At 61.0% G+C, this 57,078-nt stretch carries 50 protein-coding genes (1 of these 50 only partly in view); 26 read left to right on the top strand and 24 right to left on the bottom strand.

The features are described 5' to 3' along the window. The 4 genes from A9D60_RS10970 to A9D60_RS10955 all read right to left on the bottom strand — a co-directional run. Nucleotides 1–231: the start of a tripartite tricarboxylate transporter substrate binding protein gene (locus A9D60_RS10970; RefSeq protein ID WP_065267629.1), read on the bottom strand. The gene continues 699 nt to the left of window position 1, outside the view; only the first 231 of its 930 coding nucleotides appear in the window; its start codon is at nt 229–231; its stop codon lies beyond the left edge, outside the window. Nucleotides 232–267: 36 nt separating this feature from the next. Further along, nucleotides 268–1,509, bottom strand: a complete 1,242-nt coding sequence (locus A9D60_RS10965) for a Tm-1-like ATP-binding domain-containing protein (RefSeq protein WP_065267628.1) — start codon at nt 1,507–1,509, stop codon at nt 268–270. A gap of 24 nt (nt 1,510–1,533) precedes the next feature. Then, the gene (locus A9D60_RS10960; RefSeq protein ID WP_065267627.1) at nt 1,534–3,996 is read right to left on the bottom strand and encodes an FAD-dependent oxidoreductase; all 2,463 of its coding nucleotides are present in this window, start codon (nt 3,994–3,996) and stop codon (nt 1,534–1,536) included. A 152-nt stretch (nt 3,997–4,148) separates the two neighbouring features. After that, nucleotides 4,149–4,928 carry an IclR family transcriptional regulator gene (locus A9D60_RS10955; protein WP_065267626.1) on the bottom strand — a complete coding sequence of 260 codons (780 nt, stop codon included), beginning with the start codon at nt 4,926–4,928 and terminating at the stop codon, nt 4,149–4,151. 265 nt (nt 4,929–5,193) lie between these two features. Here A9D60_RS10955 and A9D60_RS10950 point away from each other — a divergent pair, with 265 nt between their 5' ends. Then, entirely contained in the window at nt 5,194–5,823 is a 630-nt protein-coding gene (locus A9D60_RS10950; RefSeq protein ID WP_083194156.1) for a sigma-70 family RNA polymerase sigma factor, read from the top strand. Next, nucleotides 5,824–6,459, top strand: coding sequence for a ChrR family anti-sigma-E factor (locus A9D60_RS10945; protein ID WP_065267625.1), 636 nt, complete (start codon nt 5,824–5,826; stop codon nt 6,457–6,459). Nucleotides 6,460–6,495: 36 nt separating this feature from the next. Here A9D60_RS10945 and A9D60_RS10940 read toward each other — a convergent pair whose 3' ends face one another. Beyond that, on the bottom strand, nt 6,496–7,221 hold the full coding sequence (locus tag A9D60_RS10940) for an SDR family NAD(P)-dependent oxidoreductase (protein ID WP_065267624.1): 726 nt from the start codon (nt 7,219–7,221) through the stop codon (nt 6,496–6,498). Next, nucleotides 7,218–7,988 carry a DUF1365 domain-containing protein gene (locus tag A9D60_RS10935; RefSeq protein ID WP_065267623.1) on the bottom strand — a complete coding sequence of 257 codons (771 nt, stop codon included), beginning with the start codon at nt 7,986–7,988 and terminating at the stop codon, nt 7,218–7,220. The genes A9D60_RS10940 and A9D60_RS10935 overlap by 4 nt, the downstream gene beginning before the upstream one ends. 122 nt (nt 7,989–8,110) lie before the next feature. Here A9D60_RS10935 and A9D60_RS10930 point away from each other — a divergent pair, with 122 nt between their 5' ends. The 6 genes from A9D60_RS10930 to A9D60_RS10905 are packed head-to-tail and all read left to right on the top strand — an operon-like array spanning nt 8,111 to nt 14,383. Further along, complete coding sequence (locus A9D60_RS10930) at nt 8,111–9,460, top strand: NAD(P)/FAD-dependent oxidoreductase (protein WP_065267622.1); 1,350 nt, start codon at nt 8,111–8,113, stop codon at nt 9,458–9,460. Next, on the top strand, nt 9,399–10,556 hold the full coding sequence (locus A9D60_RS10925) for an SAM-dependent methyltransferase (RefSeq protein WP_065267621.1): 1,158 nt from the start codon (nt 9,399–9,401) through the stop codon (nt 10,554–10,556). Before A9D60_RS10930 ends, A9D60_RS10925 begins: the two co-directional genes overlap by 62 nt. Beyond that, entirely contained in the window at nt 10,549–11,040 is a 492-nt protein-coding gene (locus tag A9D60_RS10920) for a hypothetical protein (protein WP_065267620.1), read from the top strand. The genes A9D60_RS10925 and A9D60_RS10920 overlap by 8 nt, the downstream gene beginning before the upstream one ends. Nucleotides 11,041–11,042: 2 nt before the next feature. Further along, the gene (locus A9D60_RS10915; protein ID WP_065267619.1) at nt 11,043–12,269 is read left to right on the top strand and encodes an MFS transporter; all 1,227 of its coding nucleotides are present in this window, start codon (nt 11,043–11,045) and stop codon (nt 12,267–12,269) included. Further along, nucleotides 12,266–12,814, top strand: a complete 549-nt coding sequence (locus A9D60_RS10910; RefSeq protein WP_065267618.1) for a DUF3833 family protein — start codon at nt 12,266–12,268, stop codon at nt 12,812–12,814. Before A9D60_RS10915 ends, A9D60_RS10910 begins: the two co-directional genes overlap by 4 nt. Nucleotides 12,815–12,832: 18 nt before the next feature. After that, a complete protein-coding gene (locus A9D60_RS10905; protein ID WP_065267617.1) occupies nt 12,833–14,383 on the top strand; it encodes a cryptochrome/photolyase family protein in 1,551 nt (516 codons plus the stop codon). Between the two features lie 234 nt (nt 14,384–14,617). On the opposite strand, the gene A9D60_RS10900 is transcribed toward A9D60_RS10905, so the two are convergent. Genes A9D60_RS10900 through A9D60_RS10885 form a run of 4 tightly spaced genes read right to left on the bottom strand, consistent with a single transcriptional unit; the run spans nt 14,618 to nt 18,831 of the window. Then, nucleotides 14,618–15,400 (bottom strand): arginine deiminase family protein, encoded by a 783-nt coding sequence (locus A9D60_RS10900; RefSeq protein ID WP_065267616.1) that lies wholly within the window; start codon nt 15,398–15,400, stop codon nt 14,618–14,620. A gap of 10 nt (nt 15,401–15,410) precedes the next feature. Continuing rightward, nucleotides 15,411–17,009: a 5-guanidino-2-oxopentanoate decarboxylase gene (locus A9D60_RS10895; protein ID WP_065267615.1), complete on the bottom strand. Its 1,599-nt coding sequence runs from the start codon at nt 17,007–17,009 to the stop codon at nt 15,411–15,413. Continuing rightward, nucleotides 17,006–18,190: a pyridoxal phosphate-dependent aminotransferase gene (locus A9D60_RS10890; RefSeq protein WP_065267614.1), complete on the bottom strand. Its 1,185-nt coding sequence runs from the start codon at nt 18,188–18,190 to the stop codon at nt 17,006–17,008. The genes A9D60_RS10895 and A9D60_RS10890 overlap by 4 nt, the downstream gene beginning before the upstream one ends. Continuing rightward, nucleotides 18,190–18,831 carry a TetR/AcrR family transcriptional regulator gene (locus A9D60_RS10885; protein WP_254656675.1) on the bottom strand — a complete coding sequence of 214 codons (642 nt, stop codon included), beginning with the start codon at nt 18,829–18,831 and terminating at the stop codon, nt 18,190–18,192. The genes A9D60_RS10890 and A9D60_RS10885 overlap by 1 nt, the downstream gene beginning before the upstream one ends. A 97-nt stretch (nt 18,832–18,928) precedes the next feature. Here A9D60_RS10885 and A9D60_RS10880 point away from each other — a divergent pair, with 97 nt between their 5' ends. Genes A9D60_RS10880 through A9D60_RS10865 form a run of 4 tightly spaced genes read left to right on the top strand, consistent with a single transcriptional unit; the run spans nt 18,929 to nt 22,044 of the window. Beyond that, nucleotides 18,929–19,726 carry an ABC transporter ATP-binding protein gene (locus A9D60_RS10880; protein WP_065267612.1) on the top strand — a complete coding sequence of 266 codons (798 nt, stop codon included), beginning with the start codon at nt 18,929–18,931 and terminating at the stop codon, nt 19,724–19,726. A gap of 39 nt (nt 19,727–19,765) precedes the next feature. Beyond that, nucleotides 19,766–20,530, top strand: a complete 765-nt coding sequence (locus A9D60_RS10875; protein ID WP_065267611.1) for a transporter substrate-binding domain-containing protein — start codon at nt 19,766–19,768, stop codon at nt 20,528–20,530. A gap of 9 nt (nt 20,531–20,539) precedes the next feature. Next, nucleotides 20,540–21,286, top strand: coding sequence for an ABC transporter permease (locus tag A9D60_RS10870; RefSeq protein WP_065267610.1), 747 nt, complete (start codon nt 20,540–20,542; stop codon nt 21,284–21,286). After that, the gene (locus A9D60_RS10865; RefSeq protein WP_065267609.1) at nt 21,283–22,044 is read left to right on the top strand and encodes an ABC transporter permease; all 762 of its coding nucleotides are present in this window, start codon (nt 21,283–21,285) and stop codon (nt 22,042–22,044) included. The genes A9D60_RS10870 and A9D60_RS10865 overlap by 4 nt, the downstream gene beginning before the upstream one ends. Nucleotides 22,045–22,115: 71 nt before the next feature. Here A9D60_RS10865 and A9D60_RS26575 read toward each other — a convergent pair whose 3' ends face one another. After that, nucleotides 22,116–22,457 (bottom strand): hypothetical protein, encoded by a 342-nt coding sequence (locus A9D60_RS26575; protein ID WP_175392941.1) that lies wholly within the window; start codon nt 22,455–22,457, stop codon nt 22,116–22,118. A gap of 179 nt (nt 22,458–22,636) precedes the next feature. Between A9D60_RS26575 and A9D60_RS10855 the strand changes: the two genes are divergently transcribed. From A9D60_RS10855 to A9D60_RS10830, 6 genes are read left to right on the top strand one after another with little or no spacing between them, the layout of a single operon-like run. After that, nucleotides 22,637–24,826: a NosR/NirI family protein gene (locus A9D60_RS10855; RefSeq protein ID WP_065267607.1), complete on the top strand. Its 2,190-nt coding sequence runs from the start codon at nt 22,637–22,639 to the stop codon at nt 24,824–24,826. Between the two features lie 11 nt (nt 24,827–24,837). Continuing rightward, a complete protein-coding gene (gene nosZ / locus A9D60_RS10850) occupies nt 24,838–26,745 on the top strand; it encodes a TAT-dependent nitrous-oxide reductase (RefSeq protein WP_065267606.1) in 1,908 nt (635 codons plus the stop codon). A 2-nt stretch (nt 26,746–26,747) separates the two neighbouring features. Further along, on the top strand, nt 26,748–28,016 hold the full coding sequence (locus A9D60_RS10845; RefSeq protein ID WP_065267605.1) for a nitrous oxide reductase family maturation protein NosD: 1,269 nt from the start codon (nt 26,748–26,750) through the stop codon (nt 28,014–28,016). Beyond that, nucleotides 28,009–28,911 carry an ABC transporter ATP-binding protein gene (locus A9D60_RS10840; RefSeq protein WP_065267604.1) on the top strand — a complete coding sequence of 301 codons (903 nt, stop codon included), beginning with the start codon at nt 28,009–28,011 and terminating at the stop codon, nt 28,909–28,911. The genes A9D60_RS10845 and A9D60_RS10840 overlap by 8 nt, the downstream gene beginning before the upstream one ends. Further along, entirely contained in the window at nt 28,908–29,729 is an 822-nt protein-coding gene (locus A9D60_RS10835; RefSeq protein ID WP_065267603.1) for an ABC transporter permease, read from the top strand. Before A9D60_RS10840 ends, A9D60_RS10835 begins: the two co-directional genes overlap by 4 nt. Then, entirely contained in the window at nt 29,726–30,244 is a 519-nt protein-coding gene (locus tag A9D60_RS10830) for a nitrous oxide reductase accessory protein NosL (protein WP_065267602.1), read from the top strand. The genes A9D60_RS10835 and A9D60_RS10830 overlap by 4 nt, the downstream gene beginning before the upstream one ends. Before the next feature lie 22 nt (nt 30,245–30,266). On the opposite strand, the gene hisD is transcribed toward A9D60_RS10830, so the two are convergent. Both hisD and A9D60_RS10820 read right to left on the bottom strand, forming a co-directional pair. Beyond that, complete coding sequence (gene hisD, locus A9D60_RS10825; protein WP_065267635.1) at nt 30,267–31,544, bottom strand: histidinol dehydrogenase; 1,278 nt, start codon at nt 31,542–31,544, stop codon at nt 30,267–30,269. Between the two features lie 145 nt (nt 31,545–31,689). Beyond that, nucleotides 31,690–32,661: a LysR family transcriptional regulator gene (locus A9D60_RS10820; RefSeq protein ID WP_065267601.1), complete on the bottom strand. Its 972-nt coding sequence runs from the start codon at nt 32,659–32,661 to the stop codon at nt 31,690–31,692. A 207-nt stretch (nt 32,662–32,868) separates the two neighbouring features. Between A9D60_RS10820 and A9D60_RS10815 the strand changes: the two genes are divergently transcribed. From A9D60_RS10815 to A9D60_RS10805, 3 genes are all read left to right on the top strand, one after another. Next, nucleotides 32,869–33,864 (top strand): taurine ABC transporter substrate-binding protein, encoded by a 996-nt coding sequence (locus A9D60_RS10815; protein WP_065267600.1) that lies wholly within the window; start codon nt 32,869–32,871, stop codon nt 33,862–33,864. 100 nt (nt 33,865–33,964) lie between these two features. Then, nucleotides 33,965–34,771, top strand: coding sequence for a taurine ABC transporter ATP-binding protein (locus tag A9D60_RS10810; protein WP_065267599.1), 807 nt, complete (start codon nt 33,965–33,967; stop codon nt 34,769–34,771). After that, a complete protein-coding gene (locus tag A9D60_RS10805) occupies nt 34,768–36,033 on the top strand; it encodes an ABC transporter permease (protein ID WP_065267598.1) in 1,266 nt (421 codons plus the stop codon). Before A9D60_RS10810 ends, A9D60_RS10805 begins: the two co-directional genes overlap by 4 nt. Before the next feature lie 67 nt (nt 36,034–36,100). Here the strand turns inward: A9D60_RS10805 and A9D60_RS10800 are convergent, their stop codons facing one another. Beyond that, nucleotides 36,101–38,536 (bottom strand): GcvT family protein, encoded by a 2,436-nt coding sequence (locus A9D60_RS10800; protein WP_065267597.1) that lies wholly within the window; start codon nt 38,534–38,536, stop codon nt 36,101–36,103. 459 nt (nt 38,537–38,995) lie between these two features. On the opposite strand from A9D60_RS10800, the gene A9D60_RS10795 reads away from it, so the two are divergent. From A9D60_RS10795 to A9D60_RS10780, 4 genes are all read left to right on the top strand, one after another. After that, a complete protein-coding gene (locus A9D60_RS10795; protein WP_065267596.1) occupies nt 38,996–40,120 on the top strand; it encodes an extracellular solute-binding protein in 1,125 nt (374 codons plus the stop codon). A 154-nt stretch (nt 40,121–40,274) separates the two neighbouring features. Beyond that, nucleotides 40,275–41,387 (top strand): ABC transporter ATP-binding protein, encoded by a 1,113-nt coding sequence (locus A9D60_RS10790; RefSeq protein WP_065267595.1) that lies wholly within the window; start codon nt 40,275–40,277, stop codon nt 41,385–41,387. 13 nt (nt 41,388–41,400) lie between these two features. Continuing rightward, nucleotides 41,401–42,321, top strand: coding sequence for an ABC transporter permease (locus A9D60_RS10785; RefSeq protein WP_065267594.1), 921 nt, complete (start codon nt 41,401–41,403; stop codon nt 42,319–42,321). Then, nucleotides 42,318–43,613: an ABC transporter permease gene (locus A9D60_RS10780; RefSeq protein WP_065267593.1), complete on the top strand. Its 1,296-nt coding sequence runs from the start codon at nt 42,318–42,320 to the stop codon at nt 43,611–43,613. The genes A9D60_RS10785 and A9D60_RS10780 overlap by 4 nt, the downstream gene beginning before the upstream one ends. Nucleotides 43,614–43,683: 70 nt before the next feature. On the opposite strand, the gene A9D60_RS10775 is transcribed toward A9D60_RS10780, so the two are convergent. From A9D60_RS10775 to lpdA, 7 genes are all read right to left on the bottom strand, one after another. Continuing rightward, entirely contained in the window at nt 43,684–44,688 is a 1,005-nt protein-coding gene (locus tag A9D60_RS10775) for a helix-turn-helix domain-containing protein (protein WP_083194155.1), read from the bottom strand. A 102-nt stretch (nt 44,689–44,790) separates the two neighbouring features. After that, nucleotides 44,791–47,643 carry an aminomethyl-transferring glycine dehydrogenase gene (gene gcvP / locus A9D60_RS10770; RefSeq protein WP_065267591.1) on the bottom strand — a complete coding sequence of 951 codons (2,853 nt, stop codon included), beginning with the start codon at nt 47,641–47,643 and terminating at the stop codon, nt 44,791–44,793. Between the two features lie 61 nt (nt 47,644–47,704). Beyond that, nucleotides 47,705–48,070, bottom strand: coding sequence for a glycine cleavage system protein GcvH (gcvH, locus tag A9D60_RS10765; protein WP_065267590.1), 366 nt, complete (start codon nt 48,068–48,070; stop codon nt 47,705–47,707). Nucleotides 48,071–48,091: 21 nt separating this feature from the next. Further along, a complete protein-coding gene (gcvT, locus tag A9D60_RS10760) occupies nt 48,092–49,189 on the bottom strand; it encodes a glycine cleavage system aminomethyltransferase GcvT (protein ID WP_065267589.1) in 1,098 nt (365 codons plus the stop codon). Nucleotides 49,190–49,257: 68 nt separating this feature from the next. Then, nucleotides 49,258–50,628 (bottom strand): alanine/glycine:cation symporter family protein, encoded by a 1,371-nt coding sequence (locus tag A9D60_RS10755; RefSeq protein WP_065267588.1) that lies wholly within the window; start codon nt 50,626–50,628, stop codon nt 49,258–49,260. A 25-nt stretch (nt 50,629–50,653) separates the two neighbouring features. Next, the gene (gene lipA, locus A9D60_RS10750) at nt 50,654–51,598 is read right to left on the bottom strand and encodes a lipoyl synthase (RefSeq protein WP_065267634.1); all 945 of its coding nucleotides are present in this window, start codon (nt 51,596–51,598) and stop codon (nt 50,654–50,656) included. A gap of 16 nt (nt 51,599–51,614) precedes the next feature. Continuing rightward, on the bottom strand, nt 51,615–52,997 hold the full coding sequence (lpdA, locus tag A9D60_RS10745; RefSeq protein ID WP_065267587.1) for a dihydrolipoyl dehydrogenase: 1,383 nt from the start codon (nt 52,995–52,997) through the stop codon (nt 51,615–51,617). A 173-nt stretch (nt 52,998–53,170) separates the two neighbouring features. On the opposite strand from lpdA, the gene A9D60_RS10740 reads away from it, so the two are divergent. After that, nucleotides 53,171–53,785: a helix-turn-helix domain-containing protein gene (locus tag A9D60_RS10740; RefSeq protein WP_065267586.1), complete on the top strand. Its 615-nt coding sequence runs from the start codon at nt 53,171–53,173 to the stop codon at nt 53,783–53,785. 191 nt (nt 53,786–53,976) lie between these two features. Here A9D60_RS10740 and A9D60_RS10735 read toward each other — a convergent pair whose 3' ends face one another. The 3 genes from A9D60_RS10735 to A9D60_RS10725 are packed head-to-tail and all read right to left on the bottom strand — an operon-like array spanning nt 53,977 to nt 56,355. Then, on the bottom strand, nt 53,977–55,068 hold the full coding sequence (locus A9D60_RS10735) for a sensor histidine kinase (RefSeq protein ID WP_065267585.1): 1,092 nt from the start codon (nt 55,066–55,068) through the stop codon (nt 53,977–53,979). Then, complete coding sequence (locus tag A9D60_RS25475; RefSeq protein WP_254656674.1) at nt 55,040–55,564, bottom strand: two-component system response regulator; 525 nt, start codon at nt 55,562–55,564, stop codon at nt 55,040–55,042. Before A9D60_RS25475 ends, A9D60_RS10735 begins: the two co-directional genes overlap by 29 nt. 59 nt (nt 55,565–55,623) lie before the next feature. Beyond that, the gene (locus A9D60_RS10725) at nt 55,624–56,355 is read right to left on the bottom strand and encodes a response regulator (RefSeq protein ID WP_065267583.1); all 732 of its coding nucleotides are present in this window, start codon (nt 56,353–56,355) and stop codon (nt 55,624–55,626) included. Between the last annotated feature and the right edge of the window lie 723 nt (nt 56,356–57,078).

Genomic DNA, 57,078 nt, shown 5'->3' with positions numbered 1-57,078 from the left:
AGCCACCTCGACAGCACCAGGGAACGGGCCGCCGCCGCCGCCCGGCTTGTTCACCACCGCGGCGGGGACACCGTACATCTCCTGGAACTTGTCGGCGATCATCCGGGTCAGCACGTCTTCCAGATCGCCCGGCGGCCAGGGCACCACGAAGGAGACCGGCTTTTCCGGGTATTCCGCCATCGCGGCAGTGGCGCTGAGCACGGCGGCGGCAGCTGCGAGTTTGAGTTTCATAGTTTCCTCCCTATTGAATACTCATTGTTCTTTTGGTCACGCCTTGCCCGGCGGGACAGTTCCTTCGGCCACCCAGCAGTCGAAGATTTTTAATGCCGTTTGGGCAAAAGCAGGGTCGTTGATATGGGCGTCCAGTTCGGTCGCCTGGACGGAAGGCGCCACGGTGGCGCTTAGTTCGCTGATGAAGGCCTCCAGCCCTTCCGGGTCGTGGCAGTCGCCGCCGGGGCGGTCCCATTCCTCTATACCGCCTTTTGGAATGATCAGATGCGTGGGGGCCTTGCTTTCGCCAATCCGCCGGTTCAGCTCGCGGGCGATCCCGCGGCGTTCCTCAGCGTTGTAGAAGGTGTTTTTCACCAGCTTGTTATGGGTGTGGATCGGGCGGCCCTCGAATTGGGGCGGGATCTCCTGCCAGCCGGCAAAGTCGATCAGGTCCATGCAGCCCGGCGCAACGATCTGCGGGATGCCTGCACGGCCCGCCGACAGATGCCGGTCGCGGCCGGCATTGACCACCGATCCGGCCAGAAGATTGCCCAGTTCGCAGCCGGCGAAATCCATCACGCAGACAAAGCCGTTTTGCGCTGCGATCTGCTCAAACGCCATGCCGCCCATGCCCATGGCATGGAACACTGCTACCTCGTAGCCCCGCTGCTCCAGTTCCGGTTTCAGCGTCTTGATGTATTTGAGGCAGGAGGTGCCCAGCGATGTGACACCGATCACCGGCCGCCCGCTGACCGCAGGCTCAGCCGCCCTTGCAGCGCCCAGAACCGCCCCCGCCGCCTGGGCAAGAGAAGACCTGCAGATGCTGTTCAGCCCATAGAGGCCGCCAGCCCAAAGGATCATCTGGATATCCGGCGACAGCCGTTCTGCCGGGATCAGTGCCGAGAAGGAGACGGTGGAGACCACATATTTCGGCACCCCGACCGGCAGCGCCTGGCAAACATCCAGCGCCAGATCGGTGCCCATGGTGCCGCCCAGGATGATCACCCCGTCAATGCCGCCGTCGCGGTGCAGCTCCTGCGCTAGGGCACAGGCGCCGGCCGACATGATATTCATCGCCACATGCTCGCTGCCGCTGTCGATGGCAGCTTGAATGGAGCTGCCGCCTGCCTTGGCCACGTCATGCTTGGAGAAATCCGTGGGCTGTTCCGGGTCGCCCAGCACGCTGACATCCAGTGTCAGCACGCCGCCGCCCAAGGCATGGATCTTCTGCGCCAGAAATTCCAGCTCGGCATTCTTGGTATCGTATGTGCCAATGACTAGTATAGTCTTGTCAGCCATGGTGTCCTCCCTGCCAGTTGCGGCTCAGCCCCGCATGATTTCGCCCTTGGGGTCATAGTATGGAGCCAGCTGCACCTTCAGCGGGTACATATTGCCAGCGATCTGCACTTCGAATCCACCTTCATCGATCCAAGACTTGCTGACACCGCCGCCGCTGTGGAGGCTGGCAAGGCCGACCATCGCCTGCAGCCGGAAGCCCCAGTCGCCGGAGGTTACATGGCCCACGATCGCGCCATTCTTCCACACGGGTTCATTGTGGATAAGGTAGGGCCCGTCCTTGGCATTTGCACTTTCGACGATGCAGGAGGCGGTTCTGCACTCTGTTGCCGCCCCGCCTTCTTTCTGCGCAGCCAGTTTGGCTTTGCCGAGGAAATCGTCTTTTTTGCTAAGCGCGACCGCAAAGCCCAGTCCGGTTTCATAGGGGGTGTCGTCTTCGGCAATGTCGTGGCCGAAGTGGCGGAAGCCCTTTTCCAGGCGGCAGGCGTTCATCGCGAACATGCCCATGTGACGCAAGCCCAGCGGCTCGCCGGCCTCCATCAGCGCCTCATAGACGCCTGCGGTGAATTCGGTTGGCATCATCAGCTCATAACCCAGCTCGCCCAGGAACGAGCGGCGGATGGCCCAGCCGCGGGCATAGCCAATGTCGATTTCCTGTGCCGCGCCAAAGGGGAAGGCTTCGTTTGACAGGTCATCGCCGGAAACCGCGGACAGGATCTGGCGCGACTTGGGACCGTGGAGGGAGATCAGACCATAGGCTGAGGTGGCGTCGAAAATCTCGAACTGCCATTCCGGGTTCGCATGATCGCGGATCCAGGCCTGGTCGCGGATCTGGCTGGGGTGGCCGGTAATCACCATAAAGCACTCCGGCGCGGTGCGGGTGATGGTGACATCCGCCTCGATGCCGCCGCGGGAGTTCAGGAACTGGGTGTAGACCGAGGTGCCGGTTGCCACGTTCATTTCCGCGCCGCAGACCCGGTTCAGCGCGCGCACCGCATCGGGACCTTGCACCTGGATTTTGGCGTACATCGACTGGTCGATCAGCACAGCAGCGTCACGCGCCGCCAGGCACTCTGCCTCAACATGCGGCGACCAGTCCTTCCACCACAGGCTCGGCTCCTCGTTCCAGCCCTTCTGCTCAGGATCATAGTACATGGGCATTTCCCAGCCGATCCGTTCCGCGAAAGTGGCGCCGGCGGCCTTGAGCCGGTCATGCAGCGGCACTCGCCGCACGCCGCGGGCGCTGCTGACCTGGCGGCCGGCCCAGGAGACGCCATAGTGGAAGCCTACCGATTCCGCGCTGCGGTCGTGGTTGTACCTGGTGTTGCGCTGGAACGGGTGCGCGCGGCGGGCCAGCATCGGCCCCATCCCGCGCGACGGCGCGCCATCAATCAGCCATTCCGCCATCGTCAGCCCGACGCCGCCGGAATTGAGGATGCCGTTGGAGTTCATGCCAGTTGCCACAAACAGGCCCTTGATCTCGCTGGCCGGCCCCAGGTAGGGGCGGCCGTCCGGGGTGAAGCTCTCCGGCCCGTTGAAGAAGGTTTGGATGCCCATCTCGCCCAGGGGCGGCATCCGCTCGAACATCTTTTCCAGGTTCGGCTCCACATGCTCCATGTCAAAGGGCAGCTCGTCGAACTCGAAATCCTCCGGGATACCATCGGCGCCATAGGGCTTGCCCAGCTTCTCGAAGGAGCCGATCAGCAGCTTGCCGGTGTCTTCCTTCCAGTAGGTGCGCTCCTCGGCGATGTTGAGGATCGGCAGGTTCTTGGGCAGCCCGTCGACCGGCTCGGTCACGATGTAGAAATGCTCGGTCGCGTGCAGCGGCACGGTGACACCGTGCGCCTTGGCGAACAGATGGCTCCACATGCCGCCGGCCAGCAGCACCTTGTCCGTGGCGATCACGCCCTTGTCGGTTTCCACACCGGCAATCCTGCCGCCGCGGACAACCAGCTGATTGACCTTGGTCTCCTCGAACAGCTGTGCGCCCTGCGCCTTGGCACCCTTGACCATGGCGACGGTCACATCCAGCGGGTTCACTTGGCCGTTGGATGGCACGAAGAAGGCGGATTTCACGTCGTCTGTTTCGATCCAGGGCCATTTCTCCTGCAGCTCCGCGCGGGACAACAGGAAACTCTCGATCCCCATGCGGGCTGCGTGATCATGGCCGCGCAGCAGCTGCTCGTGCCGCACGTCGCCGATGGCCAGGTTGATGGTGCCGTTGGGCTTGTAGCCGGTGGCCTGACCGGTCTCTTCCTCCAGCTCACGGAACAGTCGGGCGGTGTATTTGCCCAGCTCGGTCTGGGCGGTGCTGTCGCGCAGCTGGCCAACGATCCCGGCCGCGTGCCAGGTGGTGCCGCTCGCGACTTTGCGGCGTTCGATCAGGACAGCAGGCACCCCCCGCTTCGCCAAGTGGTACAGCGTAGAGACACCAATAATGCCGCCGCCGATGATTACCACAGGGGCTTGTTCAGGGAGATTGTAAGCCATCAAATCGTTCCTTCAGCCCGCTGTTGCAGGCGATCCGCAGGTTTCAGACCAGGAGCGGAGAGGCGCCGGGGAGCGCAGGCTTTAGCCGCTCAGATGCAGATCTTGTGGCAGAAAGATTCGATTCACAGAAATGTTTCGCACCATAGGTGCGTTTATTGCACCACTAAAGAAACCGGGCTGCGCGGTGACGGCGCACCAGTCAGCGCTGTCTCCAGCTGCCGGATAGCGGCCCCCAGCAACGCGGCCAGTTCTGCTTGGCGGGCGGGATCCAGGTTCAGGTCGGGAACCGCAATCGCTATGGTGCCTGCCGGGTCCTTGCCATCCGTGAAAAACGGCATCGCCACGCTGGCGACCCCGATCTCAACTGTGTTGCGGGCGCACGAATAGCCGCGGCTTCGGGTTTCACGGAGAACATCTCTCAACTCAGCTTCATCTGTCACAGTGAAGCGTGTCAGTTTTTCCCGTTTCAGGCTCAGCAGCCGCTCCCGGGTGTCCTCAGAACAGAATGCCAGAAACGCCAGTCCGGAAGAGGAAGAGTGGTAAGGGTAGGTTTCCGCGGGCTGCAGATTGATCACATTGCCCCGTGCAGGCAGAGTAAACGAAGCAGTTCCCAAACCTACGGCGCCAGGAATGCCGACATGCACGGTTTCATTTGCCTGCGCGGACAGCCACTGAGTCACCACTTGGGTTGCCTTTACCATCGGTACAGTGGCTTCGCGCAGCCGCGCCAGAGACAGGAAGGCGTGGCCCAACCGGTACTTTCTGGTTTCCGGGTTCTGCTCGATGAAACCATGATTGATGAGAGACAGAAGCAACCTGCGAGTTACGGCTTTGTCTTGATCCGTGGCGCGGGCCAGGTCGTTCAAGCCGATTTCAAGGTTCTCCAGCGAAAACTGGCGTAGCAGAAACATGGCTTTGTCCACGGTCTTCATTGGGCTTCCTTCGCGCAATTCGGTTCCGCATGTTCCGCCGGAGCCGGGCATTGACCGCTAACGTACCATATGGCTCAGGCCGGAATCGAAATTTCTGCACTCCGGGTGCGATTAAAGCACCTTGTGAAGTGCATTGATAGTAATGGTTCGAACTAGTGCACTCTGCAACCGGATATCTGCTGACGAAAAACGCTCGGCTTCAAAGCAAAAGCTTAATAAATTCTTGCGCGGTGATCCGGCTTCACCAGCAGCCCGTAATCAGACTATGGTGACACTGAACTTGGATAGGCCGCCGGAAGAAACAATTGTGCTTCGGGCAACGCCTGAGGACAATGCCGCCGTGCCGAAAGACCAGTCGTTTTCACAACTTACCCTTTGGCTCCTTGCAGTACGCGATCAGCGTGACAGAGAGGCATTTGCGGACATGTTTGATTTTCTGGCGCCGCGGCTGAAGGGTTTTGTCATCCGGTGTGGCGCAAGGCCCGCGCTGGCAGAAGAGATCGTCCAGGACGTCATGCTCACCATTTGGCGCAAAGCGTCGCTGTTTGATCCGCACAAGGCGCAGGCCGCGGCTTGGATTTATCAGATCGCCCGCAACCGTCATATCGACATCGTCCGTAAGGAAAGCCGGCCTGTGCCGGACGAATTGGGTGAAGATCCCGGCACCGAGCCCGACGCTAGTCAGATCCTTGCACTGGAGCAGGAAGCGGAGCAGTTGAAGCAAGCCATTGCGCAACTGCACCCCGATCAGAAAGAGATGATCGTAAAGGCCTATATGGGTGACCTGACTCATCAAGAGATCAGCAGCCAGACCGGCCTGCCGCTTGGAACCGTAAAATCGCGCATCCGCCTGGGACTCGGGCGGCTGCGCAAGGAATTAAAAGGATTGCGCTGAATGCCTGCAATCACTCATCACATCCCCGACGCGATGATTGCTGCCTATGTCTCCGGCAGCCTTCCGCATGCCTTTTCAATGGTGGTGGCGTCCCACTTGTCCTATTGCCGCGACTGCCATGCGGCGCTCGGCGCGCATCAGGCTGCTGGCGGTGCGCTGCTTGAGACTGAGGATGGCGTAGCAGTTGACGCGGGTCTGAAATCGAAGGTTCTGGCGGCGCTGGACGCGCCTGCTGTGCCGGAACCGGTCTACGAAACAAGAGGGATCTATCCCGGCCCGGTCATACAGAGCCTGAAGGGGAGGACGCCGCGCTGGAAGACTCTCGGAATGGGCGTGAAGCAAGACATTCTGTTTGAGGACAATGAGGGATCTGCCCGGCTGCTATTCATTCCGGCCGGGCAGGCGGTGCCCGACCACAGCCACAATGGTCTGGAGCTGACACTGGTTCTGCAGGGCAGCTTCAGCGATGAAACCGGGCAATTTGGTGTCGGCGATGTCGAGATAGGCGACGAGAACCTGGAACATACACCGGTCGCAGATGCAGGCGATCCATGCATCTGCCTGACCGCAACCGATGCGCCGCTGAGGTTCAGAGCCTTCATGCCGCGCATGCTGCAGCCTCTGTTCCGGATTTGAGGCTAGTTGAAAAATAGGGCAAATCCGGCGCGCCACTCATTTCCCGCGGTAGACAATCCAGTCGGGAAGCAGATTAAGCGCATTGATTGCGAAGGAGAAAGGGCGGGGGAAATCGGTGCGGAAGCGGCGCGACCGCATCGCCGCAATCACATGGCGAGCGGCGTCCTCCGGGTCCATCAGTTGCGGCATCCGGAAGCTGTTCTTGTAGGTCAGGCGGGTTTTGATGAAGCCAGGATTGACTAGGCGGACAGTAACGCCGCTATCCTTCAGGTCGTGGCGCATGGTTTCCGCCAGGCTCACCAGAGCCGCCTTGCTGGCGCCGTAGCCGATCGATGCAGGCAATCCCCGGTACCCGGCCAGAGAGCCGACCAGGGTGATGTCCCCGCGCCTTTGCCTGACAAAGCCGGGCACCACTTCCCCAAGAACGCGCAGCGCGCCTGTGAAATTCACATCGCTCATCTTCAGCACGGCTCCGCTGTCCCAGTTCTGGGTCCGCATAGGTTCATAGACGCCTGCATTGTAGATCACACCATCCAGCGGGCCAGCGGTGCGGGCGGCCTGTGCAACCGCGTCCGTATCTGTCACATCCAAAGGCAGAACGATTGCGTTGCACAGTTCTTGTGCCAGTTTCCGCAACGCATCTTCTGAACGCGCCGACAAGATCAACCGGGCTTCTTGATCGGCCAGCTGGCGTGCAATCTCGCGGCCCAATCCATGGCTCGCCCCCACCAGCCAATAGGTCTTGCCCGCAAACGGCGTCACGCCTCTTTCCCTGTGAAGGTTGCGCTATCTGAGATCAGAGGTTCCGGTGGTTTTGGTTTCTTCAGGAACGGTGCGCGTTTGAACCAGAGCTTTAGCGCCTGCCAGTAGATCAGAGCGACCACGCGGACAGCCCCTAGCGGCCGACGCATGGCAGCCCCCAGCAGTCCGCCAACAGTGATGGGGCGGCGCTGGCCTTTGAGAGTCGCCAGCACCCCTTCGTCGCCATTGGTGTAGGATATCCGGATGTTGAAGGCCTGGTCCGTCATGCCGAAATTGAAGCTGTAACGGCCTGCTACCTGCTGAAATGGCGAGACATGCATCAGCTTCTCGGCCTCGATCACTTCGCTGTGCCGGATTGGCCGGAACTCCGGGTGGGCGGCAAAATAGCAGTGCCGGTGGCCGAAGGTGTTGTTCACTTCGGCGATGAAGGCCCAAGGGCTGCCGTCTCTTACCGCGATCCAGAAGCTGACCGGGTTAAAGTGGAACCACAGGAAACTTGGCTGGGTCAGCAGCAGCAGCTGGGCCCCCTCAAGTGGGAAACCGCGCTGCTGCAGCTCCTCGCGGAACCAATCAACACCGCTCCCGTTGCCGCGCATGCCGCCATGGCAGCGGTCGTGAACCGAAAACAGGTTGAACCGGTTGCGAGACAGAAGTGGCAGTGACCCATGCGTCAGGTCGGTCAGTATGTAGTCGACGCCATAACGGAAGGCATTTTTCAATCGGCCCCTGCGGGCGTGAAAGGTCTGGGCTGCCACATGTTCGATCATGTCATGGATACGCCTGCTATACCGTACCGGATCACCCGCTTTGCAGTTTTTTCGCGAACGGAGTGATCCGGTTTCTTGCTTGCGGCGTATTCGAACCGAACAACAGCAAGGAAAACAGATAGATGCTGGATCAGACGCAGGGACGCCGCCGCAGGATTGCTATTGCTGGTGGCGGCATTTCGGGGCTTTCCGCGGCTTACTACCTGTCTGCCCACCACGATGTGACCTTGTTTGAAGCCGCCCCAAGGCTGGGCGGCCACGCACGTACAGTCCTGGCAGGGCGGAAAGGTGACCAACCTGTCGATACCGGCTTTATTGTCTTCAACTATGCCACGTATCCCTATCTTACGCGTCTGTTCCGCGAGTTGGATGTGCCGGTCATCAAAAGCGACATGAGCTTTTGCGCCAGCATCGACGGCGGGCGTTTGGAATACGGCCTGAACAGCCTGCGCTCGCTGACCGCCCAGAAACGAAACCTGCTGCGTCCGCAGTTCCATGGCATGATCGCGGATATTTTGCGGTTCGGCAAACAGGCCGAGGCCGCCGCCACCGATGACGACAAGACCATTGGCGAACTGGTGGAGGAACTGGGCTTGGGCAGCTGGTTCCGCTACCACTACCTGATGCCTATGTGCGGTGCGATCTGGTCCACTCCTGTCAGCGATGTGGACGCCTTTCCCGCCAAATCCCTGGTCCGCTTTTTTCGTAACCACGCACTGCTTGCCGGGACCGGCAAGCACCAGTGGTGGACGGTCAAGGGCGGCAGCATTGAATATGTCCGCCGTCTGGAGGCAGCTCTGCTTGCCCGCGGTTGCGGGGTCCGCACGTCCAGCCCGGTGCACAGCGTTGTCCGGCAGCCGGATGGTGTTTGGGTGCAGGTCAAGGGAGAACCCGCGCACCGTTTCGACGATCTCATCCTTGCCTGCCATTCTGATCAGTCGCTGGCCATTCTGGGCGAGGATGCCCGGCCCCAAGAGGCCGCAGCGCTGGGTGCTATACGCTATCAGCCGAATACAGCTGTTTTGCATTGCGACGAAGCGCAGATGCCCAAACGGCGCAACTGCTGGTCCAGCTGGGCCTACCGGAGTCAGGAGGGAAGGGTCGGAGTAACCTACTGGATGAACCGGCTGCAAAACATCCCGGACAGTGATCCTCTGTTTGTGACGCTGAACCCCACTCAGCCCATCCCGGCGGAAAAGGTTTACGACAAAGTGGAGTTCTCACACCCCGTTTTCGACAAGTCCGCCCTGCGTGCCCAGCACCAGATTCAGGCAATACAGGGCCAGAACAGCACCTGGTTTGCCGGCGCCTACAACCGACACGGTTTCCATGAAGACGGTATCGCCAGCGCAATGCGGATCGTCCGCATGATGAACCCCCTCACCATTCAAGTGGCCAAAGGAACAGACCATGGCATTGACAGACAAAGCGCTGCAGTCGGAATTTCTGAAAACCTGCGCGCATCTGCGTGAGGGACAGCTGACACTGCGCACCCCGGATGGCGCGCGATACAAATTCGGCGAAACCGGTCCTGAGGCCGAAATGCAGGTAAACGATTGGGCGGCAGTTTCCGCGATGGCGGCGCACGGTCAGATCGGTCTGGGCGAGGCCTATGTGCAAGGCATGTGGGACACTCCGAGCATAGAGGGGCTGATGCAGCTGGCGATGCGCAATCGGGAACACCTGGGCAGCTACGATCGAGCAAGCACACTGAACCGCGCTAAATTCCGCATTGTCGACACCTTGCTTCGTGCCAATTCCAAGCGCGGGGCCCGAAAGAATATCCGCGCGCATTATGACGTCGGCAATGAGTTCTATCAGTTGTGGCTGGATGATGGGATGACGTATTCGTCCGGCCTTTTCGGTGTGGACGGCGATGATCTGGCTCAGGCGCAGACGCGCAAAAACGCCCGCATCCTGTCGCGGCTCGGGAATGGTGAAAGGGTGCTGGAGATCGGCTGCGGCTGGGGCGGCTTTGCCGAGCAGGCCAGTGCTGAAGGACGCGATGTCACTGGCGTCACCATTTCGCGCAACCAGCACAGGTATGCCGAAAGCCGTCTGGACGGACGCGCCGATATACAGCTCCGCGATTACCGTGACATCGACGGCAAGTTTGAAAACATCGTCTCTATCGAGATGATCGAGGCGGTTGGAGAGCGTTATTGGCCGGGCTATTTTGCCAAGCTCAAACACAGCCTGGCAAAAGGCGGCCGCGTGCTGTTGCAGGCGATCACAGTTCGCGACGATTACTTCCCAACCTACCGCATTTCCTCCGACTACATCCGCCAGTATGTTTTTCCCGGCGGTATGCTGCTGTCCAACCAGGTGATTGCTCAGCAGGCGAAAACGGCGGGGTTGCAGGTCACGGACAATTTCGCTTTCGGCCAGGATTATGCCAGAACCTGCCGGATCTGGGCGCAGCGCCTGGCTGCGCAAAAACGCCGGATTTCAGAGCTGGGCTTCGGAGAGGCCTTCTTCCGCAACTGGCAGTACTATCTGGAAATTTGCGCCGCCTCCTTTGCAATTGGCCACACCGATGTGGTGCAGGTGGAGCTGGCTCATGCGTAGGGTGCTCCTGTCTCTTTGCCTGCTGGCAGTGCCCGCAGCAGGTTTTAGCTCTCCGGTGCAGTCACTGCTGCCGGGAGCGGAACAGCGCGGAGAGGCCACCTTCCGGTTGTTCGGTTTTCCGGTCTATCAGGCCCGGTTATTCACACAGGATGCGGCACCACTAGACTGGGCGCAGGACTTCGGGATCGAACTCACCTATCAGCGGCGGCTGAGCCAGGATGATCTGGTCGAAGCCACCCTGGCGGAGATGCAGCGTCTTGGGCATAGCGCTCCGAGCCGTGGCCGGTTTCAGGCCTGTTTCCAAGATGTTGCCCCCGGCGACCGCTATCTGGCGGTCAGTCAAGGTCCGGACAGGGTAAAATTCCTGCGCAACGGCCGCACTGTCTGCACCCTCAGCCAGCCGGGTATCAAGCGCGGCTTCATGTCGATCTTTGTCGGCGCAAACACCCGCTCAGCCCGGTTTACCCGCGCGCTTCTGGGCTGACGATGCTGTACCCGCGCGTCAGCCTTTATGCGATGATGCTCGCCTCTGCGGGCATCCCGCTCTATATCCATTTGCCGCTGTTCGCGTCAGTTAATCTGGGTATCGGATTGGCGGCTCTAGGCGGCATCCTGCTGGCGATCCGCCTGTTTGACCTGGTTCAGGACCCTCTGATCGGCTGGGCCATTGACCGCTGGCCGCAGGCGCAGCGATTGTTCGCGCTGGCAGCTGCGGGCGGGCTGGCGATTGGGTTTCCGCTGCTGTTCAGCCTCTCAGGAGGACCGCTTGCAGCGTTCAAGCTGGTGCTCGTCCTGTTGTTGCTGTTTTCGGCCTACAGCCTGGGTATGATTCTGCTCTATGGCCGCAGCGCCACTCTGGCGGAGCAGCCAGCCCCGGGCGCGCTGCTGACGCTGGCCGCCTTCCGAGAGGCCGGGATGCTCGGCGGCGTCATCCTCGCTGCAATTGCCCCCGCCGCGCTGGCGGCGCTTGGTGCCGCCGGACAAGGCTATGGCGCCTTCGGTCTTGTGCTCGGCGGCCTTGCCCTGTTCACGGCAGCGGCCACCCTGCGACTGTGGCAGCGCCCGGCAGTTACCGGCCGGCCTTTGTCGCTGACTGCTCTGGCGCAGGCCGGTGCGCTGCGGCTTCTGGCGCTGGCGGTGCTCAACAGCCTGCCGGTTGCGCTCACCTCCACCCTGTTTCTATTTTTTGTCGAGGACCGGTTGCAGCTTCCTGGCCGAGCCGGACCGCTGCTCGTGCTGTTCTTTGTCAGCGCCGGCCTCAGCGTGCCGCTGTGGGCGTGGCTAAGCCAACGCATCGGTCCGAAGCAAACCCTGCTGACAGCAATGCCTTTGGCCATTGTTGCCTTCGCCGGAGCGGCGGCCCTCGGTCCATGCAGCCTCACCGGCTTTGCGGTGATTTGCGCGGCCTCGGGCGCCGCTCTTGGTGCCGATATGGTGCTGCTGCCCGCCATGTTCAGCATTGCGCTCACCCGCGCGGGTCTCAATGCATCCGCTGCCTTCGGGATCTGGTCTTTTGCCGGCAAACTGGCTTTGGCTCTGGCCGCCGCCCTGGCACTGCCGTTGCTTGAGCAGCAAGGGTATCAGCCCGGCAAGGAAAACAGCCAGCACGCGCTCCACGCACTCAGCCTGTCCTACGCTGTGCTGCCGTGCGTTTTTAAAACAGCAGCCTTCGCCTTTGCCCTTACCCTGCCATCAGAAAGAGCAACGCAATGAAATTCCTCACTATCTGCCTCGTGATCGCTCTTTTTGCGATGATCTCCAAAACCTATTTGTTCAGCTTCCGCTTTCAATCGCCGCAGAACTATGCGGGCACAGGCCCGCAGTTTGTTCTGACGGAACATTTGTCTGGTGAGATCCTGTCTGAGGGAGTGGTTTTTGGCCCTGCAGGCAAAATGACAAGCAGCTTTACCGCCCGGATGGTTGGGAAATGGGAGGGTGACACTGGCACCCTTAGCGAAGAATTCACCTTTTCCAGCGGAGCCACCCAAAGCCGCAAATGGCACCTTAAGCTGGGTGCCGGGAATACCTTCACGGCAACCGCTGATGATCTGGACGGTGTTGCACAAGGTGTTGTGTCCGGTTCGACGGTGCGGCTGACCTACAACATCATCCTGCCCGAAAATTCTGGCGGCCATACGCTGCAGGCGACCGATTGGCTTTATCTCACCGCCAACGGGGTGATCATCAACAAATCGGAAATGCGCAAGTTTGGCCTCAAGGCGGCGGAACTGGTCGCGACCATGCGGCCCGCGGAATAACCGGCCCGGCTACATGTGATGGCATCCCAAGAAAATCTGCCGGAGGTTCGCAACCTGATCCTCCTTTTGGGCGATCAGCTCTGCAGAAACATCGCATCGCTTCAAGGGGCTGACCGTGACCTTGACATCATCCTGATGGCCGAAGTGCCAGAGGAGGCGGGCTATGTCAGGCATCACAAGAAGAAGATAGCTTTTTTGTTTTCGGCGATGCGTCATTTCGCGCGCGAGCTTGAGGAGGAGGGCTGGAAGGTTCGTTATACCCAGCTGGATGACCCCGAAAACTCCGGCAGTTTAACCGGAGAGATTGATCGGGTTAGTTCCGATCACAAGTTTGCCCGGGTGGTGATCACTGAGCCAGGAGAGTACAGGGTGAAGTGTGCACTCGTTGGTTGGGCTGAATCCGCCAATGCCGTCTTGGATATGCGGCAGGACAGCCGGTTTCTGTGTTCCCATGAGCGGTTCCAAAGCTGGGCAGACGGGCGCAAACAGCTGCGAATGGAGTACTTCTACCGAGAAATGCGCCGTGAAACCGGGCTGCTTATGAACGGGGATCAGCCGGAAGGCGGCAAGTGGAATTTCGACCAAGAAAATCGTAAACCCGTCAAGGGGGATGTGTCCCTGCCGCGCCCGCCGGTAACCCGGCCTGATGCCATTACCGAGGAAGTCCTGGATTTAGTGGAAGCACAGTTCGGCGGCCATTTCGGCACCTTGCGGCCGTTCTGGTTTGCGGTGACGCGGGATGGAGCGCTGCAGGCTTTGGAAGACTTTGCAGAGAAGGCTCTTCCTGGTTTCGGCGACTACCAGGACGCGATGCTGGAAGGGGAGCGGTTCCTATACCACTCTGTTCTGTCGCCCTGCATCAATGCAGGTTTGCTGGAGCCGATGGAGGTTTGCCGCCGGGTGGAGCGGGCGTACTACGAAGGTAAAGCCCCACTGAATGCGGCCGAAGGTTTCATCCGCCAGATCATCGGCTGGCGCGAGTATGTGCGCGGAATCTACTGGCTCAAGATGCCGGGATACACAGAGAACAACTTCTTTGGAGCCTCCCGCCCGCTGCCGGAATTTTACTGGACTGGAGAGACCGGAATGGCCTGCCTGGCGGCTGCCATCACCCAGACTCGGGACGAGGCCTATGCTCACCACATCCAGCGTCTGATGGTGACGGGAAACTTTGCCCTGCTTGCCGGGGTCGACCCGCGCGAGGTGCATGAATGGTATCTGGCGGTCTATGCTGACGCTTATGAGTGGGTCGAGGCGCCGAATGTAATTGGCATGAGTCAGTTTGCCGATGGCGGTCTGCTGGGGTCGAAGCCGTATGCCGCCAGCGGTAACTATATTAACAAGATGTCCGATCATTGCGCAGGCTGCAGCTTCGATGTGAAGCGAAAGACCGGCGAAGGGGCTTGCCCTTTCAACCCGTTGTACTGGGAATTCCTTGTGCGCAACGCTGACAAGCTGCGTAGAAACCCCCGAGTGCGTCAGGCTTACCGGACTTGGGATAGGATGAGCGCTGAACGGCAAAACGCCTATTTGGAAACGGCCCGGCGGGTGCTGGAACGCTATTTCTAAGACAATTTCTTCCTTAATCCGCTCGGCTTCCGAACGTGACCGTACGCACCTCGCGGCAATCGCAAGATCAGCGCCTAAGTGCCGTGCGGCTCCCAGGTCTCTACGACATGGGAACCGGCACATGAGGAGTGCCAAGGCTGCGAGTCAAACTGCGCAGTTTGCCGGATGGCGAAGAGGCCCTTGCCTTTAATAGCTGGCATCGTGAGGCAAGGGGTGAGACTGCGAGGCTAGTGATCAAAACCGCAGCGACAGGCAGGACATACCGCCGTCCAGCTTGGCGCAGTCGGTGTTGTCGATCTCGGCGATCTCATATCCTGCTATGTCCAGTATCTCCGCTGTGCACGGGAAGCCTGCGGCCATCAGCACCAGGTTGTTGAAGCGGATGGCATTGGCGGCAGCTTCTTCTCCGTCAGCCACATGCAGCACCCGGTAGCCTTCGAAGCAGCCGGAGGCATCAAGCCGCTTGGTCGACAGGATGGTCTCGGCGTCCATCAGCGAGCAGTCGGTTTTGAAATGCAGGACACCCTCGGGGGTGAAGACCTCACGCAGGGAATGGCCCCATTCGGCGGCAATTTCTGCCAGCTCAGCGACGCCTTCGGCATCGGTGCGGTCAGAGCGGCCGACCAGGATCTCCTTGCCGGTCACCAGAATGTCGCCGCCTTCGATGTGGCCAGGGCCGGTGATTTCGCGAACATCACCGTAGCAAGCGCGCAGCGTTGGGGCCATTTCCGCCACCTCGCCCAGCCGCGACGGTGCGCCGGGGCGCATCAGGATCGCCCCTTGCGGCAGGCAAAGGGCGGTGTCCTCGACAAATTGGGCGTCGGGGAAGGCCTCCAGCGGGTCCAGCTCGATCACTTTGGCACCGGTGCTGCGCAGGGCGGCAACATAGGCCGCGTGGGCGGCCAGCATGCCATCGAGGCTGGGGTTGCCGACGTTCTCGGCGCGCAGGCCAGAGGCGATGGTCGAGGCCGGGCGGCGGGTGATGGCACGGGTGAATTCAAAGGTGGGGTTTCGCATGGGGTTACTCCTAGCCCGGCGCGGGGCCGGTTACGTCGATTTCGAGAATGGAAGGGGTGCCGCGCGCCGCGCATTCCTGGAGCGCGGCGGCAACAGCCTGAGGGGTCATGCGGGCACGGCTGTAGGGAATGCCGAAAGACTGAGCGGTGGCTGCGAAATCCGGAGGGGTGGGGTCGCAGCCAACCACCGTAACGTCCACCGCTTTCATGGAGGAGGCGATTTCGCCATAGCCGCGGTTGTTCCAGATCACGAAGGTGACCGGCAGGCTTTCGTCCACTGCCACCATCACCTCGGGCAGGGAGAACTGCGCGCCGCCGTCGCCGGCGATGCAGACAACATGGGCGGAGGGATCGGCAATGGCGGCACCGATGGCGGCGGGAATGCCATAGCCAAGCGCGCCATAGCCGGTCGCGGCATTGAACCAGCCGCCGGCGCGGTCGTGGTCGTAGTAGAGATTGCCGGCATAGATCGGCTGAGTAGAATCGCCCACCATCAGCGCGTTCGGCACGGCGGCGCGCATCGCGTTCAGCACTTCTACCTGCTGGCGGTAGTCCGGGCCGATCTCTTCCAGTGCGGCGGTGCGTGTGTGTTCGGCACGGGTCGAGCCTTCGCTTTGCTTTGCGGTACCGGGCATCGCATCCAGCAGCGCAGCGATGGCCACATCGGCGTTGCCTTGGATGGCAAGCTCGGCCTCGCGACGGGCCAGTTGGCCGACACAGATGTCCACTCGGATCAATCCGGGCATCGCCGCCATGCTCCCGGTGGCGTACATGTCGTAATCGGTTGGCCCCAGCTCCGTGCCCAGTGCCAGCACGCAATCGGCGTCTTCGATCAGTTTACGGACTGCCTGCAGGCTGGGGCTGGCAGGGACTGTCAAAGGGTGACCATGCATCAGCCCTCGGGCGTTGACGGTTTGCACCACCGGGGCGTCGAGCTGTTCGGCCAGGGCTTGCAAGTGTTGGCCTGCGGTCTTGGCGCCGCCGCCGGTCAGTATCACAACTTTGCCTGCCGCGCTCAGCCGTTTGGCGGCTTCGGCGATCTTGACCGGATCTGGCGCCGCCTGCACTTCGGCGGGCCTGGAAATGCCGTTCAACGACGCGGTGCCTGTCACGTCCAGCGGAATCTGGATATGCGTGGGCCCAGGGCGGGCAATTGCAAAGGGTGTGAAGGCACGATCCAGGGCGGGCTCCAGCTCTTCGGGCCGGGCGACATGTTCTGAAGTCAGCGCTACGGTCTTGGCTAGCGCGTGCTGATCCGGCAGTTCATGCAGGTGGCCGAGACCCTTGCCGAGCGTGGTGCTGGCGTTGACGCCGGAAACCACCAGCACCGGCACCGAATCCGCGCGGGCCTGGGCCATCGGGGTCAGCGTGTTCGTCAGGCCGGGGCCAGTGATGACAAAGGCCACGCCTGGCTGTCCGGACACCCGCGCATAGCCATCGGCCATGAAGCCCGCGCCCTGTTCGTGGCGGGGGGTGACATGGCGGATGGCGGAGGCGGCCAAGCCGCGGTACAGTTCCACTGTGTGGACGCCGGGGATGCCGAACACACAACTCACGCCACGTGCCTTCAGCCCGTCAACCAGGGCTTCGCCAACTGTTTTAGTGGTCATGCGGCGCCTCGTGCGTTGCGGTTTGCGTGGGCGGCGATCCGGTCGAGCGCGGTGGCAAAACTGTTGTCATCAATGGTGAGGGCGACCCGCACCCAGTTGCGAAGGCCGTCGCCGAAGGCTGAACCTGGCATTACCGCCACGCCGCTGTCCAGTAGGTCCCAGGAATAGGCGTCGCCGTCCATCCCGGTAGCGGAGACGTCGATCAACGCAAACATGCCGGCTTCGGGCCGGTGGACGCGCAGCCGGGTCTCAGCGTGCAGGCGTTGTTCCAGCAGGGCGGCGCGGGCGGCAAAGCGGGCGGCCATCCCAGCGGCGACAGACGATCCCTCGCGCACTGCCTTTTCAGTCATGTCAGCGATGAAGGGCTGGTTGCCGAATAGCATAGTTTCCGAGACAGGCAGCAGGGCGGAACAGAAGGCCGTCGGGCCAACGCACCAGCCGCTGCGGAATCCCGGTGCGGCGTGGGATTTTGAAATCGAGGAGACCGCGATGACCCGTTCGGCCAATGCCGGATCTGAGAGGGGAGAGACAAATTCCGCACCCTTAAACACTAGGTGCTCATATACCTCGTCTGAAATTATCCAGAGATCGTGTTTCATCGCCAGCTCACCGATTTCGCGCAGGTTCTGCGGCGTCAGGATAGCGCCGGTGGGGTTATGCGGGGTGGTGAGCAGAATGGCGCGGCTGCGCGGGGTGATGCGGGCCTCGATGTCGCTGGCCTGCATTCGGAACCCGGCCTCGGGACGCAGCGGCACCGGCAACATGTCAGCACCTGACGCGCGGATCACCCCCTCGTATGTGGCATACATCGGGTCACCCACCAGCACTTCGGTGCCGGGTTCAGACACGCCTTGCAGCACTGCGTAGAGCGCGGTCTGCGTGCCGGGAAAGCACAGGATGTTTTCCGGCCCAAACTCCCGCCCGCGGCTGTTGGAGTAGGCCTCGGCCAGGGTGGCGCGCAGATGTGCCTCGCCGCGGCCGTCGGAATAGCCGGTGCGGCCTGCGTGCATCGACTGCGCTGCGGCCTCAATCAGTTCCGGCGGGGTTGGCGCGTCGGGTTCGCCGATGGTCATCTCCACCAGGCCGGCGCCGGCTGCGGCCATCTCCCGTGCCTTTGCGTGCACTTCCCATTTGCCACCGCCAAGCCCGGCCAGCCGTTCAGTGATTGCTGTCAGCCTCATCAGGTTTCAGCCTCCTGCGTTAGATCCAATCCCGTGATGGCGGCAACCGATTGCCGCCCGATTTCAACCAATTCGCCGGCGCCGAATGCATCCGGCAGGGCTCCGCCTTCCAGCCACAGACCGTCGATCACCGCGTTGCAGGCAATCGCCAGCTGGCGCAGTCGCGCCGCTGGGGCCGGGCGGCCGGCCTCTTCCAGTGCGACGGCGATCAGCGCCTCGAGCCGGTCGCGGAAGTAAGCGTAGGTGCGCTGGTGGGTTTCCTTCATCTGCGGGTCGTTCTGCACCTTGTTGAGGAAGCTGGCCCACAGCGCCAGCGCGCGCGGATCAACCACCGGCGGCGTCAGCGAGCCGTCGACAAAAGCCCTGAGACGCGCCCGGGCGCTGCCTGCCGCCGCCCCGGGTGCAAAGGTCAGGTCCGTCATCTGGTTCATATGGTGTTCATAGGCCGCGATGATCAGCTCTTCCTTGGAGCTGAAGTAATGCCGGATCAGCCCCTGGGTGACGTCGGCGCGCTCGGCAATGCCCCGCACCGTGGCGCCGCGCACACCGTTCTCCGCCACCAGTTCCAGCGTGGCGAGAATCAGCGCTTCCTTCCGGGCTTCGGCGGATTCGCGTTTGAATTTGCGGCGCTCGTCGGTCACCTCAGCTCCTGTTTTTGTGCTGGCGGAGAAATTATACACTTGCATAATTACTCGAGTCGCGGCTTACTGCAATCGGAAAATTCGGGAAGGCGCAAAGATGGACACAGCCGCAGCAGCCGCATCCTCACCGGAGACAGACACGCGCCGGGAGGCAATCCGGGTCGAGGATCTGCACAAGTCCTTCGGCAATCTGGAAGTGCTGAAGGGCGTGGATCTGACCGCGCATCAGGGGGATGTGGTGGCGATCATCGGCGGCTCCGGCTCCGGCAAATCCACCATGCTGCGCTGCATCAATTTCCTGGAGACGCCGAGCTCGGGCAAGATCGTGATCGGCGGCGAGGAAGTGGCGATGCGGGGCGACGGCAGCCCGGCCAATCAGAAGCAGATTGAACGCATCCGGACCAAGCTGGCGATGGTGTTCCAGCAGTTCAACCTGTGGACCCATCGGACGCTGCTGGAAAACGTGATCGAGGTGCCGGTGCATGTGCTGAAGGTGCCCAAGGCCGAGGCCATCGCGCGGGCGCACGAACTGCTGAACCGGGTGGGGCTGGGTGGCAAGGAGGACACCTATCCCGCCTATCTGTCCGGCGGGCAGCAGCAGCGGGCGGCGATTGCGCGGGCGCTGGCGGTGGACCCGTCGGCGATGCTGTTTGACGAACCGACCTCGGCGCTGGACCCGGAACTGGTGGGCGAGGTGCTGACGGTGATCCGCGACCTGGCCGCCGAGGGGCGCACCATGCTGCTGGTGACCCATGAGATGAAATTCGCCCGCGAAGTCGCGAACCACGTTGTCTATCTGTACCAGGGTCGCATCGAAGAGCAGGGGCCGCCTGCCGAGGTCTTTGGCAATCCGCAATCAGACCGGCTGAAGCAATTTCTGAGCTCGGTCGCCTGACCCACTACCACCAAAATAAAAACCAACTGGGAGAATAATATGAAACTGAAAGCATTGCTTGCTGCTGCAACCGCAGCTGCCGCGCTGACTGCTGGTGCCGCCGCTGCCGAACAGGTCAAGATCGGCATCGCTGCCGAGCCTTATCCGCCGTTTGCCTCGCTCGACAGCTCGGGCAACTGGGTCGGCTGGGAAGTCGAGGTGATCGGCGCGGTCTGCGCCGCGGCTGAACTGGACTGCGTGATCACGCCGGTGGCCTGGGACGGCATCATTCCGTCGCTGACCGGCCAGCAGATTGACGCCATCATGGCTTCCATGTCGATCACCGAGGAGCGGATGAAGACAATCGATTTCTCCGATCCCTATTACAACACCCCGGCGGTGATCGTGGCAGACAAATCGATGGACATCGCGCCGACGCCGGAATCGCTGGCGGGCAAGATTGTCGGCATCCAGGCCTCGACCATCCACCAGGCCTATGCGCAGGAATACTTCAAGGATGCCGAGCTGAAGGTTTACCAGACTCAGGATGAAGCCAACCAGGATCTGTTTGCGGGCCGCATCGACGCGACCCAGGCAGACAGCATCGCGATGGCGGATTTCGTCGGGTCCGACACCGGTAGCTGCTGCGAGATAAAGGGCGCGGTGGCGGATGACCCGGCGATCCTGGGCCGCGGTGTCGGTGCCGGCGTGCGCAAGGGTGACGATGCGCTGCGCGAGGCGCTGAACAAGGGTATCGCGGCGATACTGGCCGACGGGACCCACGAGAAGATCACCGCCAAATACTTCACCACCAGCATCTACTAAGGTGCTGCCGTGACCGGACTGTTCGAACTACTGGGCCTCGGCGCCAGCGCAGAGCTGCTGTCGCTGTCAGGCTGGGGCGGCAACCTCCTGCGCGGGCTTGCCAACTCCCTCCAGATCGCTTTTGGCGCTTTTGGCTTGGGGCTAGTGATCGGGCTGTTCGGAGCCTATGGCAAACTCTACGGCGGGAAGGKCACGCGTGATCTTCTCGCCATCTACACCACGGTGATCCGGGCGGTGCCGGAGCTGGTGCTGATCCTGATCCTCTATTACGTGGGCAGCGATATCATCAACAAGATCTCGGTGGCCCTGGGCGGCGGCCGGGTGGAGATCAACGGCGTTGCGGCCGGCATCTGGGTGCTGGGCGTGGTGCAGGGGGCCTATGCCACCGAAGTGCTGCGCGGCGCGATCCAGGCGGTGCCGGTGGGGCAGATTGAGGCCGCGAAATCCTATGGCATGCCGGGTTTGATGATCATGCGGCGGGTGACGATCCCGGCGATGATGAGCTTTGCGGTGCCGGGGCTGGCGAACCTGTGGCTGATCGCCACCAAGGACACCGCGCTTTTAGCGGTGGTCGGATTTAATGAGCTGACGTTGGAGACCCGGCAGGCGGCAAGCAGCACCCGGGCCTATTTCACTTTCTTCCTGGCGGCAGGCTTTCTTTATCTGATGGTGACCCTGTGCTCGGGCGCGGTCTTTGCCCGGATCGAAAAATGGGCGCGGCGCGGCCAGCCTTCGCTGAAAGGGGGCACGCGATGACCGGTTTGAAGGACCTGATGCAGCCGCACCGCATCGTGATGATGCTGGTTTTTGCGGCGCTGGTGATCTGGTGCGCGGTCTCGCTGCGCTGGGACTGGATCCCGAAATATGCGCCTTTGGCGCTGGAGGGGTTGTGGGCCACGGTGTGGATCCTGGCGGTCTCGACTTTCTTAGGTTTCATGCTGGCGGTGCCGCTGGGGTTGGCGCAAGCGGTTGGACCCTGGTATCTGTCGATCCCCGCGCGCACCTTCTGCACCATCATCCGCGGCACGCCGCTGCTGCTGCAGATCTGGCTCTTGTACTACGGGCTGGGGTCGCTGTTCCCGCAGTTTCCCTGGATCCGCTCGTCGGAGCTATGGCCCTATCTGCGCCAAGCCTGGCCCTATGCGGTGCTGGCGCTGACGCTGTCTTATGCGGGCTATGAGGGCGAGGTGATGCGGGGTGCGTTTTCCGGCGTTGCCAAGGGGCAGCTGGAGGCCGCGAAGTCCTTTGGCATGCCGCGTTTCACCATGTTCCGCCGGATCTGGTTGCCGCAGGCGATCCGAAATGTGCTGCCGACCCTGGGCGGTGAAACCATCCTGCAGCTAAAGGCGACACCGCTGGTGGCGACGATCACGGTGATGGAAATTTACGCGGTATCCTCACGCGTGCGGGCCGATACATTCATCGTCTATGAGCCGCTGCTGCTGCTGGCGCTGGTCTATATGGCGATCGCCGGGGTGATTGCCTTCGCCTTCCGGAGGTTTGAGAAAGGCTGAAATGCCGGGAGGTTAAGGCATTTCAGTGACAGGCGAAGGGCGTCTGAAAAAACAGGTTTATCTGACATACATCAAATAACGGCACTGAAGTTCTCTCTAGTGTCAGCGGCGAATGCAGCAAGAGATTCTTGTAACATATGCCGTGCTCCGTCTTCATACCCTCCGTTTGCTGCGCCGGACTGTTCCGGCGGCTGGCGGGGGTGTGTGCCATCTTCATGCTGGTTCTTCAAACCGCCTTTCCCGGCGCAGCGCAGGCTGCTGCCGGCGGTGAGTGGATCGAGATTTGCGGCGAGTTCGGTGTGGTCGAGATTCAGGTCGCCGCCGGGGACCGCGAAGACAACAAGTATTGCCCCAAGTGCAGTACCTGCGCCCTGTGCGCTGCTGAAACCGGAGCCGGGCCGGTACTCCTTCATTCATCCGGTGCCAGCCGGGTGGCAGCCTGCATAGTTTTGCTGCCTACGGGCGCTGCAGTGCCGTCGAACCCTGCACAATACTGGTCTGAGGGCCGCGGACCTCCGCTGGTGACAGAGATAGAATCCGAACGCGCCCTGCGCGCGTCCGTGGCAGCCAATCAGAATAAGGGAGAGGCGCCATGGTCCTGACACGCGCCTTCCGGGGCTGGCTGACGGCCCTTGTGATGACATTCGCCGCCCTATTGGCCGCGGTGGCAGAGGCAGACAGCCTCGACAGCTTCCTGACAGAATTGACCCCTGCGGACCTGGTGCCCGGCGCCGATGCGTTTGGCCCGGTGCGCGCAGATGTGCCGGTGGCGCCGGTGCTGCAGGCGGGCGAGACCGTTGCCTATGCATTCCTGACATCCGATTTCGTTGGCACCACCGGCTATAGCGGCAAGCCTATCCACGTGGTGGCCGCGATTGATAACGATGCGGTGCTGACCGGCGTGAAGCTGGTCAAACACTCCGAGCCGATTGTGCTGATCGGCATTCCTAATTCCAAGATGGTCAAGCTGACTGAAAGCTATGCCGGGCTGGATCTGAAGGCCGAGGCGGCGGCGGGCGGCGATGCCCATGACCTCGACATCATCTCGGGCGCGACGGTCACGATCATGGTGATCGACGACAGCCTGGTGCGGGCGGGAATCAAGGTTGCCCGCGCGCTGGGGCTGGGGGGGCTGTCGCCGGTGCAGCCAGATGGGCCGAAGCGCGAGGTCGACATGGCCCGTGAGGAATTCGCGGACTGGACCATGCTGGCGGGCGACGGGTCCGTGCGCCGGATGACACTGGACGTGGGCCAGATCAACGCGGCCTTTGAGGCCACCGGCGATCAGCGCGCGATCAAGCGGCCGGAGCCGGGCGCGGCGGACGACACGTTTATTGACATGCATATGGCGCTGGTCTCCGTGCCGTCCATCGGTAAGTCGCTGCTGGGTGAGGCGGAGTATCAAAACCTGCGGTCCTGGCTGAAGGAAGGCGAGGAGGCCATCCTAGTGCTCGGGCGAGGCAGCTACAGCTTCAAGGGGTCCGGCTATGTGCGCGGCGGTATCTTCGACCGCATCCAGCTGATTCAGGGCGATGTCTCGGTGCGGTTCTTTGACAAGCAGCATAAGCGGCTGGGGGAACTGGCGGCTGGTGACAGTCCCAGCTTTGCGGAGTTGGATTTGTTCAAGATCCCGGCAGATGCAGAGTTTGACCCGGCTGAACCGTTCCGCCTGCAACTGCTGGTGCAACGGTCCGTCGGTGCGTTGGAGCGGGCATTCCTGACCTTTGATCTGGGCTACAAGCTGCCGGAGCAGTATTTGCTGCCCGCCGCGCCGGCGCCCAAGGTGGTGGACGACGACACCGGCGAGGCCGCTGCCAAGGCCGCGTTGTGGCAGCGGATCTGGAAGGACCGCACGCTGGAGATCGGTGTGCTGGGCGTGATGCTCTTGGTGCTGACGGGGGTGTTCTTCTTCCAGTTCCAGGCAACCGTGAATGCACGCACCTTCTACTGGTTCCGCATCGGTTACCTGACCGTGACGCTGGTGTTTCTGGGCTGGTACGCCAATGCGCAGCTGAGCGTGGTAAACCTGATGGCGCTTGCAGGCAGTCTGCGCAGCGGCTTCTCCTGGGATGCTTTCCTGCTGGATCCGCTGGTGTTTATCCAATGGTTTGCGGTGGCGGCGGCGCTGCTGTTCTGGGGGCGGGGTGCCTATTGCGGCTGGCTGTGTCCGTTCGGTGCGTTGCAGGAGCTGACCAACAAGATCGCCGGCGCCCTGAAGGTGCCGCAGATCACTCTGCCGTGGGGCCTGCATGAGCGCCTGTGGCCTGTGAAATACATGATTTTCCTTGGTTTGTTCGGTATCTCGATGGTGTCGATCCCGCTGGCCGAGACCTATGCCGAGGTGGAGCCGTTCAAGACCGCGATCATCCTGAAGTTCGTGCGCGACTGGCCGTTTGTGGTCTTCGCCGTGTCGCTGCTGCTGTCCGGGCTGTTCATCGAGCGCTTCTACTGCCGCTACCTGTGCCCGCTGGGCGCGGCGCTGGCGATCCCGGCGCGGGTGCGGATGTTCGATTGGCTGCGCCGCTACAAGGAATGCGGCAGCCCCTGCCAGACTTGTGCCAACGAATGCCCCGTTCAAGCCATTCACCCGACCGGTGAGATCAATCCGAACGAATGCGTGAACTGCCTGCATTGCCAGGTTCTGTACCAATCCGAAATGAAATGCCCGGTTGTGATCAAGCAGCTGAAACGCCGGGCCAAGACCGGCAGCCCGGCCCCGGACGTCACTCTGGGCCGGCCGCCGGCCAATCACCCCAACGCGAACAGGACCAAAGTTTCCTGAAGGAGGACATCATGTCTGAAGACCTGAAAAACAAACTGCCTGTTACCCGCCGCGGCCTTCTGGGGGCCACTGCCTCTGGTGCTGTTTTGGCGGCGACAGGCGCGGGCTCCGCGCTGCTGGGTGCGAAACCCGCGCAGGCAAGCGGCGTCAATCTGGAGCCGGGCGAGCTGGACGAATACTATGGCTTCTGGTCCTCGGGCCAGACTGGCGAACTGCGCATCATGGGCGTTCCGTCCATGCGCGAGCTGATGCGGGTGCCGGTGTTCAACCGCTGCTCTGCAACTGGCTGGGGCCAGACCAATGAGTCCCTGAAAATTCTGACCGAAGGCCTCCTGCCGGAGACTAAGGAATTCCTGGCCGCCAACGGCAAGGTCACCTATGACAACGGCGACCTGCACCACCCGCATATGTCGTTCACCGACGGCACCTATGACGGCCGCTACCTATTTATGAATGACAAGGCCAACACCCGCGTCGCCCGCGTGCGCTGCGACGTGATGAAGTGCGACAAGATCATCGAGATCCCGAATGCCAAGGACATCCACGGCCTGCGTCCGCAGAAGTTCCCGCGCACCGGCTATGTCTTTGCCAACGGCGAGCACGAAGCGCCGCTGATCAACGATGGCCAGATCCTGGATGATCCGTCGCAATATGTGAACATCTTCTCTGCCATCGACGGCGACACCATGGAAGTCGCCTGGCAGGTCATCGTTTCAGGTAACCTGGACAACACCGACTGCGATTATCAGGGCAAATACGCCTTCTCGACCTCCTACAATTCGGAAATGGGCATGAACCTGGCCGAAATGACCGAGAGCGAGCTGGACCACGTTGTTGTCTTCAACATCAAGGCGATTGAAGAGGCAATTGCGGCAGGCGACTATCAGGAGCTGAACGGTGCCAAAGTCGTGGACGGGCGCAAGGAGTCCGGAAAGAACTTCACCCGCTACATCCCGATCCCGAACTCGCCGCACGGTGTGAACGCTGCACCCGACAAGAAGCACATCATGATCAACGGCAAGCTGTCGCCGACGGTTTCCGTCATTGATGTGGAGAAGGTCGACGCGCTGTTCAGCGACAACGCCGATCCGCGCTCTGCCATTGTGGCGGAACCGCAGCTGGGCCTTGGCCCGCTTCACACCGCCTTCGACAACCGCGGCTATGCCTACACCACCCTGTTCCTGGACAGTCAGGTGGTGAAATGGGACATCGCCAAGGCGATCGAGGCCTATGCGGGCGCCGATGTGGACCCGATCATGGACAAGGTCGATGTGCAGTATCAGCCGGGCCACAACTCCACATCCATGGGTGAAACCGCTGAGGCGGACGGCAAGTGGCTGATCTCGATGAACAAGTTCTCCAAGGACCGGTTCCTGAACGTGGGCCCCCTGAAGCCCGAAAACGAGCAGCTGATCGACATTTCCGGCGACAAGATGAAGGTGGTGCACGACGGGCCGACCTTTGCCGAGCCGCATGACTCGATCATCGTGCACCGCTCCAAGGTGAACCCGGCCAGTATCTGGGACCGTAATGACCCGATGTGGTCCGATGCGCGCGCCCAGGCCGAAGCCGACGGCGTCGATCTGGACGACTGGCAGGACACCATCATTCGCGACGGCGACCAGGTGCGCGTCTACATGTCGAGCCAGGCGCCGAACTTCAGCCTGGAGAAGTTCACGGTGAAGCAGGGCGACGAGGTCACCGTCTATGTCACCAATCTGGATGATATCGACGATCTGACCCACGGTTTCTGCCTGTCGAACTTCGGTATTGCGATGGAGATCGGGCCGCTGGCCACCGCCTCAGTCACTTTCAAAGCGGAGCGCCCGGGCGTGCACTGGTACTATTGCCAGTGGTTCTGCCACGCGCTGCACATGGAAATGCGCGGCCGGATGCTGGTCGAGCCGCGGAGCGCATAAACATGAAACGGCTCCTGCCCACATCCTTCGTTGCGGCTCTTTCTTGCCTAACGCCCGCCTGGGCGGCGGACTGGGATGTGCCCAACCGGGCAAGAGCCATCGCTGAAACACTGGCGCAGGCGGCGGATGGCGACACCCTCCGCCTCGCCCCCGGAGAATACGCCGAAACCCTGGTGCTGGACCGGCCTGTCATTCTGGACGGGCTGGGCCATGCCACGCTTGACGGGCAGGGCAAGGGATCGGTGATCACCGTGACCGGGCCGGGTGTGACCGTTCAGAACCTGACCGTTTCTGGCTCCGGCTCCTCGCATCAGGAGATCGACAGCGGCATCAAACTGACCAAGACCGCACAGGCGCCGAAGATCCTCAACAATGTGCTGCTGGGCAATCTTTATGGCGTGGACATTCACGGCGCCCGGGACAGCCTCGTGCAAGGCAACCGGATCGAGGGCCGTCTGGACCGGCACATGAACGCCCGCGGCAACGGGGTGTATGTGTGGAATGCGCCGGGTGCGGTTGTGGACGGCAATGACATCCGCTTTGGCCGCGACGGGATCTTTGTGAACAGTTCCAAGAAGAATGCGTTTACGAACAACTTGTTCCGGGACCTGCGTTTCGCGGTTCATTACATGTATGCCGACAATTCCGAAGTTTCGGGCAATGTCTCGATCGGCAATCACCTGGGCTATGCGGTGATGTTCTCCAAGCGAGTCAAGGTGAGCGGGAATGTCTCGCTGAACGACCGCGATCACGGGGTGATGCTGAACTATGCCAACCAGGGCGAGGTGCGCGGCAACTATGTGAAGGGCGCCAAGGACAAATGCACCTTCCTTTATAACGCGCACAAGAATGATTTCTCCGGCAACTGGTTCGAGGGCTGCGGCATCGGCATTCACTTCACCGCGGGCAGCGACGGCAACCGGATGGTGGGGAACGCCTTTGTCGGCAATCGGCATCAGGTGAAATTTGTCTCCACCAAATGGGTGGAATGGAGCGAGGAAGGCCAGGGCAACTACTGGTCCGATTTCGCAGGTTTTGATGTGGACGGGGATGGCATCGCCGATGCGCCCTACCGTCCGAATGACAGCATGGACCACGTTCTGTGGACCCAGCCGGCGGCGAAGCTGCTGATGGGGTCGCCCGCGGTGCAGCTGGTGCGCTGGTCGCAGTCGGCGTTCCCGGCGCTGCTGCCGGGCGGGGTGATCGACAGCCACCCGCTGATGCGGCCAGAGCGGCCCGGGGCCGCCAGAAAGGTTGAACAAGATGGATAACGCAAACAGCCCGCTGCAGATCCGCGCGCTGGACAAATTCCGCGGCAGGACCCAGGTGCTGCATGGCATCGACCTGGACATCGCGCCGGGCGAGCGGCTGGCGCTCTTGGGCCATAACGGCGCGGGCAAGTCGACGATGATCAAGGCGGTGCTGGGCCTAATCCGGCATGAGGGCGGCAGCATCCGCATTTGCGGTGCGGCGCCCGGCAGCGCCGCGGCACGGGCGGCCACTGCCTTTCTGCCAGAGGCGGTCAGTTTCCACCCGGCGCTGACCGGGCATGAACAGCTGGCGCTGTTTGCCCGCCTTTCCGGTGAACGCGCTGACATCGAGGGCCTTTTGGAACGGGTCGGGCTGGGCGAGGCAATGCACCGCCGCATCGGCGCTTATTCCAAGGGGATGCGGCAGCGGCTGGGGCTGGCGCAGGTGCTGCTGGGCCGCCCGAAGCTGGCGCTGCTGGATGAACCCACCAGCGGCCTGGACCCGATCTCGCGCCAGGACCTCTATGCCATCATCAACGAGCTGGCGGAGCAGGGCGCGGCGGTGCTGATCGCCTCCCACGCACTGACAGAAGTGGAGGCGCGCACCGACCGTATCGCCATTCTGCGCAAGGGTGTGAAGGTCGCGGATGACACGCTGGCGGGCCTGTCGGCCCAAGCCGGGCTGCCGGTCAAGCTGCGGGTGCAGGCCAGCGGCGCGCGCGCCGACCGGATCGCAACAGAGACCGGCGGGCGGCGGATCAACGGCGCCTCGGTCGAGATCCTGTGCTCGCCGCAGCAAAAGATGGCCGAGCTGCGCAAGATCGCCGCCATGGGCGACGCGGTGGCTGATATCGAAATGGTGCCGCCGCGGCTGGAAGACCTCTATCGCCATTACTCCGGGGAGGACCGCAAATGAGACGTGCCTTTGCCATTGCCCGCGCCGAGATGCTGATCCTGCGCCGCAACCGCTGGCTGTTCATGGCGACGCTGATCATGCTGGCCTTTGCGCTGGCGCTGTCCTTTGCAGGATCGGCGCCGACGGGAACGCTGGGGGTGGACATGCTGACGGTTTCGGTCGCCTCGATGACCACCCTGTCGGTCTACCTGGCGCCGCTCCTGGCGCTGATGATGGGGTTTGACGCGGTGGCAGGCGACCGCGACCGGGGCAGCCTTGCCCTGCTCCTGGCCTACCCCGCGGAGCGGGCCGAGATTCTGCTGGGCAAGCTGATGGCGCATCTGGCCGCCCTGGCTGTCGCCATGTGCATCGGATTCGGCGCGGCGGGGGCCGTTGCCGCATGGTTCGGCGGTGCAGGCACAGAGAGCCTTATGGCGCTGGGGCGGCTAGTGCTGACATCGATCCTGCTGGGCGCTGTGTTCCTGGTGCTGGGCTATGCGCTGTCGGCGCTCAGCAGCGGTGCAACAGCTGCCGCGGGTCTGTCTGCGGGAGTCTGGCTGGTGTTTGTGGTTCTTTATGACTTGGGACTGCTGGGGGCCGTGGTGATGGACAGCGGCGGGGTCTTTACCCAGAAGATTTTCCCCTGGGTGATGGTTGCCAATCCGGCAGATGCGTTCCGGTTGTGGAACGTGGCGGCCTCCGAAAGCGTGGCACTGTCCAGCGGCATGGCTGGGGCTGCCAGTGCGCTGCCCGGCTGGGCCGCACCGCTGTCGCTGCTGCTGTGGCCCGCGCTGGGCTTTCTGCTGGCCTGTGCCGCATTCCGGAGGTTGGAGCCATGAAACGCCTGATCCTTGCGGCTGCCTTGGTCCTGTCCGCATGCCAGGAGGAGGAGGCTAAAGCGCCGCCTGCTCCGGTGGAACTGACCGAAGCGGCGCTTAGCTACTTCTGCCAGATGAATGTCGCGGAACACGGCGGACCCAAGGGACAGATCCATCTCGAAGGTTTTGCGGCACCCCTGTTCTTTGCCCAGGTGCGCGATCTGGCGGCCTATGTGAAAAGCCCGGAACGCGATGCGGAGATCACCGCGATCTATGTGAGCGACATGGGCGCAGCGGCGAGCTGGGAACATCCCGGTACTGACAACTGGATTGATGCCAAGGGTGCGCATTTTGTGGTCGGCTCCAATGTTGCGGGCGGCATGGGGGCGCCGGAGGTTGTGCCTTTTGCCTCTCCAAGGGCTGCCGAACAGTTTTCACAACTCTACGGTGGCACGGTTGCCGGGTTCGATGACATACCGGATGACGCCGTTCTGGGGCCGGTTGATCTGGACAAGCAGTTGGACACGCCGTCCTGAAGGAATGCGCCTCCAGGCCCTTTCAAACAGTCTCGGCGATCAGCCGCATTTCGGCGGCGATGGCGTGGCCTTCCATCCCTTCCATCCGGCTGATGCGGGCAGTGCGCTGCGCCAGTTCGTGCGAGGCGTCGGCATTGCAACGCTGCCAGGTCACGGTCTTGGTGAACTTGTGCACCGACAGTCCGCCGGTATATCGCGCCGCACCACTGGTCGGCAGCACATGGTTGGGGCCGGAGGTCTTGTCGCCGAAGGACACCGTGGTTTCCCGGCCCAGGAACAATGAGCCATAGGCAGTGAGGCGGGTCAGCCACCAATCCAGGTCTTCAGCTTGCACCTGCAGATGCTCTGGCGCATAGCGGTCGGAAACCTGGGCGGCTTCTTCCCGACTGCTGCATAGAACCACCTCGGCGCGTTCGTGCCAGGCGCGGTGAGCGGCTGAGAGGTTAGGTTCGGGCAGCCTGTCAATCAGGCCCTGTACTCGGGCCATCACGCCCTGGGCCAGCGTTTCGCTGGTGGTGACCAGCCAAACAGGGCTGTCGGCACCGTGCTCTGCTTGGCTGACTAAGTCCCAGGCGACGGTTTCCACATCGGCTGTGTGGTCGGCAACGACCAGTGAGTCGGTGGGGCCGGCAAACATGTCGATGCCGACCTCACCGAACAGCATCCGTTTGGCCTCTGCCACATAAGAGTTGCCGGGGCCTACCAGGATATCGGCGGGTTTTGCTCCAAACAGGCCCTGGGCCATGGCGGCAATGCCTTGCACCCCTCCGAGGTTCAGGATCAGATCTGCACCGCACAGGTCCATGGCATAAATAATCGCATCGGGAATGCCGCTTCCGGGGCGCGGGGGGGAAACTGCGGTGACATGCGGAACACCTGCCACCTTGGCGGTTGTGATCGTCATTAGTGCGCTTGCGATATGGCTGTAGCGCCCGCCGGGCACGTAACAGCCTGCACTGGAAACCGGGATCTGCTTTTGGCCTGCAATCAGACCAGGGATCACTTCCACCTCGCATTCACCCATCGTTTCTTTCTGCGCGGTGGCAAAGCGGCGGATGTTGGCGTGAGCGAACTGGATGTCATCCTTGGTTTGCTGCGAAACCCGGTTGCAGGCGGCGCGGCGCTGGGCATCCGTCACAATGATCGGGCCGGTCCAGCGGTCCAGTTTTTCCGCATAATGTCGCACTGCTTCCTCGCCTTCGCGCTGGATGTTTGCCAGCATCACGGCGACCGTGTCGCGGATATCGCCGTTTTCAGCGGCAGGACGCGCTTTGGCCATTTTCAGGTAGGTGATTGCCATGTCCATATTCCTCAAAGTGCCGTTAGATGTGCAGAAAGCGCACGGTGCTGATCGCGCCTAAAACAGCGGCTGGCAGGCCAAACGGTCAAGCCGTGACCCTAGGGTTTCGAAAAACACGGATGTTTGTTTCTAATTGCCCAAGCGGTCAGTCAGCGCCGGAAGGCAAGGTCCGGAATTCCTCTCCGAGCCACGGGAAACGCTGTGTGATGGGGTCTGTGAAATGCAATCTTAGGGATTTCTGCAGCGCCTCGTGGATCAGTTGCGACGTGGCGGCAGGGTAGACGCTGGTTGTGAAGAGCGAGACTGTGCGGGCAAAGCTTTTTCCCGGAAAGCGAACCACCTTGACCCTTTCGTGAAATCGCTGGGCGCGGTGGTAGCTGGCGGCAGTGGTAACGGTCCAGCCGCTGCCCTCAGACACTAGACCGATGATCGACTGGTTGCACTCCAGTTCAAACCGGTTGGGCAGCGCGATCTTGAGACGGGTCAGCTGGGTTTCGATCTGTTTGCCGATAGTGTGGTCACGGGAATAGCGAAGGAAGGGCAGCGAAGCGTCTCTTTTGGTCAATTCCTCGATACTTCCAGTGTAGTCTGCCGGCACAACCAGAATAAAAGGGTCGCGCATCAGCGGATATTCGATCAAGTCGGGGAGCAGCCCGGAAGGGCGCGTGGCAACGCCTGCATCCAGTTTCTGCGCCTGCAGTTTTTCGATGATCTCGTGGCTGGGGCGGGTGTAATGACGGAAGCTGCAGCGGGGCAGTGCGGAAGAAAGGAACTGGAATAGTTCCGGGCCGACTTCATTGTCGAAATCATCCAGCAGGGCCATGCGCAGATCCGTTGCGTGCTGCCAGCTTCCGGAGCGCATTTCAGCTTCTCCGCGCCTGAGAGTCATCAGCCCGTCGTAGACATAGCGGGCGAAAACCACACCCGCCGGTGTCAGGCCCATCGGGCGCCGGGTGTGGTCCACCAGATTAACACCAAGTGCGCTTTCAAGACTGCGCAGGTGGTTGGACACTGTACTGATTGAAAGACCGGTTTCGGCGGCTACCTTCTGTATTGATCCGGATTTCGAGATCAGCTGGAACACTTCCAGCCAGCGCAGACTTAGCGTCTTTTGCATGTGCGGTCCTCCCTGCAGATTTGCATATGCTATCCGGAGATTTGTGCCAATACATGCGAAAAAATCGAAACTTAGTTTTAGTTTCTGTGCAGGTGTAACTTTATTCTACAGTGAATTCTCTTCCCGGATATGGTTTGCCGTGCAAAAATCAAAGCTTAATGGCCCGCATAGAACGAGCCAGGCGTGACAACTGGGAGAACGATTAATATGATCAAAAAGTATCTGCTTTCAACAGCCTGTGCAGCCGCTGCGGCGGTTTCCGCAACACAGGCCTCGGCCCTTGAAGAGATCACCGTGGCGTATTTCCTGGAGTGGCCGATGCCGTTCCAGTTCGCCAAGGCAAATGGCACATATGAAGAAGAGATGGGTGTCAAGATCAACTGGGTCTCCTTTGACACCGGTACCGCAATGTCTGCTGCCATGGCCTCTGGCGACGTGCAGATTGCCGTAAGCCAGGGCGTGCCGCCGTTTGTGGTTGCGACCTCCGCCGGGCAAGACATCCAGACCGTGGATGTGGCTGTAAGTTACTCCGACAACGACAACTGCGTGGTGGCTGAGGCTCTGGAGATCGACAAGGATAACGCAGGCGAACTGAACGGTAAGAAAGTCGGCGTGCCGATCGGAACAGCCGCGCATTACGGATTCCTGTCGCAGATGGCACACTTCGGTGTTGATGTTGGCTCGATGGAAATCGTCGACATGGCGCCTGCCGATGGCGCAGCGGCTTTTGCCCAGGGCAATCTGGACATGGTCTGCGGCTGGGGCGGTGCGCTGCGGCGGATGGTGGAGCATGGCAATGTTCTGCTGACTGGCGCTGAAAAGGAAGAACTGGGCATTCTGGTGTTTGACGTAACCAGCGCGCCAGCAGGTTTCATTGCGGATGAAGGCGCTCTTCTCAGCAAGTTCCTGAAGGTGACTGCAGATGCCAATGCAATGTGGAACTCGGGTGACCACAAGGATGAAATGCTGCCGGTGATCGCCAAGGACGCAGGCATGGATTTGGCTGATGCTGAAGCTACCATCGCAACCTTCAGCTTCCCCTCGGCTGAGGATCAGCTGTCCGAAAAGTGGCTGGGCGGCGGCGCGCAGAGCTTCATGAAGGGCGTAGCTGATGTGTTCGTGAATGCGGGCAGCATCGAGGCGGCGCTGGATTCCTATGACGGTGCCGTGGACAGCGGACCGCTGGAAGCAGCGCTGAACTGAGCCGTCACAATTTGGCTATGGCGGACGGCCCGGACCCCGGGCCGCCCGTATCCGCATTTGCAGGCCGTCTGCAAACTGGCGCTAACAGGAAGGGGAAGAGATGTCGGGATTGGACATCAAAAGTGTCTCCATGCGTTTTGACCTGCCCAACGGCAGTTCGGTTCAGGCGCTTAAAGACGTTTCGTTGAACTTGCAGGCGGGAGAACTGCTGTCGGTGCTGGGGCCGTCTGGCTGCGGTAAAACCACGCTGCTGAATATTCTGGCCGGGTTCCTGGCCCCCACAGAAGGCGAGGTGGAACTGAACGGCCACGTGGTGACCGGCCCCGACGCCGAGCGTGGTATGGTGTTCCAGAAAGGTGCGCTGTTCGAATGGATGAATGTGCGCGACAATGTCGAATTCGGCCCCCGGATGAAGGGCATGAGCAGGGCGGAGCGGGAGAAGATCTCAGACCACCTGCTGGAAATCGTCGGGCTGCAGGATTTCAAGGAAAAGGCTGTTTATGAGCTGTCCGGCGGCATGCAGCAGCGGGTGGCGCTGGCGCGCTGCCTAGCGAATGAGCCGGATGTGATCCTGATGGACGAGCCTTTGGGTGCGCTCGATGCGCTGACACGTGAGAAGATGCAGGGGCTCGTTCTGAAGCTGTGGAAGGAAACCGGCAAGACCATCATCCTGATCACCCATTCGGTTGAGGAAGCACTGCTGCTGGGCGAGCGGCTGATTGTGATGGCACCCCGGCCCGGCCGCATCCACCGCGAATACAACCTGCCCTTTGCCGAGCGCGGCGTGAATGCAGACCTGCGCGACGTCAAGAAATCCGAAGGCTTTGCTGAGACCCGGGATGAGATCCTGTCGATGATCTGGGAGATGGAAGAAGAAATCATGGGCCGTACGGAGCAGGTGGCATGAGTGTACTTCTTTTCTACATCGCGCTGTTTGCCGGCGCCTTCTTTCTGGTGCAATTGATCCGCAAGGGGATGCAATCGCGGCAGGACTTCACCAGTCTCAAGACCGTGACTTTCGGTGACGAAAGCGCGGTTACTCCGGACCGGGCGGCTTCGATCATCTCGGTTCTGGTGATTTTCGTTATCTGGGCTGCGTTTACCGGCTCCAAGCTTTTCCCGATCCACGTCCCTGGGCCATTCACCGGTGAAACTGTATTCACTTACACGTTGGAAAACACGGATGGCGCCACGGATGATGCGGAGGTCACCGTGCGGGTCTTCGGGTTTGGTGAGGATGTCCAGAATTTCGAAGTCGAGGGTGGCAGCGGCTTTGCCTCGAATGATGCGCTGGCGGCCCAGGCGGGGCGTTCAACCACGCTGCTGTTTGACAAGAATGACGAGGCCAAACGCCGGGACGGCGCAAAGATCGTGGCGATCAATGGTGAGCCGATTGCGATTGGCGGTGCGGTAGATACCGGTGACGGCACCGTGACGCTGACCGGAAAGGGCGCAATCAGCTTTACCCCGGACAGCGGCATGCAGATGAACCCGATCTGGCTGCCGGCCCCGGAAACCGTGGTGTCGAGATTCTTTGAGATTGCCAGTGAGGGCTATCAGAACTTCTCGCTGTGGCAGCACCTCGGCTGGTCGCTTTTGCGGGTTGTAGCGGGCTTTGTAACCGGTGCCATCGTCGGAATTCCGCTCGGCTATGCGATGGGGCTCAGCGGCTGGTTCCGAGGCTGGTTCGATCCGATTGTCGAGTTCATGCGTCCGGTGCCGCCTTTGGCGCTGATCCCGCTGGTCATCATCTGGTTTGGCATCTGGGAGACTGGCAAGATCGTTCTGCTGTTCCTTGCGGCGCTCTGGATCATGACCATTGCGGCGCGTGCCGGGGTTTCGGGCGTGAACATCTCAAAAATCCACGCGGCTTATTCGCTGGGCGCCTCCAAATGGCAGATCATGCGTCATGTGATCGTCCCGAACTCCCTTCCCGAGATTTTCACCGGCGCGCGGGTGGCGATGGGGGTTTGCTGGGGCACGGTTGTGGCCGCGGAACTGGTCGCGGCGCAAAAGGGCGCTGGCATGATGATCATCGCGGCCTCCAAGTTCCAGCTGACTGACATAGTGATCATGGGCATCGTGTTGATCGGCATCATCGGCTACGGCATCGATATTCTGATGCGAAAGGCAGAGAACTGGCTGGTGCCCTGGAAAGGCCGCAGCTGATCTGAGAGCAGCTACGCAAAGAAAACGCCCGGGGCGTTCCCCGGGCGTTTTGCTGTTCAGGAAAGGATCAGCCGCGGAGGCGGTCAAAGCCTGGATCGTAAGGCGACGGGGCGATCACTTTTACAGGGACCAGATCTCCGCAAAGGTCTAGCTGCATGCTGCTGCCGATTTTGGCCAGTTCCGGCTCCATAAACGCATAAGCAAGGTTCATATCCAACCGGTGCCCCCAGCCGCCGGAGGTGACGGTGCCTACAACCTTGTTCCCCTGCATCAGCGAGGCGCCGCCATGGGCCGGGGCGTGGGTGGCGTCTACCTTCAGGGTGACCAGCTTTTTGCGCGGACCTTCGGATTGGCGTTTCAGTAGAGCCTCCCTGCCGATAAAATCACCCTTCTCCAGCTTTACGAACCGGTCCAAACCGGTCTCAAACGGGGTGAACTCGGTAATCAGATCGGCTTTCCAGTGGAGAAAGCCTTTTTCCATCCGCATCGACTCAATCGCGCGGGCGCCAAAAAGTTTGAGGCCGTGTTCTTCCCCGGCTTTCCGCAGTGCCAGGTATGCGGCGTAGAGCGACGCATTGGGGATATGAATTTCATAGGCCAGCTCGCCGGAGAAGCTGACGGCCATCACTGTGGCAGGGGCAAAGCCGATGAAGCATTCGCGCACTGACAGCCAGGGAAATGCGTCACGGGACCAGTCTCCCCGCGCGCAGGCGGTGAGCACCTCCCGCGCCCGCGGGCCGGCCAGAACCAGGATGGTCTGGTCATCGGTGAGGGAGCGGATCTGCACGTCTTCTCCAGGCCGGATGTGCTGAATAAGCCAGTCCAAGTTGTGGAATTCACTGGCCGCGGCGGAGCCGTACCAAACCCGCTCCGGCCCGCGGTCGGATGCGGGCAAGTTGGCCACCGTAGCCTCACCCTTGACCATGCCGTGGTGGTTCAGGAGGTAGCCGAGGCCAACCCGGCCCGCGCGTTTGGGGACAGTGCCGCAGAACATGCGCTTGAGGAAGCTGTGGCGGTCGGTGCCGGTGATTTCGAACCGGCTGAAGCCGTTGATCTCGGCTAGCCCCACGTTCTCTTGCACGTTCCTTACTTCCGCAGCGACTACATTGAAGGTTTCGTCGAAGTTGAAGCTGAGCGTCGGGTGGAAGTCCGGCGCTGGCTTGATGTAATCTACCCGCTCCCAACCGTTCACCACAGTGAATTCAGCGCCCTCGGCTGCCATCACGGGCGTAAGCGGAGTGGTCTTGGCAGGGCGCCCCGCCGGGCGATGCTCATGCGGGAAATGGAAACGGAATTCGTTCTGGTAATCCTCGATGGCCTTCAAGGCGGTCAGCTCCACATTGGCGTGGCCAGTGAAGCGGCGCGGGTCCAGACACCAGGTATCATAGCAGGCCTCGCCTTGAACGATCATCTGCGCCAAGAGCCAGCCATGGCCGCCGCCTTCGCCCAGGCCCGCGCGCAGGCCAATGGCGCAGAAGGCGTTGCGCTTGCCCGGGATCGGGCCGATCAGCGGCGCACCGTCGATAGTATATGTGATCGGGCCGTTGACGATGGAGCGGATGCCGGTTTCACGCAACGCGGGCATCCTCTCAAACGCGCCTTCCAGCACGTCCATAACCCGCTCCAGATCATCGGGGCATAGGGCATTTACGAAATTCGGGTCAATCCCGTCCAGGCCCCAAGTCTTGCAGTCCTGCTCGTAGAAGCCAATCAGCAGGCCGTTTTTTTCCTGGCGGCAGTAATAGTCAGAAATCGGGCAGCGGATCAAAGGCATACGACGGTCGGCCTCAATGATGCCGGGGATGTCTTCGGTCAGAAAATACTGATGCTCCATCGAGGCGACAGGGTGGTGGACCCCCATCATCGCACCCACCTCATTAACCCGGTAGCCGCAGGCGTTCACCACGATATCGCAGTCGATATCGCCGTGTTCCGTGTGAACGGTCCAGGTGTCGTCCTTGTGCTGGGTGAAGGCAGTGACCGGCGTGTTGCGGTAAACCCCGGCTCCGGCCTTGCGTGCGTGATAGGCCAACGCCTGGCAAAGCTGCGCCGGGTCGATGTCGCCATCCAGCGGGTCCCACAACCCGCCCACCAGATTCTCGGTTGAAATCAGCGGGTGGCGACGGGCGCATTCCTCAGCATCAATCACTTCGAAGTGCACATCCATGCCGCGGGCCATCGAGGCAAAGTGGCGATAGCCATGCATCTGTTCGGTGGTGTTGGCAAGGCGGATGCCGCCGTCGCCATGGTGGTAATTGATCGGGTACTCAGGGTTATCCGCTAGTTTCTTGTAGAGCGATATGGAGTGGCTTTTCAGGCCAACCATCGTTTGGTTCATGCCGAAATTCGTTACTTGCGCTGCCGAGTGCCAAGTTGTGCCGCTGGTCAATTCGTTGCGTTCGACCAAAACGACGTCGCTCCAGCCTTCCTGGGTGAGGTGGTAGAGGGTGGAGCAGCCAGCAATGCCGCCGCCGATCACCACAACCTTGGTGCGCGATTTCACGAAATGGGCCTCCCAACAGTATCGTACCGACTAGGCCGCAGGACGGCGGCGGCGGCAAGGGAACGGTCCGGCATTCGCAGAAAAACGAATGCGGAATTGAGCGAACTAGAAAAGTACGGCTGCGCCTCTGCCAGTGAGGCATTCCGTAAACGCCCAGCTGTGTCACGATGTTTTTACCTGCCGGGATGATACAGCTTTCTGCCGGCCTAAGTCGCAGGAGCGTTGACGGCCCGCCCCGCGGCGCGCACAGTGCTACTACAGAGATAGTTTCTCATCGCGTCTATGTCGCGGGTGTTCTCAAATCGTGCCAAAACTGGCACCATGTTGCGAAAATTGATGGGTGATCTGGTCTTATCGTTTTTGAAAACTGTCACTGTTGGAGGCGGGCAAGCCTTCGCAAGGTTTCACCGTTGAAACAACAAGAACAACAATTAACAGTCCAAAGGGAGAATTGGATCAATGACAAACACTGGTAAACTGACGCGGCGGAGCATTCTGAAAAGTGCTGGCGCGGCCGCCCTGGCAGCCCCGCTTTATTCGAAAAGCGCGCTGGCGTCTTCGGGCGAAATCAACATCCTGATGTGGTCGGACTACCTGCCGCCGGAATTTATTTCCGGTTTTGAGGCCAAGACGGGCATTAAGGTGAACTACACGGGCATCGGGTCGAACGAAGAAATCATCAACAAGATGAAGGCCACGAAGGGCCAGGGCTTCGATATTGTTTCGCCGACCAACAACCGCTCGCTGCAGTGGGGGCCGCTGGAACTGCTGAAGCCGTTCGACATGAGCAAGGTCAACATTGACGCGGTCAACCCTGCGATGGCTAAAATCGGCACCGATGCCTGGAACTTTGGCGGCGGCGGCGTGCATTGGCTGCCGCACATCTGGGGCACAGAGGGCATTGCCTATCGTACAGACCTTTGGCTGCCGGCTGGCGACGCTCCCTCCTACGGCGATGTCTGGTCGGAAGAGAACGCAGGCAAGACCATGGGCCGCGCGCATTCGATGATGCTGGGTGCTGGCCTCTATATGGAAGCCTCTGGCGAGATGGAGCCGGGTTCGATCTGGGCTGCCTACGACGATGAGGAAACCATGCGCAAGGTCTGGGGCCAGGTCACTGACTGGTGCGTGGCGCGCAAGGACCGGATCAAGCTGATCTGGAACGATGCCGATACTCAGAAGAACGGCCTGCTGAACGAAGGCGTGGTGGTCGGCCAGACCTGGGACGGCCCGCCGCTGGCGCTGAAATCCGCAGGCGAGCCGGTGCACTATCAGGCACCGGTCGAAGGTGCGATGGCCTGGGTCGACGGCATTTCGATGCCGGTAGGCGCGCAAAACGAAGAGCAGGTCTATGCCTTCATCTCTTATGCTTACGAGCAGGAGCCTGCAGGCAAGGCAATCGACAGCCACGGCTACAACTCGCCGGTACTGGGTGCCGACGGTTTCTCCGGCGATGTCTACAAGAAGAACTTTGCCGAGGCCTATCCGGGCAACTCGCTGGCCAACCTGAACCCCTGGCCGGCAGAGGCGCCCTGGTATGCCGATGTGCGCACCGAGTTCGTCAACAAGTTCAAGAGCGCGTAACAACTGCGCCTGAAATATTTGACCCCCGGAGCTTCTCCGGGGGTCAGCCGCGTGCCGCACGGCGCAATCACAAAAGAATAGAAACAGGAAGCAGGCCTAGCGGGGCCGGTGGTGCGCCACCGGATTGGGGGCCTGTACCCTGGGGAGAAGCCAAATGAGTGCTGGGGTCGGCGTTGATCTCGAGAACCTCTGGATCCGCTTCGGTGACTTTGTCGCCGTGCGAGATGCCAATGTGAACATCAATGGGGGGGATTTCTTTTCCTTCCTAGGGCCATCGGGCTGCGGCAAGACGACGATCCTGCGCGCTGTCTCAGGCTTTCTGGACCCAAGCGACGGGCGTGTGCTGATCGGCGGCAACGACATGAAGGGGATCGGACCGAATAAACGCCCGACCGCGCTGATTTTTCAGAACCTGGCGCTGTTCCCGTTGATGAAGATCTGGGAAAACATCACCTTTTCCATGGAGATCAAGGGCGCCTCGGCAAAGGAACGCCGCAAGCGCGCGGATGAGCTCTTGGACATGATCGCGCTGCCGGGGCAGGGCGACAAGCTGCCGTCGGAACTGTCGGGCGGCCAGCGCCAGCGGGTGGCAATTGCGCGCGCCCTCTGCGCAGAGCCGGATGTGCTGCTGCTTGATGAGCCGCTGTCGGCCTTGGACCTCAAGCTGCGCCAGCACATGCGCACCGAGCTGCGTGAAATCCAGCAACGGGTCGGCATCACTTTCATCTACATCACCCACGACCAGGGCGAGGCGCTGACCATGTCCGACAATATCGCCGTGATGAAGGCGGGCGTGATCGACCAGATCGCTGACGGTAAGACCATCTACAACGACCCTTCGACTGCTTTTGCCGCGTCTTTCGTGGGCGAAAACAATGTCTTCCGCGGCAAGGTCAAGCGTATTATGGGCAATGAAGCTCTGATTGCAACCAACCGCTCCGGCGAACTGGTGGCGCGGATCTCCACCGCCAACCAGGGCAGGATGAAGGAAGGCGACGAGGCGATGATGTTCATCCGCCCCGAGGCCTTTGCATTGGCGCCGCAAGGGGCCTCAGGCGACCATTTCGTAACCGCCAAGGTCAACCATGAGGAATTCGAGGGCAACGTTTTCAACATCTTCATGGAGGGCGAGGGCGGCAAGGAGCTGAAGGTCTCCATTCCCAACCTCGGCCAGTCGTTTGACGATCATACCGGCCAGAACATCACCCTGGAATACGAGACGAAAAACGCCGTCTGTGTTCCGGCTGGTGAGCTGGCCGCGGAATAAGGAGGCTTTAGCCATGCCAAGCTTCCTGAGGGAGTTTTTCAAACGCAACGGCACCGGCATGGGCAGCCTGATGCTTGGGCTGGTCCTGTTCTGGACCATCGGCCTCATCATCCTGCCGCAGCTGTCGATGCTCGATTTCTCGTTCCGGCCCAACCTGCCGCCGCCAGAGATTGGCGGGCCCAAAGACGTCTATACGCTGGAGAACTACAAATACCTGATCTATGGCCCGGAAGGCGGCAGCCAGGACTACAACGCGGTCGACCTGAGGGTGTTCTTCCGCACTCTGGTAGCGGCAGTCTGCGTAACCATCTTCAACCTGATCCTGTGCTACCCGATCGCCTATTACCTGGCTCAGACCAAGGGCAACCATATCCGCATTTTTGCACTGATGCTGATCATTCCCTACTGGATCAACGAGATCTTGCGGGCCTTTGCACTGCGGATCATTTTCGGCGAAACCGGGGTGCTGAACAACATGCTGGTGGGGCTGGGGGTTTTCGACACGCCCTTCGATTTCATCCGCAACGACATCGCACTCTATGCGGGGCTTGGGTATGCCTACATCCTGCTGATGATTTTCCCGATCTACAATGTGATCGAGAGCCTGGACCGCAACCAGATTGAAGCAGCCCGCGACATGGGGGCAAGCTGGACGATGATCCACCGGCGTGTGGTCATCCCCTATGCCAAGCCGGGCATCTCCTCAGGCTGCACTATGGTGTTCATGCTGTCGGCCGGCGCTCTGGCGGCGCCGCAAATCCTGGGCGGGCCATCTTCCTTGTGGTTCACGCAGCTGATCTATCAGCAGTTCAATGACAACTCCGACTGGCCGCAGGGGGCTGCCTATGCGGTGGTGCTGCTGGTCACCTGTATCCTGCTTGTTCTGGCCGTCATGCGCCTGTTCAAGGTGAACATGGGGGATATCGGCAAATGAAGAACTTCACCTTTATGCGCCTGAGCCTTTGGGTCTATCTGGCGATCTTCTTTGCCTATCTGCTGGGGCCGCTGGTGATCATGTCGGCAACCGCCTTCAACTCGCCGTCGTTCCCGCGGATGACCCCTTGGGAATGCCTGACGTTTGAATGGTTCTCGGCCCTGTTTCAGGACGAGCGGATTTTGAACGGTATCTGGAACTCGATCCTAGTGGGCGCAGGCACGGTTGTGCTGTCGGTGGCGATGGGGCTGGCGGGGGCGCTTATGCTCACCCAGATCTGGCCCAAGCTGCGGGCGACCTACTACACTGTCATCATTGCACCGATCCTGATTCCTGGCGTGGTGCTGGGCATCTCGACCCTGGTGTTCTGGGACCGGATCAATCGGATGCTGGGGCTTGGCGCTGACAGCTTTTTGTCGAACGGGCTGTTCCTGACCATCATCGGCCAGTCCACCTTCATCGCCAGCTACTGCATGCTGGTGCTGGTGGCACGTCTGCAGCGTTATGATATCGCGCTGACAGAGGCGGCGCTGGATCTGGGCGCGACCCATGCCCAGGCCTTCCGCAAGGTTCTGCTGCCGTTCATGCGGCCTGCGATTGCCTCCGCTGCGGTGCTGGCGTTTCTCGCAAGCTTCGAGAACTACAACACCACCACATTCACCTTTGGCGAATATCCGACGCTGACCATCGAGCTGGCGCAGAAGGTGCGTTACGGCATCACCCCGGCGATTTCGGCCCTGGCCTTTATCATCGTGGTGCTGACGGTGTTTGCGGCGCTCTTCAATGAGGCCAGCATCCGCCGCAAGCAGCTGGTCGCCGAGGCACGCAAGAAGGCAACCGTGGAAGAGCTGGAAAGCGGCAAGCTGCAGCTGCCGGGTTTCCTCAGCTCCAATGCGGCGGCGGTGGCGCTGGTGGTTGTGGCCTGTGCAACGGTGGCGGTGGTTGGCACCGCGACGGTCTACAGCCCGCAGCAGTGTATTGCCAACGTGCAGGAGCAGAAGCGCCTGGAGACGGAAGAGCGCATCAAGGAACTGCGCCGCCAGCGTGAACTGCGCCGCCAGCAGCAGCTGGAAGAGCAAGGCGAGGCCGCTCCGTCACAGACCGCGCCTTCCACCGGCTCCGGCAACAACTCCGGCTTTGGCGGCGTGTTTGCTCCGGACAGCTTGTCGGGCGACGGAGAGGCGGAGCCAGAGGCAGAGCAGGAGCCGCAGGGCAACAGCTCAGGGTTTGGCAATGTCTTTGATCCAAACGCTTTGTCAGGTGACGGCGGGGACAGCGGTTCCGGCAACTGAACCGCACCGCTTTGAACCTTAAAAGGCGGCCCCTGGGGGCCGCCTTTGTCATGGCCGCAGCCCGCTGCGGTCAGGCCAGCGAGCCTGCTGGATGCCGGTCGGCATAATATTGTTTGCGGAACGCCTGCGGGCTGGTCTTGTACTCGCGCTTGAACCATTCGGTCAGGCTGCTGCGGGAGCCAAAGCCGGTGGCGGCGACGATCTCTGCCAGCGGCAGGGTGGTGTGCAAGAGCAACTGGCGGGCCTTCTCGATCCGCAATTTGCGGTAAGCTGTCAGCGGGCTGGTCTGCGCCTTTTGCTGGAACCGGCGCTCCAGTTTGCGTGGAGAAACCCCGGCCTGCTGGGCTATGTCGCGGATAAGCAGCGGTTCTTCCAGGTTTTGCTGCATCAGGTCGAGGATTTTGACCACGAGCGCGTCCCCGCCGGCGGTCTGACGCAGTTGCAAGGAGACCTTGGATTGTTCTGAGGCCGGGCCGAAGGCAAGGCCCAGGTAGTCGCAGATTGCATCAGCTATGAAAGCACCGCGGTCAGCGCGCAGGAAACCGGCCAGTAAACGCAGTGCCGCGAAGCTGCTGACAGCAGTGCTGATGCGGCCTGAGGTGGTTGTCAAGGTGCCAGCGGGCGCGCAGATCATCTGCTCCTCTTCCGCGGCGGCGGCAAAATTTGCGTGCACGGCGGTCTCGGTCGCGGCGTTGAGGCCGGTTTCGGGCAAGAGGAAAATTGCACTGCCGGCAAACAAGCAGCGCTGCGCCTGGCGGCAGATCCGCTGCAGGCTGGCTTTCTCGCCGGAGTTCAGCGGCCAGCGGCTGGAGATGCCGCCGAGGAAAATAACAGTCTGCGGCTTCCAGCCTTCCGGCACAGAGCGCATCTGCGATGCCAGATTACGCACGGCAGTCCGGTAGCCGCTGTCGGGAAACAGGTCATTGGCGGCGCGGAAGACTTCGCAGATCATCTGGGCTGCGGCGGGCGCATCGGGCTGCGGCAGAATGATTTCGACATCGTGGAAGCGGGCCTGTGCCGCGCTGTCAGCACTTTGCCGGGACGCTGGCACGGTCAGCGGTTCGAGACGGGACATCATTCTCTCCTCTGAGCGGTCATGCGGGGATGCAGCAGTGTAAAAAGGCTGCGGGATGCCCCGCCGGCGGAACCGGCGGGGCAGGAGGCCTGACGGGCAGGCTTACTCTTCTTCGTAGTCCGACATCGGCGGGCAGGTGCAGACCAGGTGGCGGTCGCCATAGGCGTTGTCCACCCGGTTCACCACCGGCCAGTATTTGTCGACACCCAGGTTGCCGGGCGGGAAGCAGGCCTGCTCGCGGCTGTAGGGACGGTCCCACTCGCCGACCAGGTCGCGCACCGTGTGCGGTGCGTGCTTGAGCGGGTTGTTCTGGGGATCGATCTTGCCGTCGATGATGTCCTGTGCCTCCTGACGGATCGACAGCATGGCATCGCAGAAACGGTCCAGCTCGTCCTTCGGCTCGGACTCGGTCGGCTCCACCATCAGCGTGCCGGCCACTGGCCAGGACATGGTGGGCGCATGGAAGCCCGAGTCGACCAGACGCTTGGCGATGTCGTCCACGGTAACGTGGCCTTCCTCGTCCAGCGGGCGGGTGTCCAGGATGCATTCATGCGCCACACGGCCCGTTTCCGAGGTGTAGAGGATCTTGTAGGCATCCTTGAGGCGGGCTGCGATGTAGTTGGCGTTCAGGATTGCAACCTTGGTCGCCTGGGTCAGGCCTGCGCCGCCCATCAGCAGGCAGTAGGCCCAGCTGACCGGCAGGATCGAGGGCGAGCCAAACGGAGCCGCGGAAACCGGCCCCACTGCAGTGCCGTATTCCGGGTGGCCTGGCAGGTGCTCTGCCAGATGCGCCTTGACGCCGATCGGACCCATGCCGGGGCCGCCGCCGCCATGAGGAATGCAGAAGGTTTTGTGCAGGTTCAGGTGCGAAACGTCGCCGCCGATCTTGCCCGGCTGGGCAAGGCCAACCATGGCGTTCATGTTGGCGCCGTCGATGTAGACCTGGCCGCCGTGATCATGGGTGATCTGGCAGACTTCCTGCACGGTTTCCTCGAACACGCCGTGGGTCGACGGGTAGGTGATCATGCAGGCTGCCAGGTTCGCGGAATGCTCCTCGGCCTTGGCGCGGAAGTCGGCGACATCAATGTTGCCTTTCTCATCCGCCTTCACGGGCACCACCTTGTAGCCTACCATTTGCGCGGTGGCCGGGTTGGTGCCATGTGCGGAAGTCGGGATCAGGCAGACGTTGCGGTGGCCCTGACCGTTAGCCGCGTGGTAGTTGCGGATGGTCAGGAGGCCCGCGTATTCGCCCTGCGCACCGGAGTTCGGCTGCTGAGAGATCGCGTCATAGCCGGTGATTTGGCAGAGCTTGTCGTTCAGATCGGCGATCATCTGGTGGTAGCCCTGCGCCTGGTCTTCCGGGCAGAAGGGGTGCAGGTTGCCGAATTCCGGCCAGGTGACCGGGATCATTTCGATTGTCGCGTTCAGCTTCATGGTGCAGGACCCCAGCGGGATCATTGCACGGTCCAGCGCCAGGTCGCGGTCGGCCAGGCGGCGCATGTAGCGGGTGATCTCTGCCTCGGCCCGGTTCTTGTGGAAGATCGGGTGGGTCAGATACTCGCTTTCACGCAGCGCATAGTCGGGCAGGCGGTAGGCGCGGTTCTTGACGCTGTCGTCTTTCTTCTCGATGCCGAAGGCACCCCAGACCGCTTCGATGGTTTCCGGGCGGGTCTGCTCGTCCAGAGAGATGCCGATGTGGCTGTCGCCGATCTTGCGCAGGTTCACGCCGCGCGCCACCGCTGCTTCCATGACAGTCTTCTGCAGCGGGCCGACCTCGACGGTGATGGTGTCGAAGAAGACTTCGGGCTGCACCTTGAACCCGTGCTCCTCAAGGCCCGCGGCCAGGCGCGAGGTCTTGCGGTGCACCGACTGGGCGATTGCCTTGATGCCGTCGGGTCCGTGATAGACCGCGTACATCGACGCGATCACGGCCAGCAGCGCCTGTGCGGTGCAGACGTTGGAGTTGGCCTTTTCGCGGCGGATGTGCTGTTCGCGGGTCTGCAGCGCCAGGCGGTAGGCCTTGTTGCCGCGCGCGTCGACCGACACACCGATGATGCGGCCGGGCATGGCGCGCTTCAGCTTGTCGGTGGTGGCCATATAGGCGGCGTGCGGTCCGCCATAGCCCATCGGAACGCCAAAACGCTGGGTGGAGCCGATGGCAATATCAGCGCCCATTTCACCGGGCGACTTCAGCAGCGCCAGCGCCAGAATGTCGGCGGCGACAACGGCGATGCCCTTATGCTCGTGGATGGCTTCGATTTCCTTGGTGAAATCGCGCACATGGCCATAGGTGCCAGGGTACTGGAAGATCGCGCCAAAGACCGCGCCCGGATCCAGCTCGTCGGGATCGGCAACCACCACGTCAATGCCCAGGGGCTCGGCGCGGGTCTGGATCACGGCGACGGTCTGCGGGTGACAGTTCTTGTCGACGAAGAAGGCCGCGTTGTTCGCCTTGGAGCGTGAGCCGCGGTGCGCCATTGCCATGGCTTCGGCAGCAGCGGTTGCTTCGTCCAGCAGCGATGCGTTGGCGATATCCAGGCCGGTCAGGTCGCTGACCATGGTCTGGAAGTTCAGGAGCGCTTCAAGACGGCCCTGGGAAATTTCCGGCTGATAGGGAGTATAGGCAGTATACCAGGCCGGGTTTTCCAGGATGTTGCGCAGGATCGGCGCCGGGGTGGTGGTGCCATAGTAGCCCTGGCCGATCAGCGAGGTCAGCACCTTGTTCTTGGAGGCCACCTGCTTCATGTGGAAGAGGGCGTCGCGCTCGGTCATTGCCGGGCCCCAGTCCAGCGCCTCTTTCTGGCGGATGGCGGGCGGCACGGTGGCGTCGATTAGCTCGTCCAGGGTCTTGAAGCCGATCACCTGCAGCATATCCCGCATCTCGGTCGGAGCCGGGCCGATATGGCGCCGGTTGGCGAAGTCATAGGCTTCGTAATCGGTAAGTTTAAAGGCCATTACAGAGGTCCTTGTCTGGGGCAATGGACCCCGCCGGACGCTTCCGGCGGGGAGGGGGTGCTTAGCCGATCAGGGCATTGTAGCCGTCCAGATCCATCAGATCGTCCAGCTGCGACGCGTCCGACAGCTTGATCTTGTAGATCCAGGCGTCGCCTTCCGGGCTTTCGTTCAGGGCGCCGGGGTTGTCGGCCAGGGATTCGTTCACCTCGAGCACTTCGCCGTCCAGCGGCGCATAGATTTCGGATGCCGCCTTCACCGACTCGATGACGCCGATCTCGCTGCCTTTTTCGAACTCGTCGCCCGCTTCGCGCTGCTCGACGAAGACAACTTCGCCCAGCTGGTCGGCGGCGTGCTGGGTGATGCCCAGGGTTGCCACGTCACCTTCGACGGTGATCCATTCATGCTCTTCAGAGTAATAGGTGGCCATGTTGACTCTCCTGATGATGTCTTAGCGTTTGTAGTTCTGAGTAACGAAGGGCAGGGCGACGATTTCAGCCGGCTGCGCTTTGCCGCGGATGATGAGGTTCACCTTGGTGCCTGCGGCGCTTTGATCTGCCGCAACGTAGCCCATGGCAACCGGGCCGCCGACTGTGGGGCCGAAGCTGCCAGAGGTGATGGCGCCCAGAGTATCGCCGTTTTCGCTTTGGATTTCCACGCCCTGGCGGGCGGGGGCGCGGCCTTCGGGCTTGATGCCGACCAGTTTCTTGGCGGCGCCCTCAGTCAGTTCCTTCTGGATGCGGGCAGCCCCGGGGAAGCCGCCTTCTTCCTTGCGGCGCTTCTGGATCGCCCAGGACAGCGACGCCTCGATCGGCGAAGTCGACTGGTCGATGTCGTTGCCATAGAGGCAGAGGCCGGCTTCCAGGCGCAGGCTGTCGCGGGCGCCCAGGCCTGCGGGCTCGCAGTCGTCATGGGCCAGGAACAGTTTCGACACGCGGATCGCGTCGGCTTCCGGGATCGAGATTTCGTAGCCGTCCTCGCCGGTGTAGCCCAGGCGGGAGATGCGGCATTCGACACCGCCGATATCGGCAAGGGTGGTTTCCATGAACTTCAGCTCACGGGCGGCAGGGCACAGTTCGCCGACAACGTCCTCGGCCTTGGGACCTTGCACGGCTACCAGCGCGCGATCGAAGATCTCGGTCACTTCGACGCCGTCCAGGTTGGCCTGCATGTGCGGTATGTCCTGGTAGCGCAGGGCGGCGTTCACCACCACGAAGTAGTGGTCGCCGGCGTTGGAGACGATCAGGTCGTCCATGATGCCGCCGTCCTCGTTGGTGAAGAAGCCGTAGCGCGCCTTGCCTTCTTTCAAGGTGGCATAGGCCTGCGGGCAGAGCGTTTCCAGCTTCTCGCCCACGTTGTCGCCACGCAGGATCACCTGGCCCATGTGGGAGACATCAAACAGCGCGGCCTTTTCACGGCACTGCTTGTGCTCGCCCATGATGCCCATGGGATACTGGACCGGCATTTCCCAGCCGGCGAAGTCGACCATTTTGCCGCCAAGCTCGACGTGCAGGTCATAAAGCGGGGTGCGTTTGGGTGCGTCGGTCATCCTGTGCAGCCTTTGAATAATAGGGTTTCGGGGTGAGGGAGGGCGCAGGGCGCGCCCTCCCGGAGAGCTTACTCGGCAGCGTGGCCGGCTTCTTCCGATTTGCCGCCGGTGGCAAAGAACTCTTTCGTCACCTTGAAGACGATCGGGCTCAACAGCGCCAGGGCGATCAGGTTCGGGATGGCCATCATCGCGTTCAGCGTGTCAGCCAGCAGCCAGATGAAGCCCAGGTCGGCAGTCGCACCGAAGTAGATCGCGACGATCCACAGGATGCGGTAGGGCAGCATGACCTTCACACCGAACAGAAACTCCATGCACTTCTCGCCATAATAGGACCAACCGAGGATTGTGGTGAAGGCAAAGATCGACAGCGCGATGGCGATCAGCGGGCCGCCGATGCCCGGCAGCGAGTTTTCAAACGCCAGTGAGGTCAGCGCCGCACCGGATTCACCCGAAGTCCAGGCACCGGAGGCGATGATTGCCAGACCGGTGATCGAGCAGACGATGATGGTGTCGATGAAGGTGCCCAGCATGGCGATCAGGCCCTGGTTTACCGGACCTTTGGTTTCGGCTGCTGCGTGGGCGATCGGGGCGGAACCCAGGCCGGCTTCGTTCGAGAACACGCCGCGGGCCACACCAAAGCGGATTGCTGCCCAGACGGCCGCACCGGCAAAGCCGCCTTCGGCTGCCGAGGGGGTGAAGGCATGGGTGAACACCAGGCCGAATGCGGTACCGATGGCGTCAGCGTTGATGACCAGAACAATCAGGCCTGCAATGATGTAGCTGACCGCCATGAAAGGAACAAGGAAACCAGCGACCGCGCCGATGCGGGTAATGCCGCCCAGGATCACGGCACCGGTCAGCACCATTAGCACAATGCCGGTAACAGAGGTGTTGAAGCCGAAGTTGGTTTCCAGAACCTGTGCCACACCGTTCGCCTGCACACCGTTCCCGATGCCGAAGGCAGCAATGGAGCCGAACACGGCAAAGGCAATGCCCAGCCAGGCCCATTTCGCGCCGAGACCGTTTTTGATGTAGTACATCGGGCCGCCGACGTAGTTGCCTTCCTCGTCACGCTCGCGGAATTTCACCGCGCAGACGGCTTCGGAATATTTGGTGGCCATGCCGACCAGCGCGGTCATCCACATCCAGAACAGCGCGCCGGGACCGCCGAGGAACACGGCGGTGGCGACGCCTGCGATGTTGCCGGTGCCGATAGTGGCCGACAGCGCGGTCATCAGCGCGTTGAACGGGGTGATTTGACCTTCGCCGGTGGCCTCACGGCCCTTGAACATCAGGCCAAAGCCCATGCCCAGTTTCCGGATCGGCATGAACTTCAGGCCGACCTGAAGGAAGAAGCCGACGCCGAGAATGAGGACCAGCATCATCGGCCCCCAAACCACGCCGTTTACGGCTCCTACGATTGAATTTAACGCTTCCATGGGTCTCCTCCCGCTTGCGTTAAGGTTAAATGCCCTTTGCCAAGGCCATCTGACGGGCCTCTTTCAGGGCGGCAAAATCTTCATCCGCGTGGAACGAAGAGCGGGTCAGCGGTGTCGCTGACACATGCAGAAAGCCCTTGGAGCGAGCGATCTGTTCCAGCTGTGCAAACTCCTCCGGCGACCAGAAACGGTCGATCGGGTGATGCTTGGGGGTGGGTTGCAGGTACTGGCCCACGGTCAGGAAATCGACCTGGGCCGCGCGCAGGTCATCCATCACTTGACGAACGTCCTCCAGCGTCTCGCCCAAGCCAACCATGATGCCGGATTTGGTGAACAGCTGCGGGTTTGCGCGCTTGGCGTCGTCCAGCAGCCGCAGCGAGGTGTAGTAACGTGCGCCCGGGCGTACACGCGGGTAAAGGCGCGGAACGGTTTCCAGGTTGTGATTGAACACATCGGGTGCGGCTTCGAATACCGCATCGGCCGCTGCGCCCTTGCCCAGAAAATCCGGGGTCAGCACCTCGATGGTGGTGCCGGGGTTCTGATGCCGGGTGGCGCGGATGGTCTGAGCGATATGCTCCGCCCCGCCGTCCGCCAGATCATCCCGGTCCACAGAGGTGATTACCACGTGGCGCAGGCCCAGTTTCTTGACCGCCGCCGCAACCCGGCCCGGCTCAAACGCATCCAGCGTGTCCGGCTTGCCGGTGGTGACATTACAAAAAGAGCAGCCGCGGGTGCAGACTTCACCCATAATCATCATGGTGGCGTGGCGCTTGGACCAGCACTCGCCGATGTTGGGGCAGGCGGCCTCCTCGCAGACGGTCGCCAGATCATGCTCCCGCATCAGCTTGCGAGTTTCGTAGTACTCCGCGCTGTCGATCTTCTTCTTACGGATCCACTTCGGTTTGCGCGGGATGGCGCTGTCGGCCTTGTGGGCCTTTTCCGGATGGCGGGGGCGCAGCTGGATCGTCATCTGGCGGACCTCCGGATCAGGCGTGAATGGCGCGGCCAAGCGCGTCGAGGCAGGCTTCCTTCACCGCCTCGCCCATTGCCGGGTGCGCGTGGCAGGTGCGGGCCACCTCTTCGACAGTGGCACCCTTGGTCATTGCCAGCACCAACTCCGCAATCAGGTCACCGCCATGGGCACCGCAAATGTGGGCGCCGAGGATCTTGCCCTCCGGTGTCGCCAGCACCTTCACTGCGCCATCGGTTTCGCCGGTGGAGCGTGCACGGGAGTTCGCCATGAAGGCGAACTTGCCAGTGATGTACTGGGTGCCGGTTTCTTTCAGCGCCTCTTCGGTCTGACCCACGGAAGCGACTTCCGGGTCAGTGTAAACCACGCCGGGAACTGTGTTGTAATCCACATGGCCGTGCTCGCCCGCCATGATCTCGGCACAGGCAACGCCGTCTTCCTCGGCCTTGTGCGCCAGCATCGGGCCGGGCACGCAGTCGCCGATGGCATAGACACCGGGAACCGAGGTCTGGAAGGTTTCATCCACCTCGATGAAGCCGCGTGCGTTGATCGAGACCCCCAGGCCTTCCAGGCCGAGGCCGCGGGTCACCGGGCGGCGGCCGATGGCAACCAGAACCTTGTCCGCCTCAATCTGCTCCTGGCTGTCCTTACCGACGCGGTCCACGGTCAGGGTCAGGCCGTTTTCGCCTTTTTCGACAGCTTTCAGCGCGCGGCCCAGCTGGAACTTCAGACCGCGCTTGCTCAGAGCGCGCTGGGACAGTTTGGCGATCTCGCCATCAATGCCGGGCAGGATGCGGTCAAGGTATTCCACCACCGTCACCTTGGAACCAAGGCGTGACCAGACCTGACCGAGTTCAAGCCCGATCACGCCAGCGCCGATCACCACCAGATGCACTGGCGCGGCTTCAAGCGCCAGCGCTCCGGTGCTGCTCAGCACGTCCACCTCGTCGATCTCCACACCTGGGAGGGGGGTGGGTTCCGAACCGGTGGCAATCAGGATGTTCTTTGCAGTGTAGGTGTCTTCACCGACTTTTACTTGGCCTTGCGCCGGAATACTGGCCCAGCCTTCGATGTGGTCGACGCCGTTCTTCTTGAACAGGAAGGCGATGCCCTTGGTCAGGTCATCAACAATTTTGTCCTTGCGGGCCATCAGCGCCCCCAAATCCAGGCTGACGCCCTCAACGGAAATGCCGTGCGCGGCGATGTGGGACAGCTCGGCGTATTTGGCGGACGAAGTCAGCAGCGCCTTGGAAGGAATGCAGCCAACGTTGAGGCATGTGCCGCCCAGCGAGCCGCGGCCTTCGACACAGGCAACCTTCATGCCCAGCTGTGCTGCACGGATTGCTGCGACATAACCGCCCGGACCGGCTCCGATCACGATCAGATCATATGCGCTCATGTGGTTTCTCCTCCGAAATGCGGTTCAGGACCGGCACGTATTCAGCCATATACGACGCTGCGTCTCCTATAGGAAACTTTTTCCCCTTTGCAAACAAAAAGTGCGATCACGGAAATTTTGACCGGGAAATACATCAAAGCTAAAGTGTTTGCGGATCAGGAGAATTCGCAGAAATGGAACCAATTCCCTCAGAAGAAACAGGACTGGGCCCCGAGGCCATGGAGGCCCCGGATGGCGAAGTTCTAGGAAAAATGATTCGCGAAGCCCGCAAAGAAAAAGGGCTGACATTGGAGGAAGCCGCCAAGGCAGCAGCCATTGGCAGGTCCACTTTGTCCAAGATCGAGAACAACCAGACCCGTCCCAGTTTCGAGATCATCCGCCGCCTGATGCAGACGCTGGAACTGGAAACACCGCAGTTGTTTGTGCAGTCCAGTCAAAGCGGCGTCACCGGGCGCCGTGACTTTACCCGCACCGGCGAAGGGGAGCACAAAGAAACCTCGACCTATGATCACGAGCTATTGTGCAGCGAACTGACCAGCAAACGCATGGTGCCCTATATCAGCACCATCAAGGCACGTGATGTGACCGAGTTCGACAATTGGGTCCGCCACCAGGGGGAGGAGTTCATGTTCGTTTTGAGCGGGGAACTGATCCTCTATACTGAGCATTACCGGCCGTTGCGGATGGGGGTCGGAGATTCCGTTTATTACGACAGCGGTATGGGCCATGGCTGCGTCTCTGTTAGCGCGGAAGACGCCAGAGTTCTCTGGGTTTCTCTGGAGGGATGAAATTTCAAGACGTTCGGCGGGGTGCAGTTTTTGCCGAAGCCAATGCTTAATGAGAGAGACGCTGGTATGGAAAGCAGGCAGGACGGTGTGCTCTCGCGTACTGAAAACGCGCATCCGTCAGTCGGGTCCAAGCACCCAGGCGTTTTCAAGCGAAGGAAGCGTCAGGACACGGCGCAGAGGAGCGGCTGCGGTCAGGCGATTCCCCGGGCGTCCATTGCATCCAGGCAGACGGTAAATCGGATTGTTGTGCCGGAAACAACCTGAGGGTCGCACCAAATCAGGCCTTTGTGCCGCTTGGCGATTTTGGCGCAGGTCGCCAGACCGAGGCCAGTGCCAGGCTGTTCGCTGCCGCGCTGCAACCGTTTGAATGGTTCAAAGATCTTTTCCTGGTATTCCGGTGGCACTCCAATTCCATTGTCAGAAACTGAGATCATCAGTCCGGGGTCGGCTGGTTCTGCAATTACGGAAATTTCAGGCGTCTCACCGCCGCTGTACTTTATGGCATTGCTGACCAGGTTTTGCAGCAGCTGGACGATATCTGGTGGAAAGCACAGCACGCTCAATCCTCCGGACTGCCAGCTAAGCCTGGCACCTGATACGGCAAGGTCCTGTGCCAAGACTGCCCGCAGGCTGTCAAACAGGCTCTCAACAGTAACGCGCTCCGCCCGCCCTTCGCTGTGGGGGTTGATATGGCTGGCCAGCCGTTCAATCAGTTCGGACGTTTTGTTTACCGATTTTTTCATCAGGTCGAACTGTCTGGCAACCTCATCAAGGTCACCGCTCTCGTATTCCTCCTGGATCTGTTCGCTTAGAAACTTGATGGCCCGCAGGGGTGCACGCATGTCGTGAATAAGAACATCAGAGAACAGCCTTAACTCGATTTGCTGCTCTTGGATCCGCCAACGCATATCAGCAACCTTCAGCCCGTTTGCGATCATCCGATTGAGCGCTTCCGCGCTGAGAGCTGATTTGGGAATATAGTCGCTGGCTCCGGCCAGAATTACGCTTTTGGCGATCTCCTCGTCACCATGACCCGTGGTCATGAACAGCACCGCTCGCGGCCAGGCTTTGTTTAGCCGTGCGATAAGGTCCAGCCCGGTTCCATCTGGAAGCAGATAGTCCAAGAAAATCACATCGGCTTGTTTTCCGACATGTTCCAGCGCAGTTTCGCCGCTTTCAGCCTCGGTAATTCTGGCCCCGGGATGTGTTTTCGTCAGAAGCCGGCGTAGCAGCTTCCGGTCTCCGGCGTCATCGTCAATGAGCAGGATTTTGAGAACTGCCATCAGCTACCTCTCTAACGTGAGTTTTTTGGTGGTTCGGCAACGCGCCAAAAATTGTCGAGCGTAGCCGTAAGTTCAGCAGACATATCGCCAGCCTTAGGCTTCGGAATGAAGCCAGAGACATTTTTTCATAAGCTTCAGAAATGTCGCGCTCGTCATCAGAGGGCGCCAACATGAGGAACAGGTTGTTATGGAGGAACGGGTTGGCACGAAATTCCGACCGCAGCTCATTTCCTTTCTTGGGGGGCATTTTGATATCATACGGAGCCAGGAAGTGAGGGGGGTGCACTTGGTTCCTTTCTCGGCGCAGAAAGGTCAAAGCTTCAGCACCGTCCGCAAACCGTATGACTGGATTGGCAATCCTCGCCTTTTTGAAGACCCGGTGCAGTGCCCTCGCATCTGCATCATCATCTTCGACCAGGATAATGTTCAGGGCCGTTCGGTTTAGTTTAGAGGAAGATTGCAACCTGCCGTCACTCCAATGGTCTAGGGCTGTCAAAGAGTGAGCCTGAAATCAAGCCACGGTTCCCCGGATCAGTCTTCGGCTAATAGTAGCTGCTATTGCAGTAGATTAGGCGACACGCGCGCGGTCACTTCACGGGTGTCGTCAATTACGCTGTCCAGATCATCCATGAATGCCACCAGATCTTTGCAGCTGCGCTCAAGCATTGTCACATCCGCAAGAACGGAGGGCGAAACACTGTCGTCCTGACGGGCTTGAGATTTCACAACCCTGACGCCCGCAAGTGTCCGGCTTAGCAGCAGCCGGAGGTCGGGACCGCAGCCGACAATAAAGCGTTGGAATATGCGCTTCAGTTCCTTTTCTGACGCCCGCGCACTGGACAGCTGGCCATAAAGCGCCCGCCGTTCGATGGCAGAGGCAATTGACTTGATCAGAGCGTCCACCGACAATTCTTCTTTGACGATGTAGTCCGCACAACCGCGCCGCATGGCCTCCACAGCGGTCTGATAGCTGGTGACACTCGTCAGCATAATCGGCACAGCCTGCACCTGATCTTCGTGGGTCAGCAGCAGCTTCAGGGCATCAAGGCCGGTGTCCATTCCCAGGTTATGGTCCAGAAACACGAGGTCATATTGTTCCTGGTCCAGTTGCCGCCGCATTTCGTCCAGGTTCGCAGCTTCAAAGAACTCGGCCTCCATTCCGGCCTTGCGGCACAGTTTCTTCAAACGCAGCCTGTCAATCTCGTCATCATCAACTGATAGGATGTTGAGAATCACGGGTTGCATAAAAGGTGGTGCGGTCACCTCTGAAAAACCATTGTCACTCATTCTATACCCCTTTGAATTGACATGGTCCTTGGAGCACAGGACCATCTGGTGTGCACATCCTTAAGTTGAGTATACCATGTTCATTAACGCATTGGGGTATTATCTGAGGGTAGTTGATTAAAGAAAACTAAGTGGCGCGCAGAGGCAGAAGGATTTTACGCTTATTCGACGGAAGGCGGGAATGATTTCTGAAGTTTTAATAGGGCCTTGCCACGAACGGTCCGCTTCAAATTTGCTGAAAACTTTCGGCAGATCGCAGCGTTTGCAAAGCGGCGCACAGGTGTTTTACCTCAAGACTACAGTCTGGTGGGCCCTTTCTGCAAAAGGAGAGGGATACAAGCGATCGGATCGATGCTGTCCCTTGGTGGCGCCTAGGGATGCAGCAGCCTTTTGGAAGGTCTGACCAGCGCGGTGGAATTCCTGTTACTGAAGGCGCCGCGTTTTTTTGTGCGGCGCCTCCGGTGAGTTCTCAGAAGTCCTGCCAGAGATCGCGTGCGGCATTGCCGCTGCTGGCTGCCGCTGCAGGCACCGGGCTGGCTTCGACTTCCCAGTCGTCCTCGCCATGCGCCGWCGGCGCAGGCTTGACGGCCGGGGCGGCGGCCGGAGCCGCTGCGGGCGCCGGGCGGGCGGCTGTCTCTTATACACATCTAAAAAAAAAAAAAAGATTTTATAGAATACAGTTACTGAGGGTGTACCAGTATGCTATACCTGAATGAGTATCTA

The sequence above is a fragment of the Leisingera sp. JC1 genome (genome assembly GCF_001679925.1).
Classification (GTDB): Bacteria; Pseudomonadota; Alphaproteobacteria; order Rhodobacterales; family Rhodobacteraceae; genus Leisingera.
This window is presented reverse-complemented; position numbering and strand designations above follow the sequence as displayed.

Bases quoted from the DNA above. Each gene is read 5' to 3' on its own strand.
- A9D60_RS10965 (WP_065267628.1), bottom strand. From the start codon at position 1,509: ATGGCTGACAAGACTATACTAGTCATTGGCACATACGATACCAAGAAT.
- A9D60_RS10960 (WP_065267627.1), bottom strand. From the start codon at position 3,996: ATGGCTTACAATCTCCCTGAACAAGCCCCTGTGGTAATCATCGGCGGC.
- A9D60_RS10955 (WP_065267626.1), bottom strand. From the start codon at position 4,928: ATGAAGACCGTGGACAAAGCCATGTTTCTGCTACGCCAGTTTTCGCTG.
- A9D60_RS10950 (WP_083194156.1), top strand. From the start codon at position 5,194: ATGGTGACACTGAACTTGGATAGGCCGCCGGAAGAAACAATTGTGCTT.
- A9D60_RS10945 (WP_065267625.1), top strand. From the start codon at position 5,824: ATGCCTGCAATCACTCATCACATCCCCGACGCGATGATTGCTGCCTAT.
- A9D60_RS10935 (WP_065267623.1), bottom strand. From the start codon at position 7,988: ATGATCGAACATGTGGCAGCCCAGACCTTTCACGCCCGCAGGGGCCGA.
- A9D60_RS10930 (WP_065267622.1), top strand. From the start codon at position 8,111: ATGCTGGATCAGACGCAGGGACGCCGCCGCAGGATTGCTATTGCTGGT.
- A9D60_RS10925 (WP_065267621.1), top strand. From the start codon at position 9,399: ATGGCATTGACAGACAAAGCGCTGCAGTCGGAATTTCTGAAAACCTGC.
- A9D60_RS10920 (WP_065267620.1), top strand. From the start codon at position 10,549: ATGCGTAGGGTGCTCCTGTCTCTTTGCCTGCTGGCAGTGCCCGCAGCA.
- A9D60_RS10915 (WP_065267619.1), top strand. From the start codon at position 11,043: ATGCTGTACCCGCGCGTCAGCCTTTATGCGATGATGCTCGCCTCTGCG.
- A9D60_RS10910 (WP_065267618.1), top strand. From the start codon at position 12,266: ATGAAATTCCTCACTATCTGCCTCGTGATCGCTCTTTTTGCGATGATC.
- A9D60_RS10905 (WP_065267617.1), top strand. From the start codon at position 12,833: ATGGCATCCCAAGAAAATCTGCCGGAGGTTCGCAACCTGATCCTCCTT.
- A9D60_RS10900 (WP_065267616.1), bottom strand. From the start codon at position 15,400: ATGCGAAACCCCACCTTTGAATTCACCCGTGCCATCACCCGCCGCCCG.
- A9D60_RS10895 (WP_065267615.1), bottom strand. From the start codon at position 17,009: ATGACCACTAAAACAGTTGGCGAAGCCCTGGTTGACGGGCTGAAGGCA.
- A9D60_RS10890 (WP_065267614.1), bottom strand. From the start codon at position 18,190: ATGAGGCTGACAGCAATCACTGAACGGCTGGCCGGGCTTGGCGGTGGC.
- A9D60_RS10880 (WP_065267612.1), top strand. From the start codon at position 18,929: ATGGACACAGCCGCAGCAGCCGCATCCTCACCGGAGACAGACACGCGC.
- A9D60_RS10875 (WP_065267611.1), top strand. From the start codon at position 19,766: ATGAAACTGAAAGCATTGCTTGCTGCTGCAACCGCAGCTGCCGCGCTG.
- A9D60_RS10865 (WP_065267609.1), top strand. From the start codon at position 21,283: ATGACCGGTTTGAAGGACCTGATGCAGCCGCACCGCATCGTGATGATG.
- A9D60_RS26575 (WP_175392941.1), bottom strand. From the start codon at position 22,457: ATGAAGGAGTACCGGCCCGGCTCCGGTTTCAGCAGCGCACAGGGCGCA.
- A9D60_RS10855 (WP_065267607.1), top strand. From the start codon at position 22,637: ATGGTCCTGACACGCGCCTTCCGGGGCTGGCTGACGGCCCTTGTGATG.
- nosZ (WP_065267606.1), top strand. From the start codon at position 24,838: ATGTCTGAAGACCTGAAAAACAAACTGCCTGTTACCCGCCGCGGCCTT.
- A9D60_RS10845 (WP_065267605.1), top strand. From the start codon at position 26,748: ATGAAACGGCTCCTGCCCACATCCTTCGTTGCGGCTCTTTCTTGCCTA.
- A9D60_RS10840 (WP_065267604.1), top strand. From the start codon at position 28,009: ATGGATAACGCAAACAGCCCGCTGCAGATCCGCGCGCTGGACAAATTC.
- A9D60_RS10835 (WP_065267603.1), top strand. From the start codon at position 28,908: ATGAGACGTGCCTTTGCCATTGCCCGCGCCGAGATGCTGATCCTGCGC.
- A9D60_RS10830 (WP_065267602.1), top strand. From the start codon at position 29,726: ATGAAACGCCTGATCCTTGCGGCTGCCTTGGTCCTGTCCGCATGCCAG.
- hisD (WP_065267635.1), bottom strand. From the start codon at position 31,544: ATGGCAATCACCTACCTGAAAATGGCCAAAGCGCGTCCTGCCGCTGAA.
- A9D60_RS10820 (WP_065267601.1), bottom strand. From the start codon at position 32,661: ATGCAAAAGACGCTAAGTCTGCGCTGGCTGGAAGTGTTCCAGCTGATC.
- A9D60_RS10815 (WP_065267600.1), top strand. From the start codon at position 32,869: ATGATCAAAAAGTATCTGCTTTCAACAGCCTGTGCAGCCGCTGCGGCG.
- A9D60_RS10810 (WP_065267599.1), top strand. From the start codon at position 33,965: ATGTCGGGATTGGACATCAAAAGTGTCTCCATGCGTTTTGACCTGCCC.
- A9D60_RS10805 (WP_065267598.1), top strand. From the start codon at position 34,768: ATGAGTGTACTTCTTTTCTACATCGCGCTGTTTGCCGGCGCCTTCTTT.
- A9D60_RS10795 (WP_065267596.1), top strand. From the start codon at position 38,996: ATGACAAACACTGGTAAACTGACGCGGCGGAGCATTCTGAAAAGTGCT.
- A9D60_RS10790 (WP_065267595.1), top strand. From the start codon at position 40,275: ATGAGTGCTGGGGTCGGCGTTGATCTCGAGAACCTCTGGATCCGCTTC.
- A9D60_RS10785 (WP_065267594.1), top strand. From the start codon at position 41,401: ATGCCAAGCTTCCTGAGGGAGTTTTTCAAACGCAACGGCACCGGCATG.
- A9D60_RS10780 (WP_065267593.1), top strand. From the start codon at position 42,318: ATGAAGAACTTCACCTTTATGCGCCTGAGCCTTTGGGTCTATCTGGCG.
- A9D60_RS10775 (WP_083194155.1), bottom strand. From the start codon at position 44,688: ATGTCCCGTCTCGAACCGCTGACCGTGCCAGCGTCCCGGCAAAGTGCT.
- gcvP (WP_065267591.1), bottom strand. From the start codon at position 47,643: ATGGCCTTTAAACTTACCGATTACGAAGCCTATGACTTCGCCAACCGG.
- gcvH (WP_065267590.1), bottom strand. From the start codon at position 48,070: ATGGCCACCTATTACTCTGAAGAGCATGAATGGATCACCGTCGAAGGT.
- gcvT (WP_065267589.1), bottom strand. From the start codon at position 49,189: ATGACCGACGCACCCAAACGCACCCCGCTTTATGACCTGCACGTCGAG.
- A9D60_RS10755 (WP_065267588.1), bottom strand. From the start codon at position 50,628: ATGGAAGCGTTAAATTCAATCGTAGGAGCCGTAAACGGCGTGGTTTGG.
- lipA (WP_065267634.1), bottom strand. From the start codon at position 51,598: ATGACGATCCAGCTGCGCCCCCGCCATCCGGAAAAGGCCCACAAGGCC.
- lpdA (WP_065267587.1), bottom strand. From the start codon at position 52,997: ATGAGCGCATATGATCTGATCGTGATCGGAGCCGGTCCGGGCGGTTAT.
- A9D60_RS10740 (WP_065267586.1), top strand. From the start codon at position 53,171: ATGGAACCAATTCCCTCAGAAGAAACAGGACTGGGCCCCGAGGCCATG.
- A9D60_RS10735 (WP_065267585.1), bottom strand. From the start codon at position 55,068: ATGGCAGTTCTCAAAATCCTGCTCATTGACGATGACGCCGGAGACCGG.
- A9D60_RS10725 (WP_065267583.1), bottom strand. From the start codon at position 56,355: ATGAGTGACAATGGTTTTTCAGAGGTGACCGCACCACCTTTTATGCAA.